General features: G+C 58.6%; 30 protein-coding genes. 10 read left to right on the top strand and 20 right to left on the bottom strand.

The features are described from left to right. Positions 1–161 precede the first annotated feature (161 nt). On the top strand, positions 162–1,217 hold the full coding sequence (gene rsgA, locus ACJO5Y_RS16825; protein WP_406988835.1) for a small ribosomal subunit biogenesis GTPase RsgA: 1,056 nt from the start codon (positions 162–164) through the stop codon (positions 1,215–1,217). 15 nt (positions 1,218–1,232) lie between these two features. Here rsgA and motB read toward each other — a convergent pair whose 3' ends face one another. Together motB and motA are read right to left on the bottom strand one after the other, a co-directional pair. After that, entirely contained in the window at positions 1,233–2,192 is a 960-nt protein-coding gene (gene motB, locus ACJO5Y_RS16820; protein WP_406988834.1) for a flagellar motor protein MotB, read from the bottom strand. A gap of 29 nt (positions 2,193–2,221) precedes the next feature. Then, the gene (gene motA, locus ACJO5Y_RS16815) at positions 2,222–3,073 is read right to left on the bottom strand and encodes a flagellar motor stator protein MotA (protein WP_406988833.1); all 852 of its coding nucleotides are present in this window, start codon (positions 3,071–3,073) and stop codon (positions 2,222–2,224) included. A gap of 176 nt (positions 3,074–3,249) precedes the next feature. Between motA and asd the strand changes: the two genes are divergently transcribed. Beyond that, positions 3,250–4,107 (top strand): archaetidylserine decarboxylase, encoded by an 858-nt coding sequence (asd, locus tag ACJO5Y_RS16810; RefSeq protein WP_406988832.1) that lies wholly within the window; start codon positions 3,250–3,252, stop codon positions 4,105–4,107. 42 nt (positions 4,108–4,149) lie between these two features. On the opposite strand, the gene epmA is transcribed toward asd, so the two are convergent. Together epmA and efp are read right to left on the bottom strand one after the other, a co-directional pair. After that, positions 4,150–5,124 (bottom strand): EF-P lysine aminoacylase EpmA, encoded by a 975-nt coding sequence (gene epmA, locus ACJO5Y_RS16805; RefSeq protein ID WP_406988831.1) that lies wholly within the window; start codon positions 5,122–5,124, stop codon positions 4,150–4,152. An 11-nt stretch (positions 5,125–5,135) separates the two neighbouring features. After that, complete coding sequence (gene efp, locus ACJO5Y_RS16800) at positions 5,136–5,711, bottom strand: elongation factor P (protein WP_406988829.1); 576 nt, start codon at positions 5,709–5,711, stop codon at positions 5,136–5,138. A 45-nt stretch (positions 5,712–5,756) separates the two neighbouring features. On the opposite strand from efp, the gene epmB reads away from it, so the two are divergent. The 3 genes from epmB (at position 5,757) to ACJO5Y_RS16785 (ending at position 10,862) form a co-directional block, all read left to right on the top strand. Further along, complete coding sequence (epmB, locus tag ACJO5Y_RS16795; protein ID WP_406988828.1) at positions 5,757–6,797, top strand: EF-P beta-lysylation protein EpmB; 1,041 nt, start codon at positions 5,757–5,759, stop codon at positions 6,795–6,797. Positions 6,798–6,908: 111 nt separating this feature from the next. After that, the gene (locus tag ACJO5Y_RS16790) at positions 6,909–8,714 is read left to right on the top strand and encodes a cyclic-di-GMP receptor FimW-related protein (protein WP_406988826.1); all 1,806 of its coding nucleotides are present in this window, start codon (positions 6,909–6,911) and stop codon (positions 8,712–8,714) included. A gap of 63 nt (positions 8,715–8,777) precedes the next feature. Then, positions 8,778–10,862, top strand: a complete 2,085-nt coding sequence (locus ACJO5Y_RS16785; protein WP_406988824.1) for an EAL domain-containing response regulator — start codon at positions 8,778–8,780, stop codon at positions 10,860–10,862. Between the two features lie 13 nt (positions 10,863–10,875). Here the strand turns inward: ACJO5Y_RS16785 and ACJO5Y_RS16780 are convergent, their stop codons facing one another. From ACJO5Y_RS16780 to parC, 6 genes are all read right to left on the bottom strand, one after another. Then, positions 10,876–12,228: a sigma-54-dependent transcriptional regulator gene (locus tag ACJO5Y_RS16780; protein WP_406988822.1), complete on the bottom strand. Its 1,353-nt coding sequence runs from the start codon at positions 12,226–12,228 to the stop codon at positions 10,876–10,878. Further along, positions 12,225–14,045 carry a sensor histidine kinase gene (locus tag ACJO5Y_RS16775; RefSeq protein ID WP_406988821.1) on the bottom strand — a complete coding sequence of 607 codons (1,821 nt, stop codon included), beginning with the start codon at positions 14,043–14,045 and terminating at the stop codon, positions 12,225–12,227. Before ACJO5Y_RS16775 ends, ACJO5Y_RS16780 begins: the two co-directional genes overlap by 4 nt. Positions 14,046–14,128: 83 nt before the next feature. Next, entirely contained in the window at positions 14,129–16,315 is a 2,187-nt protein-coding gene (locus tag ACJO5Y_RS16770; RefSeq protein ID WP_406988820.1) for a TRAP transporter permease, read from the bottom strand. Between the two features lie 19 nt (positions 16,316–16,334). Beyond that, positions 16,335–17,315 (bottom strand): TAXI family TRAP transporter solute-binding subunit, encoded by a 981-nt coding sequence (locus ACJO5Y_RS16765; protein WP_406988819.1) that lies wholly within the window; start codon positions 17,313–17,315, stop codon positions 16,335–16,337. A gap of 198 nt (positions 17,316–17,513) precedes the next feature. Continuing rightward, entirely contained in the window at positions 17,514–18,722 is a 1,209-nt protein-coding gene (gene serB, locus ACJO5Y_RS16760) for a phosphoserine phosphatase SerB (protein ID WP_406988818.1), read from the bottom strand. Then, positions 18,715–21,009 (bottom strand): DNA topoisomerase IV subunit A, encoded by a 2,295-nt coding sequence (parC, locus tag ACJO5Y_RS16755; RefSeq protein ID WP_406988817.1) that lies wholly within the window; start codon positions 21,007–21,009, stop codon positions 18,715–18,717. The genes serB and parC overlap by 8 nt, the downstream gene beginning before the upstream one ends. A 267-nt stretch (positions 21,010–21,276) precedes the next feature. Between parC and ACJO5Y_RS16750 the strand changes: the two genes are divergently transcribed. Then, complete coding sequence (locus tag ACJO5Y_RS16750; protein WP_406988815.1) at positions 21,277–21,504, top strand: hypothetical protein; 228 nt, start codon at positions 21,277–21,279, stop codon at positions 21,502–21,504. A 29-nt stretch (positions 21,505–21,533) separates the two neighbouring features. On the opposite strand, the gene ACJO5Y_RS16745 is transcribed toward ACJO5Y_RS16750, so the two are convergent. Beyond that, the gene (locus ACJO5Y_RS16745; protein ID WP_406988814.1) at positions 21,534–22,118 is read right to left on the bottom strand and encodes a YceI family protein; all 585 of its coding nucleotides are present in this window, start codon (positions 22,116–22,118) and stop codon (positions 21,534–21,536) included. A gap of 63 nt (positions 22,119–22,181) precedes the next feature. Beyond that, entirely contained in the window at positions 22,182–22,733 is a 552-nt protein-coding gene (locus ACJO5Y_RS16740) for a cytochrome b (protein WP_406988813.1), read from the bottom strand. 596 nt (positions 22,734–23,329) lie between these two features. On the opposite strand from ACJO5Y_RS16740, the gene ACJO5Y_RS16735 reads away from it, so the two are divergent. Then, a complete protein-coding gene (locus ACJO5Y_RS16735; RefSeq protein ID WP_406988812.1) occupies positions 23,330–24,625 on the top strand; it encodes an EAL domain-containing protein in 1,296 nt (431 codons plus the stop codon). Here ACJO5Y_RS16735 and ACJO5Y_RS16730 read toward each other — a convergent pair. The 8 genes from ACJO5Y_RS16730 to ACJO5Y_RS16695 form a co-directional block, all read right to left on the bottom strand. Then, a complete protein-coding gene (locus ACJO5Y_RS16730; protein ID WP_406988811.1) occupies positions 24,609–26,387 on the bottom strand; it encodes an SLC13 family permease in 1,779 nt (592 codons plus the stop codon). The genes ACJO5Y_RS16735 and ACJO5Y_RS16730 overlap by 17 nt on opposite strands. 95 nt (positions 26,388–26,482) lie before the next feature. Then, entirely contained in the window at positions 26,483–28,378 is a 1,896-nt protein-coding gene (gene parE, locus ACJO5Y_RS16725; RefSeq protein WP_406988809.1) for a DNA topoisomerase IV subunit B, read from the bottom strand. A 144-nt stretch (positions 28,379–28,522) separates the two neighbouring features. Then, complete coding sequence (locus ACJO5Y_RS16720) at positions 28,523–29,017, bottom strand: protease complex subunit PrcB family protein (protein ID WP_406988808.1); 495 nt, start codon at positions 29,015–29,017, stop codon at positions 28,523–28,525. After that, a complete protein-coding gene (locus ACJO5Y_RS16715) occupies positions 29,014–31,668 on the bottom strand; it encodes a S8 family peptidase (RefSeq protein WP_406988837.1) in 2,655 nt (884 codons plus the stop codon). Before ACJO5Y_RS16715 ends, ACJO5Y_RS16720 begins: the two co-directional genes overlap by 4 nt. Positions 31,669–31,845: 177 nt before the next feature. Next, a complete protein-coding gene (locus ACJO5Y_RS16710; RefSeq protein WP_406988806.1) occupies positions 31,846–33,897 on the bottom strand; it encodes a TRAP transporter large permease subunit in 2,052 nt (683 codons plus the stop codon). 26 nt (positions 33,898–33,923) lie between these two features. Continuing rightward, positions 33,924–34,934, bottom strand: a complete 1,011-nt coding sequence (locus ACJO5Y_RS16705; protein WP_406988804.1) for a putative solute-binding protein — start codon at positions 34,932–34,934, stop codon at positions 33,924–33,926. Positions 34,935–34,997: 63 nt separating this feature from the next. Further along, on the bottom strand, positions 34,998–36,059 hold the full coding sequence (locus ACJO5Y_RS16700) for a hypothetical protein (RefSeq protein WP_406988803.1): 1,062 nt from the start codon (positions 36,057–36,059) through the stop codon (positions 34,998–35,000). A 321-nt stretch (positions 36,060–36,380) separates the two neighbouring features. Continuing rightward, the gene (locus tag ACJO5Y_RS16695) at positions 36,381–36,995 is read right to left on the bottom strand and encodes a TetR/AcrR family transcriptional regulator (RefSeq protein WP_406988802.1); all 615 of its coding nucleotides are present in this window, start codon (positions 36,993–36,995) and stop codon (positions 36,381–36,383) included. 151 nt (positions 36,996–37,146) lie between these two features. Between ACJO5Y_RS16695 and ACJO5Y_RS16690 the strand changes: the two genes are divergently transcribed. Genes ACJO5Y_RS16690 through ACJO5Y_RS16680 form a run of 3 tightly spaced genes read left to right on the top strand, consistent with a single transcriptional unit; the run spans position 37,147 to position 41,445 of the window. Further along, positions 37,147–38,955: an acyclic terpene utilization AtuA family protein gene (locus ACJO5Y_RS16690; protein WP_406988801.1), complete on the top strand. Its 1,809-nt coding sequence runs from the start codon at positions 37,147–37,149 to the stop codon at positions 38,953–38,955. Then, positions 38,952–39,818 carry an SDR family oxidoreductase gene (locus ACJO5Y_RS16685; protein ID WP_406988800.1) on the top strand — a complete coding sequence of 289 codons (867 nt, stop codon included), beginning with the start codon at positions 38,952–38,954 and terminating at the stop codon, positions 39,816–39,818. The genes ACJO5Y_RS16690 and ACJO5Y_RS16685 overlap by 4 nt, the downstream gene beginning before the upstream one ends. Positions 39,819–39,828: 10 nt before the next feature. Further along, positions 39,829–41,445 carry an acyl-CoA carboxylase subunit beta gene (locus ACJO5Y_RS16680; RefSeq protein ID WP_406988798.1) on the top strand — a complete coding sequence of 539 codons (1,617 nt, stop codon included), beginning with the start codon at positions 39,829–39,831 and terminating at the stop codon, positions 41,443–41,445. The last annotated feature ends 239 nt before the right edge of the window (positions 41,446–41,684 follow it).

Genomic DNA, 41,684 nt, shown 5'->3' with positions numbered 1-41,684 from the left:
GGATGTGCTTGTAGCGTGTCCCGGAGCGTGGCACCCGCCAGTGCCCGTAAATTCAGATAAATTCTCAGAGGTTGATGCCAATCGTGCGGGCTGCGATCCTCCGGTTAGCGTATGATGTCACAGCAAATACCACCCTTCATCAAGAATCCAGAAATTACTTCATGGCAAAACGGCGACTGAACAAACAGCAGCAATGGCGCATCAAGAAAATCCAGGCGGAACGGACGGCGCGGGTTTCCCGTAAGGAGAAAGCCATTGAGGAGCTGACCGAAGCCGGCGAGCTGGGTGCAGAACAACAGGGGCTGATCATTGCCCACTACGGTCAGCAGCTGGATGTGGAAGCCCTGGAAGGCGAACACCAGAGTCAGGTGGTGCGCTGCTTTGTGCGCGCCAACATCGACAGCCTGGTGACCGGCGACAAAGTTATATGGCGACCGGGCAAGAGCGAAACCGGTGTCATTGTCGCCCGCTGTGATCGCACCAATCTGCTGCAACGCCCGGACAACTTCGGGGCTCTGAAGCCGGTGGCGGCGAACATCGATCACATTATTCTGGTGATCGCATCGGAGCCGGAACCCCATGACAACCTGATTGACCGGTATCTGGTGGCTGCCGAGAGCACCGACATTCCGGTGGTTATCCTGCTGAACAAGACTGACCTGCTGACCGATCAGAATCGACAGGGTGTTGATGAATTGTTGGGACGCTACGAAGCGCTGGGTTACCAGGTGGTGCGCACTTCCGCCACGGCGTCCGGCAGTACGCCGTCACCGCAGGTGGAGGCTCTGGTCAGGAATCAGACCAGCGTATTCGTGGGCCAGTCCGGTGTGGGAAAGTCATCGATTATCCAGACTTTGCTACCGGAGGAATCGCTGAGAGTCGGGGCACTGTCGGAGAGTACTGGCAAGGGCACCCATACCACCACTACCGCCAAACTGTTCCACCTTGCCATTGGAGGGGATCTGATTGATTCTCCGGGCATCCGGGAATTCGGGTTGTGGCATATGACGCCCCAGGAAATCGAATACGGATTCCGGGAAATCCGCGACCTGATCGGCCACTGCCGTTTCCGCAACTGTCGTCATCTGGGGGATCCCGGTTGCGCCATTGATGCGGCGGCCGAGGAGGGGCGTATCAGCACTCCACGGCTGAAGAGTTTTCATCGCATCCTCAAGGACATGGCAGAGCAGCAGTCGCGGGGCCTCAAGCTCGACTGAGCAAGGCCAGCGCCGTTACCAGTTCAGCTCGCCCTCGGCGGGCTCTTCCTGCTCGCGCATCCAGTCGCCCTGCTCCAGGTTTTCCATCGCCTCTCCCTGTTCCGCCTCTGTCGGCTGGGTCAGATCGATCAGCGGTTCATCGCTGCGCCCGGCATTGTTCTGGATGCCTGCAGCGGCTTTCTTGTTGAGGACGATGATCGATATGCGGCGATTCACCGGCGCCGTAGCGTCGTCTTTGTCGAAAAGGACCGAATCACTCAGGCCCACGACCCGGGCAATCTGACGCGCGCCAACGCCGCCGGCAACCAGGGCCCGGCGCGCGGTATTGGCACGATCCGCAGACAACTCCCAGTTGGTATAACCCGGGCGTCCGCTGAAAGGCGTGGCGTCGGTATGGCCGGTGATGCTCAGCTTGTTGCTCACCGCACCCAGCGGTTTGGCCAGCTCAAACAGAATATCCTGGGAGTAGTACTTCAGCTCCGCCCGGCCACTGTCGAACATCGGGCGCTGGGAGCGATCCACGATCTGGATCCTCAGCCCTTCACTGGTGATATCGATCAGCAACTGATCCTTGAATTCCTGCAGCGTCTCGCTCTCCTCAATGCGTTCCTGGAGCTCCTGGAACAGCTCTTCCATTTGTCGCTGTTCAAGGGTTTCCGCCAGCTCTTCCACCACCTGGTCTTCGATCTGGATATCACTCCTTTCGATATCCTGGGTACTCTCATCGACGACCGAAGCACTGCCTTCCAGGTCAACCGGGTTCGGTGAGCCACCCTCGGTAAAACCAACCGGATCCTTGAAGTAACCTTCTACCGCCCGCTTTTGCTCGGGAGAAGCGGTGGCCGTTAGCCATAACACAAGGAAAAACGCCATCATCGCAGTCGCAAAGTCTGCGAAGGCAACTTTCCAGGAACCACCGTGATGGCCGCCCGCTACCTTTTTCTTGCGTTTTACGATGATCGGTTGTTCTTCCACAAACCTGCTCCAACAGCCCCTGAATAACCTTACTTCGACCGGACGTGGTCGTTAAGCTCCTGAAATTCGGGGCGCTTGTCCGTTGGCAGCGCCTTGCGGCCAAATTCGATGGCCATCTGCGGCGCCTGACCGGAAACCGTTGCCACCACCGAGGCTTTAACGCACTCATAGGCCTTCAGCTCGTATTTGGCGGCGTGCTCGAGGGCAATGGATGTAGGGCCAACAAATCCGTACCCCATCCAGATCCCGAGGAAGGTGCCCACCAACGCGGCGGCCACACTCAGGCCGATTTTTTCAGGGCCTTCGGTGAGGAAGTTCATGGTAATAACGATACCGAGCACCGCAGCAACAATACCAAGGCCCGGCAAGGCGTCGGCAACCTTGTTTACGGCGTGGGCCGGCTCCTCCAGTTCGTGTTGGCGGCTGTCGATCTCGTTTTCCATCATGCCTTCGAGTTCGTGGGTGGCCATGTTGCCGGAACTGATGATGCGCAGGTAATCGGTGATGAAAGCCAGCAATTGCTTCGACTTCATAATGGCCGGATAGCGGGCGAAAATCTGGCTGGATTCAGGATTGTCGATGTCTTCCTCAATGGCCATTACGCCCTGCTTCCGTGACTTGTCAAAAATGTCGTACAGCAGGCTCAACAGGTCGACATAGAACGCCTTGTTGTATGGCGAGCCGGTCAACAACCGCATCACGCCCTGAAACACTTCTTTCACAGTGTGCATCGGGTTGGCGATGACAAAGGAGCCGACCGCCGCGCCACCAATGATCAGTATCTCAGTGGGCTGCCACAGCACCATCAGGTTACCGCCGTGCAGGACGTACCCGCCGAGAACACTCGAAATTACAATGACCGCACCGATAATGAGCAACATGGGAAGAAAAAACGCCTTATGTAATAGTTATCGGAAATTTGTGTTCGCAATCGCAACGCCAGAACAGAGCTGATAATAGCAAGGGCCGATGCGAACCGCGAAGCTGTGAAACAATTTCTATACACGCCGCCGTATTTGGTAAACTTCGCGCCTTCGAGCGCAAAGGATCCCGTTTAATGTTCAACAAGTTCTTCGTTTTAAGCCAGTACATAACCCCCCAGTTGGCTGTTTCCAGGCTGGCAGGTCGTTTGGCGGACAATGACCGCACCCCGGCGCTCAAGAACCGCGTTGTTCGCTGGTTTATCGGCCGCTATGGCGTAAACATGAGCGAAGCGGTGGAATCGGACCCGGAAGCCTATCCAAGCTTTAACGCCTTTTTCACCCGCGCCCTGAAGCCCGGGTTACGCCCGGTCGATAGCCGGGACTCCGCGCTGGTCAGCCCGGTGGATGGCGCCATCAGCCAGCTCGGACACGTCACCGGTGACCGCGTATTTCAGGCCAAAGGCCAGTCTTTCAGCCTGACGGAACTGCTCGGAGGCGACGAACAACGAGCGGCAGACTTTGCGGAAGGTGAATTCGCCACCATCTACCTTTCCCCCAAGGACTACCACCGGATACACATGCCCCTGGCCGGCAAGCTGCGGGAAATGGTGTACGTTCCCGGCAAGCTGTTCTCCGTTAACCCGGTCACCGCCGAGAACGTGCCTAACCTGTTTGCCCGGAACGAGCGCGTTGCCTGCATTTTCGATACCGACGCGGGCCCGATGGCGATGGTGCTGGTGGGGGCAATGATTGTTGGCAGCGTTGAAACCATCTGGGGCGGCGTTGTCGCACCCGGCACCGGCCAGGTTACGTCCACCCGTTACGACGATGGCCAGACGGACATCCGCTTTGAAAAAGGCGAGGAGATGGGCCGTTTCCGCCTGGGATCCACGGTTGTGCTGGTGATGCCGAAAGGTTCAGTAGCGTGGAATGAGGACGAAGTTCCCGGGAAAACGGTCAGGATGGGGCAAGCCTTCGGCACCCTGGCCTGAAGGAGCGACCATTCAGCGCCCCTGCGAAGCAGTCAGGGGCGCTCAGGCACGTTCGGACGGGAAGGCAAGCACATCGGCAATGTCACTGGTTCCCAGCTTCAGCATCAGCAACCGATCCAGCCCCAGGGCGACACCAGCACACTCCGGAATCCCCGCCTCCATGGCATCCAGCAGGGCTGAATCCACCGCCATTTCAGGTTTTCCGGACTGGCGCCGGATCCGGTTGTCGGCAGCAAATCGCCTGCTCTGTTCGGCCGCGTCGGTCAGCTCCCAGTAACCATTACACAACTCAACGCCCTGGATATACAACTCAAAGCGGTGGGCCTGCCGGACCCCATCGCGCTCGCTGACCCTGGCCAGCGCCGCCTGAGATTCGGGATAGCCAGTGATGAAGACCGGTCCGTACTCCGTCAGGGCCGGCTCCACCAGATAACTCATCATCAGATCGAGGCAACCATCACGCCCCAGAGCCATTGCCTGTTCCGGCTCTAGCCATTGCTCGCAGCAACCTGCCAATTCCCGGTCAGACGCCAGAAAAGGATCCAGGCCGGCAAACCGGCGAAAGGCATCACCGTAGGCCATCACCTCCGGCGGCCTGCACCCCAGCCAGCCGGCCACCAGGTCACTGACTTCCGCCATCAGGTCACCGTCGGTAAACCCGGGACGGTACCACTCCAGCATGGAAAACTCCGGATTATGCCGGCGCCCGCGCTCCCCGTCCCTGAACACTCTGGAGACCTGAAAAATGGGGCCGGAGCCTGCTGCCAGCAGGCGCTTCATGTGATATTCCGGGGAGGTCTGGAGCCAGCCACCGGCGACCCCGCCGGCCACGGCCGTGGTATTGGCGGGAATGCCGTCCAGGTTGGGATCCGTTACTCCGCAACGACCCAGTACCGGCGTTTCCACTTCCAGCACCCCCCTTTGCGCAAAAAAGCCGCGCACCCAGGCTAGCTGGTCTGCGCGGCTTTTCAGGGCGCTTAGTGAAGCCGAAGGCTGCCACTCGAACGCTCGGCTCATGACAATGGCCTTCAGCTGCTCTTGACGCGGCTGACGTACTCGCCGGAGCGGGTATCCACTTTCAGCACTTCACCAATGGTGATGAACAACGGCACGTTGACCACGGCGCCGGTGGACAGGGTAGCCGGCTTGGACCCACCCTGGGCGGTATCGCCTTTCATGCCGGGATCGGTGTCTACCACTTCCAGCTCGACAAAGTTGGGAGGCGAAACGGAGAGCGGTGCGCCGTTGTACAGGGTGACAGTGTACACATCCTGCTCTTTCAGCCATTTCACCGTATCCCCGACCGCCTTGGCATCGGCAGGATACTGCTCAAAGGAACCGTCGGTGAGCATGAAGTGCCAGAATTCGCCGTCGGTGTACAGGTACTCCATGTCCTGGTCCATGACATCAGCCGATTCCAGGCTTTCGCCGGACTTGAAGGTACGTTCCCACACCCGGTTGCTCATCAGATTACGGAGTTTTACCCGGTTAAAGGCCTGGCCTTTACCCGGCTTTACGAATTCGTTCTCAAGAATCACGCAGGGGTCGCCATCCAGCAAAACCTTAAGACCGCCGCGAAATTCATTGGTAGAATATGAAGCCATGAAATGTTCACCTGAAAAGATGCGATTAAAAATTCAAGGGTCGCTATGATACAGCGAACCCCCACCCGTATAGAAGCCCGCCTGGCCGATAACGACTCCCGCAGCTGGCAACAGCTGCTGTCGGAGTCTGTGACCACGCCGGAACAGCTGCTCCGGCGTCTGGATCTGGACCCCGGGCAATGGCTGGCCGGCGCTGAGCGTGGCCACCGGCTGTTCCCCGTCAGGGTGCCGGAACCCTACCTGAACAGGATGACACGGGGAAATCCCCAGGATCCGCTGCTACGCCAGGTACTGCCGCTGGCGATGGAAGACGAGCCCGCTGACGGCTACGTATCCGATCCGCTGCAGGAGTCCGACGCCCTGGAAACCACCGGGCTGATCCGCAAGTACCGCAGCAGAGCCCTGCTGATGGTGACCGGCCAGTGTGCCATTAACTGCCGTTACTGTTTCCGTCGGCATTTTCCCTATGATGAACATCGTTTGTCAGCGGCCGACCGGGACCATGTCCTCGATACGCTGGCGCGAGACACGCAGCTCAACGAAGTCATTTTCAGTGGCGGTGATCCTCTGGCCGTCAATGACCGCCTGCTGTCCGCCTGGGCCGAGGCAATCAGTGCCATACCCCATATCCGGCGGTTACGGATCCACACCCGGTTACCGGTAGTGATCCCGCAACGGGTGTGTGACTCACTGCTGTCCTGGCTGTCGAAGACCCGCCTGCAAACGGTCATGGTGCTTCATGTGAACCACCCGGCGGAGCTGGACAGCCAGACCCGTCAGGCCCTTGGCTACCTGCGGTCGGCGGGCGTCACGCTGCTCAACCAGAGCGTCATTCTCAGGGGCGTCAACGACAGCGCAGACACCCTGGCAGAACTCAGCGAACGGCTTTTTGATGCAGGCGTGCTACCCTACTACCTTCACGCTTTTGATCCCGTGGCTGGCGCCCATCATTTTGACGTCAGTGACGAGCAGGCACGAGAGATTGTGCGCACCCTGCTGGCGACACTGCCCGGTTTCCTGGTGCCCAGACTGGTGCGTGAGATTCCGGGCAAAGCGGGAAAAACGCCGATTGACCTGTTCGCGTGATCTGTTTGGCAAAGTTGGCCTGAATTCACCTGTGAAAGTTTGTCAACTCGTGAATTTTTCGCTTTTTGTTAAGCCTTTGCTATTTTACAGTTCAAAAAACGGCACTAACTAATGGAAGGCATAATCCTGAAACCCGATCTCCGTGTTCCCGAGCAAAAAACGGCGAGCCTCTCGTTCTGCGAGACCTCTCCGAAAGCTTTCCGGGACTGGGCGAACCAGTTGCCGATGGCCAATATTGGTGAAGCTTCGCGTCAGCTTTACCACGCCATCATCGAACTGAACCACCTTTTCATTGCGCCCCAGCAGCGCTTGCAGTTCCTTGAAATGATCCGTCCGAAAATTCATTTCGTGTGCACGGAACTGTCACGCCACTATCTCGGGCTGTCTGTTGCATTGCCCGAAAAACAACGCAAGATCGCCAACCTGTCCCAGGCCCTGCAATTACACTCCGCCAGTGGTTACAAACTGTGCGTTCTGGAGTTCCTCGACAACGGAAGCCTGGACAAGAATCGCAAAGCGGTTGCCACATCGGTTCATCGTGCCATGTCCGAACTGGCGGCCACCATCGTGCGCGCCCACCAACTGTACTGCCCGAGCCCGGCACACAGCTGGCTGGAATGCCATCGCCTGTTCCGCTTCGCCTATCGCAACAGGCTCGCCGGCATCAGCATTGACGATGACACCTTGAGCCACCGCCTCAACAGCACCGTTGAGGACTGCTATAAACGCATCCTTCTGCTCGGGTGTGCACGCCCGAACCAACTGCGACAGAATGAATTGCAGCACGCATACGAACTGTTCGAAACCTGGACCCGGCACGTCGTCTGCGATCCTCACCCTGGCGAGGAAAGTCTGTTCGCGGTCAACATGGAGAAAGATACGCCTCCGGTCTACCGCAGCCTGCTGGAGCACGGCCCGGATGGGGACACCTTTGGTTTCGACACCCTCGAGCTGTCGCGAATGCTGTCAGAAACATTAGGCGCGAGAGGATCCCGCGACCAGGGCAACAATGACCTCCAACTTCCCCCCAGGGTCAATGAAACGTTGCTGCAGCATCTGAGTCAGGCGCTTGGTATCCTCGCCAAACGCAACTTCAACCGCATTTCCAGCCAGGGCAAGCTGGAGGTCTGCGTCGGGCTGACTGCCGCGCATTACTTTGTCTCGGGCGAAAAGCCGTTTAACGAGTTCGTCAAAGGCAATGACAACGGCCACCACGAGGAGGAGAACCTGTTCGTCCGCTCTGCCCGCCAGAAGCAGGATGTCTGGGCCAGCGCCCACGATGCCGGCCCTGTGGAAGATGCCCCCCGCTCGCCGGACACACCAATCAACTACCGTGGCGCTTCCGCCAGGGCATCGCTGGCTGAAACAGGCAAGAATCGCCCCAAATCCCACCAGGCACTGCTGGTCAATGCCAGTCCCGGCGGATATTGCATTGCCTGGGAAAGCAACGTTCCCCCTGCCCTGCAAACCGGTGAGGTTCTCGGGGTACGGGAACATTCCAGCCACCCCTGGAGCATTGCAGTGGTCCGCTGGATTCGCCAGGTCAAGCACAAGGGCACCCAGATCGGCATTGAACTACTGGCGCCCAGCGCTGCCCCCTGCGGTGTCCGGCTCATCCAGAAAGTGGGAGCCAGCAGTGAATACCTGCGGGGACTTCTGCTGCCGGAGATCAGCGTTGTCAAGCAGGCCGCGACGGTGATCACTCCCAGACTGCCGTTCCAGTCCGGCAGCCGTATCACACTGCTCCACGACGGCCGTGAAGACCCTGGCCAGTTGTCGCTCAAACTGTCTGCCACCGGCAGCATCAGTCAGTTTGAGCTCAAACTCCAGAATTCCGAGGCCCTCAGCGTCGGCACGCCCACTCCCACGGCGGGCACCAATGAGGATGAATTTGACTCTCTGTGGCCCTCCCTGTAGCTTCAGCATCGGTGTCGACTACGGGGAGGCACCGCCCCATGCGTATCACGAGACGTCTGACGAATGCACAAAAAGAACGCCACCGTACACCTTCTGATTCTAGATCCCTCACAGAACGATGCAGAATCTCTGGTCAGCCTGCTGAGGAACTCCGGAAAAGCCACCCGGGCTCACCGCATCACCTCCGAGGAAGACCTGGAGGAGGCCCTTAAAAACGGCAACTGGGACCTATTACTGGCCCGGGATATCGAACAGGAATTCGGCGCTGACGACGCACTGGCGATGATTCGTCGCATGGACAAGGATATTCCGTTTATCCTGTTAACCGGCGAGTATGACCGGGACCGCACCGTATCGGTCATGCGTGCGGGCGCCCAGGATACAGTGCCGTTTCAGTACACCGATCAACTGGTTCTCGTGGTGAACCGGGAACTGGCAGCCCTGGATGAGCGCAGACGCCGTCGCGTCCTGGAGTCGCATCTGCGGGAAGCCGAGCAGCGGTGCCAGTTATTGCTGGAGAGCTCCAAGGATGCTATCGCCTATATCAACGATGGCATGCACATCTACGCCAACCAGTCCTATATGGAATTCCTCGGCTACGACGACATCGACGAGCTGATCTGCATACCTGTCCTCGACACCCTGACCCCCGAAAGCCAGGACCGGTACAAGGAATTCATGAAATCCTTCGCCGAGAGCGGTGAAGATGGCAAGACCATGACCTGCGTAGCCCGTCGCAGCGATGACAACGAGCTCAACGTGGTCATGTCAGTGTCAGCCGCCACATACGATGGCGAAGCCTGCACCCAGATCGTGCTGCAACCAGAACACAGTGATGCTGAGCTTGAGGAGAAACTGCGTCAGATCAGCAGCCAGGATCTGCTGACCGGACTCTATAACCGACAATACCTGATGGACGCACTCGGTCAGGCGGTTGCCAACGCCGGCAAGAACAACGAAACCGGCGCCCTGGCCTACATTGCCCTGGATAATTTCATGGGTCTGAAGAGCCAGGTTGGCATTGCAGGCGCTGACCTGCTGCTGGGCGACCTCGCCAACATGCTCCGTGAACACGCTCCCGAGGGGGCAACCCTGGCCCGTATGAGCGACGATGCCTTCTGCTTCCTGTGTCAGCCCGGCGACGAAAAAGCACTGGCAAACCAGTGTGAAGCACTGTGTAAAACCGTCGAAGACCACCTGTTCGACATCAACGGTCGCACCGTCCAGTTGACCCTCAGCATTGGCGTGGCAGCGATCACCGAGAATTCGCCGAAAGCGCCGGACGTTCTTGGCCGGGCCCACACGGCTTCTGCCGAGCTCAGGAAAAAGCAGGGCCACGCTCAGGGTAACGGCGTATTGGTATACAACCCGGCTGATTACGAAGCTCTTGATGATAACAATTCAGCGGAAGCCATCCAGAAAGCCCTGGACGAGAACCGCTTCCGTCTGCTGTTCCAGCCCATCATCAACCTCCGGGGTGAAGGCGAAGAGCACTACGAAGCCTTTGTACGGATGCTGGACAAGGACGGCGAGGAGGTCTCCCCGTACGATTTCCTGCCACCGGTCGGTCCTACCGACATGTCCATCAAGATTGACCGATGGGTCATCCTGCAGACCATCAAGCAACTGGCCAGTCACCGTTCGCGGGGTCATGATACCCGCCTGTTCCTGAACATCACCGCGGAAACTCTGGAAGACAAGACCTTCACCTCCTGGCTGAGCGTTGCCCTCAAGGCCGCCAGGCTGCCCGGCGACTCGCTGATCTTCCAGATCCGCGAAGGGGACGCCAACAATTACATGAAACAGGCCAAGGAATTCTCCAGGGCCCTTCATGAACTGCACTGCAAGATTTCCATCTGCCAGTTCGGTTGCGCCCTCAATCCGTTCAATACACTGAAGCACATCAATGTGGATTACGTGAAAATTGACGGCTCCTTCACCGAGGAAATCCAGAAAAGCGATGAAGCCAAGGAAAAGGTCAAGGAAATGGTCAAGAGCCTGCAAAGCTCCGGCAAGCTGACTATTATTCCACTGGTCGAGAATGCCGGCGTTCTGGCAACCCTCTGGCAGGCCGGAGTGAACTATATCCAGGGCTACTACCTGCAGGCGCCGGTGCCGGAAATGAACTATGACTTCGGGGATCACTGATCCCCGTCGAGCGTTACTCCCTGAACTCGGTCTTGTCCAGACCGTGCTTCTTCATCTTGTCGTAGAGGGTTTTCCTGGCTATCCCGAGTAACTCCATCGTGCCCTTGATACTGCCCTGACAGGCGTTCAGGGCACTGGCAATGACCGAGCGCTCGAATCCATCCACCATCTCAGCCAGGCTCTGCTGACCCGCCACATCGGGTGCCAGCCCCTCGTCACTGCCCGCCAGGGCAACCGGCCCCATCAGCACGTAACGTTCCGCCAGATTCCTCAGTTCACGGACATTCCCCGGCCACTCATACTGCATCAGCCGGGCGGCCTGGGCGGCGCTCAGGGGAATGCTCTCGCGGTCATGGCGAGCAGCGGCCACCAGGGCAAAGTGATGAAACAGCACGGGAATGTCTTCCTTGCGTTCCCTTAGTGGCGGTATGTCCACCTGGACCACATTGAGGCGATAATACAGATCCGCGCGAAAATCGCCGCCATCGCTCAGTTTTTTCAGGTCTTCCTTGGTGGCAGCGATCACTCGCACATCCACATCCATCGGCCGATTGCTGCCCAGGCGCTCAACCTTGCGCTCCTCCAGTACCCGCAACAGCTTGACCTGCAGGGCCGGCGGCATGCTTTCCACTTCATCCAGGAACAAAGTGCCCTTGTGGGCATATTCGAACTTGCCGACCCGGACCTTGTCGGCCCCGGTGAATGCGCCGGCCTCGTGGCCGAACAGCTCACTTTCGATAAGATTCTCGGGGACCGCGCCGCAGTTGATGGCGACAAACTTTTCCTGGCTGCGGGGGCTGTTTTCGTGGATAAAGCGGGCAATGGCGTCCTTGCCGGCCCCGGTCTCGCCCTTCAGCAACAAGTTGGCGGAGGTCGCCAGCACTGGCTCAACCCTGGCCAGAACGCTGCGCATGGCGGCAGACTCACCAAGCAGTCTTGGTCCGGGGCTCGCAAGGTGTCGCAACTGGGCTTTCAGGCGGCGGTTTTCCAGGGCCAACTGGCGCTTCTCCTGGGCATGGCGCAGTAATTCAATCAACTCATCATGGTCAAACGGCTTTTCGATAAAGTCATAAGCCCCCTGCTGCATGGCATTGACCGCCGTGCTGATATCCCCCTGCCCGGTCAGGATAATCACCGGAATGGCGTCATCCCGTTGGCGAACCGCCTCAAGTACGGCCAGGCCGTCCATGTCGGGCATGTTGTAATCACACAGCACCACGCCGTCAAAGTCGGTGTCGATATCAGCCAGCCCCGATTCCCCATCGGCAAAGCACGCCACGGTCATGTCGGCAAGCGCCAGGGTCTGGGCCATCACCTGCCGGATATCGGGATCGTCATCGATAAACACCACTGCTGGCCTGGTCATTCCACTGCCTCTCGCTTGTCCACTGTCAGGATGAATTCCGCACCCTGGCCATCCTCCCGGTTCTGTCCGATCAGGCGGCCGCCCAGGGCCTCCATGATCTGGCGGGAAATGGACAGCCCCAGCCCCAATCCCTGCTTCATGGATTTGGTGGTAAAGAACGGCTCAAAGATCTGCTCCGAGTTGCCGGGAAGCCCCGGTCCGTTATCCCGGACCCGACATTGCCAATTCCCTCCGCCATCCTCTATATCAATCCGGATGACCGGGTCGCACGTGCCTTCCACCGCATGAAGGGCGTTGGTCAGCAGGTTCACCATCACCTGCTCGATGCGAATCAGGTCACCGTGACATAATACCGGGGAGTCGGGACGCTGCCACTGCACACTGACCCCATCACTGGTTTCCTGTGCCCGGACAATCTTGAGGGCGGCGTCCACCGCCTGCCTCAAGTCAATACTGGCGGGACGCCCTTCGGATTTTCGGGCAAACACCTTGAACTGCCGGGTAAGCTCCGCCATTTTGCCACACAAGGTCTGGATTTCCGTCAGATTGGCGTTGACGGTCTCGGTATCGCCACGCTCCAGGAACCGCTGGCTGTTACGCGCATAGGACTGAATCGCCGTCAGTGGCTGGTTCATTTCATGGTTCAGTCCAGCCGACATCTGCCCCAGAACCGCAAGCTTGGCCGCCTGGATCAGCTCCTGCTGGATTTCCCTCAGCTCATTTTCGGCCTCTTCCCGCTGGTGGATTTCCCTGATCAGCTTTTGATTGGATGCCTCCAGATCGGCCGTGCGTTCCGCGACGCGCCGTTCCAGCTGGATGCCTCGCTGGGCCAACTCCTTCTCCCTTCGGTAGCGCTCCTTCAGGTAAAGCCAGGTCAGCACGACGCCCAGATACAGCACAAGTCCCATCGCCAGGAAACGTAGCTGGCTCCAGAGTACCTGACGCGTCCCCAACATGACCTCCAAACCCCAGTCCAGTTCCGGCAGGGGCGTGTAGACACTGAGGTATTCCCGCCAACGATCACCATCGCGAATGCGCACCCGCTGGGACTGCTCGGACACCCCGAACGGGGACCCGAGGTGTTCGATGGCCATCGGATTCAGCGGTTGACCGGGATACCGACTCTGTACCCGCACCATATCTGCCTTACCGACATGGTCCTCCGGCATAAAGTTGCGATAGAGCCATTCCGGCCTGCTGGAGAGGAAGCTGAACCCACTGCTGTCCAACACAACCATTTCCGCATCGGCAAAGGCTGCCGGTCGCTGCCATTGGGACTCCAGTTCGGTCACCGGGACTTTCGCCGCAACCACACCCAGCACACTCCCTGTTCTGGACTGGATTGGGTAGGAAAAATACAGACCGCGGACGTCGGAGGTGGAACCAAGGGCAAAGTACAGGGCCGCCGCACCACTGTTAACCGCCTGGTAAAAGTAGGGACGATAATCGAAGTTGCGGCCAATGAAGCTGTCCGCCCGATCGTAGTTGCTAGCGGCGATGGTGAGGCCGTCGCGATCCATCAGATACACGTCCGAACTACCAACGATCTCCGCCATCCGCTTCATCCGACGGTTGGCGCTGGCGATCCGGTCCGGGTCGCCGGGGCTATCCAGGGCTTCCCGCAGTGCCGGATGTTCAGCCATCAGCCCCGGGATGGGGCGATAGCGCTTCAGTTCCCGGTCCACCAACTGACTGTAGCGGAAGGCCTCCTTGAGACTCTCCCGCTCCAGCAACTGATAGCCTGACCAGGTGCCTAGTTGCCAGGACAGGATGGCAACGATCAGGAACAGTCCAGCCAGCCAGTAACGTGCAGTCATCAATCAGGTAAACCCGGTTGCTCGATCATGGCTGACATTATGCAGGTCGCTCGCGGCAAGAGCCACAAGCGACCCGCCAACCATCATACCCGGGCCTCAACACTGGGACTGGCCAGCTTCTTTTGGAGCAGGAAGGCTGCAATGGCAAAAGCCACACCGCCAAGGTCCGTCGTCAACCCGCCGGCGATCATCATCATTGCCGCCACCAGCAGCAACAGACGAACGACGGTCGCCGCCTGATTTCGCAGGAACCAGCCCTGCACGGCACAGGACAGCAGATAGACTCCCACCAGGGCCGTCATCAGGGCCCGCGCAATATCCAGCACACCGGCATCCATCAACAGGGCACCGTTGTAGAAGAACATGAACGGTACGATGAACGCGGCCAGACCAATGCGGAACGACTCCACCGATGTCCCCATGGCGTTGGCCCCGGAGATCCCGGCTGCCGCGTAGGAAGCCAGAGCCACCGGGGGCGTAATGGCGGATACCACGGCGAAGTAGAACACGAAGAAGTGTGCCGTAAGCGGATCAATCCCCAGCTTCACCAGGCCCGGAGCTACCACCGAAGCAGCAACAGCGTAGGCGGCCGTGGTGGGCATGCCCATACCCAGCAGCACAGAAATGCCCATGGCGAAGATCAGCGCCAGCAACTGACTGGTTTCGGCAACCCCCAACAACAGGGATGAGAAACGTGCGCCGACGCCGGTCAGTGAGATCACCCCGACGATGACGCCGGCACAGGCACACACCACGATGATCTGCACCGACATGATGCCCGACAGCTCCAGCGCCTTGAGGATGGAACGAAAGCCCATCTTATGGGGGGACAGCCAGCTGACCACCACCGCGGATGCCATGGCCAGGGTACCGGCACGAATCACCGAATAACCCATGAACAGGGAGACTATCAGGATCAGGATGGGAGCAAACAGATAGGCCTGTCGCGCCAGCCGCTTCAGGGAAGGCAGTTCATCGGACCGCATGCCCCTCATTCCGGTTTTTGCTGCCTCCAGGTCCACCATGAAGTAAACCGACGCAAAATACAGGATGGCCGGAATGATGGCCGCAATGGCGATCTCGGTATAGGGAATACCGGTGATTTCCGCCATGATGAAGGCGCCGGCCCCCATGATCGGAGGCATGATCTGCCCGCCGGTAGAGGCGGCGGCTTCAACCGCGCCCGCAGTCTGCTTGCGGTACCCTACCTTCTTCATCAGCGGGATGGTAAGGGAACCGGTAGAAACCACATTGCCGGCACTGGTGCCGTTGATCATGCCCATCAGCCCGGACGCGAAGATGGAAACCTTGGCCGGCCCACCCCGGGACCGCCCTGCCGCGGCAAAGGCAAAATTGACGAAGTAGTCACCCACTTTCGACGCCTGCAGGAAAGCGGCAAAGATGATGAACAGGATGATGTAGGTGGACGACACGGCTGTGGTTGGCCCCAGCACGCCCGCATCGGTATACACCTGACTGAAGAAACGCTGAACCGACAGTCCCGGATAGCTCAGGAAGCCCGGCAGATACGGCCCGGCGAAGACATAACCGAGAAAGATCAGGGCAATGGCCACCAGGGCAAGGCCCGCCACGCGGCGGGTCATTTCCATAATCAGGGCGGTACCCGCGACGGCGGCGAAGGAGATTCCCAGCGGCGCAAACGACGTGCCAGTGGTCATGCGCATGGGCGTGTTGTAGACCACCAGCAAATAGCTGGCCACCGCAATGCAGCATATCACCAGCACCAGATCCGGAACACTGAATCGGGCGCGGTCACGGCGATGGAACCAGCTCACCAGGATACCCAGACCGGTGGCAGCCAGCAGCGGCCACCCAAAGTGCCAGGTTTCAAGTTCCACTGGCAGTCGCATGGCGCCACCCTGCACCATCTCATACATCCGCCCGGTCTGCACCAGGGCGTAGACAGCGGGCACCAGCAACACACCCGCCGCCAGGGTTGTCCAGCGCCGGCCAGCGGGGGTGCGGCCTTCACTGAAATCCGCGCCCGAGAACAACAGGTAGCCCAGGATCAGCGCGCCACACACATGCACGATGCGGAAGGACCAGGTTTCCAGGGGTGAAATATTCAGGGTATACAGGTGAAACGCCGAGTACACGATGGCAAACAGCGTCACCGCCCAGAGCATCCAGCGACGGTAAAGGCGACGATTCGCCTCCACCGGTTCGTCATCCACTCCATGGACAAGCAGTTCATCCTCGGCGCCGGTAGTCGTAACCGGCGCCTGGCTTTGTTGTGATGAGGTTGTCATAGCAGATTCCCGGATGAGATTACTTGATCATGTCAGGTTCGATGGAGTAGCCGTTCTCGGTGAACCAACGGGCAGCACCGGGATGCCAGGGCAATACGGTGTTGTTGACATAATTTTCCGGGACACTGTTCTGTGCCGCCTTGTGGATGGACACCATCTTGTCGTTGTTCTCCATGGTCAGCTTGGTGATCTCGTACACGAAGCTTTCCGGCAGCTCACAGTTAGCGGTCGCAAAGTTCCACATGGAGACCGCCTGGGAATCGTCCGACAGGGACTGGTAGGTGCTTTCAGGAATGCTGAAAGGCGATACCGGGAAGGCATCAGTGACTGCCTTCAGTTCCTGTTCATTGAACTCGATGATGTTGATAGAGGACTGCACTTCCAACTGGCTGACAGCCGGAATCGGAATACCGGCGGCAAAGGCCACCACATCGATCAGACCGTCCTGGAGTTGCCCGCCCAGATCGGACCAGCTGCCGTTGCGGCGCTCAAAGTCTACGCCCAGGGTTTCCATCATGCGGGGAAAATAGGAATCCGATGTGGAACCGGCGGGACCGAAGCCGATGCGGGCGCCGTCAGGAATATCGGAAATGGAGGTAATACCGGAATCCGCCAGAACAGTGATGGAAAATGGCGTCTGGTACATGGGGAACATGGCACAGACGTTGTCCATTTCCATTCCCGGCATGAGGGGGCTCTTACCTTTAACGGCCTCACTGGCCGGCCCCATGGTGACCAGGCCGAATCCGAGATCACCGGTATGCACCAGGGCCATGTTCTGAACCGGCCCGCCGGTAATCTCGGCGCCTCCGGAAACCCCCAGGTTTTCGGCAATGAAGTTCGACCAGCCTGACCCATAGGCGAAATAGGTACCGCCCTGACTGGCGGTGCCGACCGTAAAGTTCTCCGGCCAGTCTGATCGGTCCTGGGCCAGCGCGGATCCGGTCATCAGGGCGGTGGTGGTCAGGGCAATGAAGGTATGACTCAGACGATTGCTCATGGCGTGCTCTCCAAATGGTCGTTGTTGTGAGTATTCCGGAGTCGAGCAGGACCCCGGTCAACCATTCAAAGCAACCGCCAAGCCAATTATCTATCACATTGATATTATTTGTTTTTTTAAATTTTTTCGGGGAGTACTGGGTGGATACCCACCCAGGCAGGAATCCGCAATGGGTGGAAACCCACCCATTGCGGATCGTTACTGGTCTTCGCTTTCCCGGTACCCGATCAGATAGAGGATAGCGTCCAGTCCCAAGGTGGAAATGGAATGCCGGGCCGACTCCTTGACCAGGGGTTTGGCGCGGAAGGCCACGCCCAGGCCGGCCTGACTGAGCATGGGCAGATCGTTGGCGCCATCACCCACGGCGATCACCTGCTCACGGGAAATGTGCTCCCGCTCGGCAATCTCCTGCAGCAGTTCAGCCTTGCGCTTACCGTCGACGATCTGACCGGACACACGACCGGTCACTTTGCCGTTCTCGATTTCCAGCTCATTGGCGTAGATATAATCGATACCCAGTTTGCTCTGCAAATGACGGGCAAAGTAGGTGAAGCCGCCAGACAGGATTGCGGTGCGATAGCCCAGGGACTTGAGACGACTGATCAGGTGCTCCGCGCCCTCGGTCAGCCGCAGGCGGCTGGCAATGCCCTCAAGCACAGATTCGTCCAATCCCTTGAGCAACGCCAGGCGCTCGGCAAAACTCTGACTGAAGTCCAGCTCACCCTGCATCGCGCGTTCTGTGATCTCCGCCACCTGATCGCCGACGCCGGCTTCAAGGGCCAGCTCGTCAATGACCTCGGCCTCAATCAGTGTGGAGTCCATATCGAACACCACCAGACGCCGGTTGCGGCGGAAAATCGAATCCTCCTGGAACGCGATATCCACATTCATTTCACCGGCAATATGCAGGAAGTCTGCCCGCAGCTGCTCCAGGTCCGACGGTGTTCCCCGCACGGAGAATTCCACGCAGGCAATCCGGTTCTCGGTTGGATTCAGGGAAGGCCGCGCCGACAGGCGGGTGATATTGTCAATGTTCAGGCCATGCCGCGCGGTGATGGCCGATACCCGGGCAATCTGCTCAGCCTTGATATCCCGGGACAGCAACGTAACGATGTAGCAGGCCCGGTTCCTGGCCGCCGCCCAGGTCTGGTAGTCCTCCTCCGTGATCGGCGCGAAACGCACCTGCAGGTCCAGGGCGTGCAGGCGGAACAACAGATCACGAATAACCGGGGACGACTTGGAGGCATCGGGAATCTCGATGAGAATCCCCCAGGTGAGATGATCGTGGATCACCGCCTGGCCGATATCCAGGATACGGACATCATACTGCCCCATAATCCCGGTGATTTCCGAGGTGAGACCGGGCTTGTCACGCCCGGAGACATTAATCAGGACCAGCTCACTCACTGTCGGAGAACTCCTCTTCCACGCCATTGCCATCGGCCGACGTTACTTCAATGCCATCCACCCGCTGCAAACCCCGTGGTAATTTGTGGCCACGGCGGCCGCGCTCACCGAAGTAATGCTCGAGATCGCTGAACTGCAACCCCATCTTGCGCTTTCCGGCCCGGATCTCGAGATTATCATCCTCCGCGAACACCGCCACCGCAACGACGTACTCCTCACGGTTCTGCACCCTCGCCGATGGAATACTGATGATCTTGTTACCCTTGCCCTTGGCGAGTTCCGGCAGTTCGTTCAGCGGGAAGACCAGCATCCGCCCTTCATTGGAAATCGCACCGAGGAACAGTGGCTTGTCGGTCGCGGGCACCACCACCGGAGGCATGATCTTCGCACCCTTGGGTACCGTAACCACCGCCTTGCCATTGCGGTTCTTGCTGATCATGTCTTCCAGGGAGGTCACAAACCCGTAACCTCCGTCGGTGACCAGCAGGACCTTGCGGGCCGGATCGCCCATCAGCAGGCCAGAAAAGGTCGCCCCGGATGGCGGGTTGATGCGCCCGGTCAGGGGTTCACCCTGGCCGCGAGCGGAAGGCAGGCTGTGAGCCATCAGGGCATAGGCCCGCCCGGTGGAGTCCAGGAACAACGCCTGTTGGTTCTGTCGGCCCTTGGCCGCCATGGCAAACCGGTCACCGGATTTGTAGTTCAGCCCCTCCGGCTCAATGTCGTGCCCCTTGGCAGCCCGTACCCAGCCTTTTTCGGAAAGCACCACAGTGACCGGGTCATTGGAAACCAGGTCGACCTCGCTGAAGGCTTTCGCCTCCTCACGCTCGACAATGGGCGACCGCCGGTCATCCCCATAGGTTTCAGCATCCGCCTGCAACTCGGCCTTGATCAGTTCACGCAGACGATCCTCGGATCCCAGGATAGCCTGCAGTTCATCCCGTTCCGCGGACAGCTCGTCCTGCTCACCGCGGATTTTCATTTCCTCGAGCTTGGCCAAATGCCGCAGTTTCAGTTCGAGAATGGCTTCCGCCTGCTCCGCCGACAGCCCGAACCGGGACATCAACTCGGCCTTGGGCTTGTCTTCGGTGCGGATAATTTCAATGACTTCGTCGATGTTCAGGTAAGCAATCAACAGGCCTTCAAGGAGGTGCAATCGTGCCAGAACCTTGTCGAGGCGATGCTGGAGGCGACGGGTGACCGTGGTGCGGCGGAAACTCAGCCACTCCGTCAGCATGGTCCTCAGGCCCTTGACCGCTGGACGGCCGTCGTTGCCGATGACATTGATGTTTACCCGGTAGGTTTTTTCCAGGTCGGTGCTGGCGAACAGGTGGGCCATCAGCCCTTCCAGGTCAACCCGGTTGGAGCGCGGTACAATCACCAGGCGAGTCGGGTTTTCATGGTCCGATTCATCCCGCAGGTCCGCCACCATGGGCAGTTTTTTCGTCTGCATCTGCTGGGCAATCTGTTCCAGCACCCGCGACCCGGACACATGGTGCGGCAGATCGGTCACCACGATCTCACCGCTTTCGCGGATCCAGCGGGCCCGCATCCGCAAGGAGCCGCGACCGGTCTCGTACATCTGGCGGATGTCTTTTCTCGGGGTAATGATCTCGGCCTCGGTCGGGAAATCCGGCCCCTTGACGTGTTCACACAGGTCATCAACCGTGGACTCGGGCTGATCCAGCAAGCGAATACAGGCCGCTGTCACTTCCCTGACGTTGTGGGGCGGGATGTCGGTGGCCATACCCACCGCAATCCCGGTGGTGCCGTTAAGCAACACATGAGGCAGCCGCGCCGGCAGCACCGAGGGTTCTTCCATGGTGCCGTCGAAGTTGGGCACCCAGTCAACTGTGCCCTGCCCCAGCTCACTCAGCAGGACATCAGCAAACGGCGCCAGGCGGGATTCGGTGTAACGCATGGCGGCGAAGGACTTGGGGTCATCCGGGGAACCCCAGTTGCCCTGACCATCCACCAACGGGTAACGGTAGGAGAATGGCTGGGCCATCAACACCATCGCCTCATAACAGGCGCTGTCGCCGTGGGGATGGAATTTACCCAGCACATCACCCACGGTGCGGGCAGACTTTTTATACTTGGAGGTGGATTTGAGACCGAGCTCGGACATGGCGTACACGATTCGCCGCTGAACCGGTTTGAGCCCGTCCCCGACGTTTGGAAGCGCACGATCAAGAATGACGTACATGGAATAGTCGAGATAGGCCTTTTCCGTGTAGTCCCTCAGTGAAACCCGCTCAAAGCCTTCATCCGTTGTCTGGAACTCTGGCATGGATGCCTCTTTTACCTGTTGTGAATTCTACTGACTGCGTCTGCCCTTGACCGGATCTGTCCGGTTCGAGTTTGAGGGCACATTATATGGACGCGGGCAGCGATACACCAACAACCACAACGCAATATATCCACGGCCACAGGATCGGGAAGGTATGAACGCCGGTTTCCAATAGCGGAATTCCCGCATGGAGACTATGTAATGGTGGCCGTATGCTCGCCTGCAGTGAGTAGATGACCGTTTTCACCTTTGAGCAAGCGGAACACTATGAAACCGAATATGAAAGCCTGTGGGCAGGCCATGGTGACCGCCATGGTCAATGCGGTGCTCGCCCTGGCACTGATGTTACTGGTCGAGTTTGCCATCAGCGGCACGCTTCACATGGCGGAGCCCTATCTGTGGGCAGGGCTGTTGATCTGGTTGGTTATCTTTGTTGCCCAGTTCTGGAGGCAGCGCCACCTGTGCCGCTGCGGGGAGGAAAGGAACGCGGGCTGACGCAACGCCAGCCCTCGCAGATACCACTATTACTGACGAATACCTTCCACCGAAATTTCGATTTCAACCGTTTCAGAAACTTTGCCAAGATCCATGGGAATACCGAAATCGGACAGCTTCAGCTCGGTTTCAGCCTCAAAGCCCATGCGATAGCCGCCCCAGGGGTCTTCACCATGGCCCAGCAGTTCCGCATCCAGGGTAATTTCCTTTGTCACGCCGCGCAGGGTCAGGTCACCGATAATATCGGCCTCATTGCCATCATCATCCATAACCACGCGCTTGCTCTTAAAGGTGGCCTGCGGATACTCATCCACATAGAGGAAGTCCTCGCTGCGCAGGTGCTTGTCACGCTCCGCGTGATTGGAATCCACGCTGGACGGGTCAATGGTTACCTCGACCGAGCTGTTTTCGGGGTTCTCGGCATCAAAGACAAACTGCCCGTCAAAATCGTTAAAGCGGCCATACAGCCAGCTGTAGCCAAGGTGTGAGATCTTGAACGTTACGAACTGGTGATTCCCCTCGGTATCAAAGGCATAGGTCCCACTGTGCTCAGACGCCTGAACACCCGCAACCATGGACATGGATACTGCCGAAGCCAGCAATAGTTTTCTCATAATGTTCTCCTTTGTGAAAAAGCCCGACGCGGGCAACGATGACCTGGATTCCGGGGTCAGCCGTTAGCGGCCAACACCCAACATGCGACGCAAGGTATTGTCCTTGTCCAGAATATGGTGCTTGACCGCAGCCACGGCGTGTAGGGCCGCAATAATAACGATGGCCCAGGTACTCCAGTAATGAATATCTCCGGCCACATCCTCCATGCCCTTTATCTGCCCGGTCATGGATGGCACTTTGAACCAGTTGAACACTCTGATAGATGATCCGTCCGCGGTAGAGATGAGATAACCGCTCACCATGGCGACAAACAACAGGATATAGAGCAGCATATGGACGAGGTGAGCAGAAATTACTTCCCAACGGGTATGGGTCGGCAAGGGCCTGGGAGCAGGGTTGGCAAACCGCCAGACCACCCGGAAAAGGACGACCATAAACAGGAGGATACCGATGCTACGATGAATATCCGGCGCCAGGCGATACCACTCATCGTAGTAGGACAGACCAACCATGTTATAGCCCAGTCCAAACAGCCCGAACACGGCAAGGGCCACCAGCCAATGGACAATAATACTGACAACGCCAAACTGGCTGGACGAATTACGGACTTGCATGATCTGGATATACCCCACTCCCTGATGGATCGAAATTCCTGCGCACAGTCTAAGAAGCAGCCGCTTTAAAGCCAACCCAAATGTTTTGCACACCAACGTCAGATTTTCTGACCGAGAAGCCGGCCCAAAGTTTCCGATCGCCCCTAATCAGCCTGACGGGACGCCATTACTGGGCAACCGGGACTATGCCTTTGGTCTGATACGGGTTTTACGGATTGTTGATAACCTGAACTAAGATAGACTCCATACATACTTAACCCCCCTGGCGTACCTGCTGGGTGACTTACTGAACAAGAGGCATGAACATGGAACTTGAATTCGACGAAAGCGTCGTTGTCCCGAGCAATAACTGATCCCTTGGCGGCCCCCGTGGCCGCCGGATCCTCCCCCTTTCCCAGTATGACAAAATGCCTGATCAGGCCCAATTTGCCGTTTTTTCCATTAATCAGTGGCAAAACCACGGTGTTTTTGGCAACCTTCCCATCATCACAGGGCCAATCTTTCAGTTTGTGACCAGGCACCTGTAATCTGTATTTACAGTTCGGTCAGCTTATGTATAGCGACCGATGCATTCGTCTATAGATTCAGTACAGCCTATGTCGCGATCCCTTCCTGAAAAGCTGGCAGCGCCGGATGTAGATTTGCTGTCCCCCATGCTCAACAAGGAAGGTGATTCATGGACAGCGGACTATCAGGGGCTGACCCTGAAAACCGCGCTGCAGCCTATTTACAGTATTTCCCATAAACGGGTGGTGGGTTATGAAGCCCTGATCCGGGCCTTCGATACGGACAACGCCGCCGTATTGCCGATACACCTGTTCCAGCTACCCACGTCCAACGCCGAGAATCTGTTGCTCGACAGGCTCTGCCGATATCTCCATATCCGCAACTACACCGGCTTCCATGACCAGTTGAACTGGCTGTTCCTGAACGTATCACCACAGGTGGTCACCAGCGGCACCCAGGCTGATTCCTTCTTCGGGCAGTTATTGAAAAAAACCGGCCTCCCCCCGCACCGCATCGTCATTGAAATTGTGGAACAGCCGACGGACGATGCCGACAGGCTCCGGGAAACGGTGGCGTACTACAAGAAGCTCGGTTGCCTCACTGCCATTGATGACTTTGGCGCTGGCCATTCAAACTTTGAGCGCATCTGGAACCTGTCTCCGGACATCGTGAAACTGGATCGCAAACTGCTGACACGGGCCACCGAGGACAACAAGGCGCGTCAAATCCTCAACGGCATTGTTTCCCTTTTGCACCAGTCCGGCTGCCTGGTACTGCTGGAGGGCGTGGAGACAAGGGATCAGGCCCTGATGGCCATTGATGCCGGCGTGGATTTTGTTCAGGGTTACTACTTCAGGAGGCCCAGCATTCTGCTGGAGGAGATTTCGACCAGAGCAGCGGACATTGACCGACTGCTCAGCGAGTACAAAAGCCAGAGCCTGGTCACCAGTGACCCTACCCACCAGTTGATTCACTACTTCTCCGACGACTTCCGCGAGGCCATCGCCAGGCTGAACGAGGGTGTCGGAATGCAACAAGCCTGCCTGCGGCTGCTTGAACACCCAGCCGTTTCCCGGTGCTACCTGGTGGATGACAAGGGCGTCCAGATCGAGGACACCCTGATATCTGAAACCACGGCACGCAGCCTGGATCCACGGTTCCGCCCGCTGGAAAGCACCACCAGTGCGGACTGGTATCGCCAGCAGTATTTGCGGCAGGCCCTGGCGCGCCCGGAGAATCTCCAGGCCACCACCCCCTATCTCTGCATCACGGGTGCCTATATGTGCGTCACGCTGTCCCTGGGCTATTACTACCGGGGGGAGTTGAGGGTACTGTGCTGCGACCTGATCGCCAATTCAACCCGGGGCATCAGCCAATCGGGCTGATGCCGTAAACCAGGCCAATAACCGCAACGGTCAGCAGACCGATAAACACGTTCATTGGCAGCCCAACTTTCACAAAATCCATAAAACGGTAGCCACCGGGGCCGAACACCATCATGTTGGTCTGATACCCTAGGGGCGTGGCAAAACTGGCCGACGCTGCCATCATCACAGCAATCACAAACGGTTCTGCGGGAACGCCAAGTACTCCGGTCATCGACAGGACCACCGGAATCACCAGAACCGCTGCCGCGTTATTGGTAATAACCTCGGTCAGCACCGACACGGTGAAATACACCAGAAAGATGGTCAGCAAGGGATGGCCATTGCTCAGCCCGAGGATACCCTCGGCCATATATCCGGCCGCTCCGGTCTGTTCCAGTGCTGCGCCCAGGGCGAAAGCTGCCGCAATGGTCAGCACCACCGGAACGTCCACCGCTTTCTGGGCCTGGCCAACAGAACAGCAACCGCTGAGAATCATCAGGGCGGCGCCCATCAGGGCGGCATTCAACATACTCAACACGCCAAAGGCCGCAGATCCGACCAGCACCAGCAGGATGCCCCAGGACAGCCAGGCCCGGTCATGCCTTGGGGTCTCGGTTTCAAGGTCATTGATCAGCAGGAAGTCCTTGTTGTAGCGCTGCCGGGTCACAAAGGCCGGACGGGCTTCAAGCAACAGGACGTCTCCGGGTTTCAGGCGGATGTTGCCCAGATTCCCCGATACCCGCTCACCGCCCCGGGCAACCGCCAGCACCACCGCACCGTAACGGTCACGGAAGCGGGCGTCACGGATGGTCAGGCCCAGCACCTCGGACTGCGGTGACAGCGCCGCTTCCACCAGACGACGCTCTGCCCGATCCTTGCTCAGGCTCGGCTCGTCATCGTGTACCGAGGGCACAATACCGTTGATCCGCAACAGGTCTGAAATCGCCTGGGTATCCCCGGCGAACACCAGCCGGTCCCCGCCCTGAAGCCGCTCCTCGGACGGCACGGCGGTCACCACGCTGCCATCACGCTCGATTTCGACCAGGTACAACCGCTCCAGCTCCCGCAGGCCCGCCTCGCCGACACTCTTGCCCACCAGGGGCCCGTCGAAGGCCACCGCTACCTCCAGGGTAAACTCCCGCATGGAACCAAACTTCTGCTGGTCCTTGCGATCCGGCAGCACGCGGGGCAATACCACAAGCATCACTGCCACACCAATCACCGCTACCGGCAGGCCGACGGCGGTGATGGAGAAAATCGAGAAGCCCTCTTCCCCGGTCAGTTGCTGGTACTGGCCGTTCACCACCAGGTTGGTGCTGGTGCCGATGAGTGTCAGGGTGCCGCCGAGAATCGCCGAATAACTCAGCGGAATCATCAGCTTGGATGGGGAGATGCCAATCTTGCGGGACCAGGCGTGAACCGCCGGGATCATGGTAGCCACAACCGGCGTGTTGTTGAGGAAGCCGCTGAGAAGGGATACCGGCAATGCGATGCGCGCCTGCGCGGAGCGGACGCTTTTGGGGGAACGCAGAAGGTAATGCACCACCAGGTCCACACCGCCGGAATGATGAATGCCGGCGGCCACCACAAACATGGCAACCACCGTAATAAGGCCGCTGTTACTGAACCCTGCCAGGGCCTGGTCGGCTGTTACCACACCACTGGCACTCAGTACGACGAGCACCCCCATCATCACCAGATGGGGGCCGAACCGTCCCACACTCATGAGCACCAGCGCCACGCCTGCCAGGCTCAACGCAAACCAGCCCTGCCAGTCCATAGATCCTGCTTCCCAAAGTTAAAGGGGGCAGGATAACGGCTTTATGGAAGACTTAGAAAGAATAAAGGATGCTGTTTAAAGCACTATTAGAAATATCAGACCGCAATGTCCGCCATGTTGCCGTAGGTTTCCAGCCAGGAACGCCTGTCCGACGCGCGCTTCTTGCCCAGCAGCATATCCATGCGGGAGTCGGTATCGTCACCCTCTTCAATGGTGAGCATCACCAGACGGCGAGTGTCCGGCGCCATGGTGGTTTCCCTGAGCTGGAGCGGGTTCATCTCACCCAGCCCCTTGAAGCGGGTGACCGAGATTTTGCCACGACGGTTCTCCGCCGCCAGCCGGTCGAGGATGCCCTGCTTCTCGTGCTCGTCCAGGGCATAGAAAGTCTCCTTGCCCAGATCCACCCGGTACAGCGGAGGCATGGCCACAAACACGTGCCCCGCGGTTACCAGCGGGCGGAAGTGTTTGACGAACAGGGCGCACAGCAAGGTCGCGATATGCAGCCCGTCGGAATCCGCGTCGGCAAGGATGCAGATCTTGTTGTACCGCAGGCCCGCCAGGTCATCGGAACTGGGGTCCACGCCGATAGCCACGGCAATGTCATGGACTTCCTGGGACGCCAGAATTTCCCCCGAATCCACTTCCCAGGTATTGAGGATTTTACCCCGCAGCGGCATCACCGCCTGGAATTCCCGGTCACGGGCCTGCTTGGCGGAACCACCGGCGGAATCACCCTCAACCAGGAACAGCTCGGACCGGTTGGTATCACTGCCGGAGCAATCCGCGAGCTTGCCCGGCAAGGCCGGACCCGAAGTCACTTTTTTACGGGCAACCTTTTTCGAAGCCCGCAGGCGACGCTGGGCGTTATTGATAAACAGCTCGGCGAGGATCTCAGCCACATCGGTATGCTGGTTCAGCCACAGGCTGAAAGCATCCTTGACCACCCCGGAAATGAACGCCGCCGCTTCCCGGGAAGACAGGCGCTCCTTGGTCTGCCCGGAGAATTGCGGCTCCTGCATCTTGAATGACAACACATAGGCGCAACGCTCCCAGATATCCTCCGGAGACAGTTTGACGCCACGGGGCAGCATATTGCGGAACTCACAGAACTCCCGCATGGCTTCCAGCAGGCCGGTGCGCAGCCCATTAACATGGGTACCACCCTGAGCCGTCGGAATCAGATTCACGTAGCTTTCCATCACGGCTTCGCCACCTTCCGGCAACCACTGGATCGCCCAATCCACGGCTTCCTTGTTACCGGAAAAACTGCCGGTAAACGGCTCCAGCGGAACCGCTTCGATGTCCGCAAGGGCGGTGCGCAGATAGTCCCGCAGCCCTTCCTCATAACACCATTCGTCTTTCTCGCCGGTCTTTTCCTGTACGAACGTCACCGTCAGACCCGGGCACAACACCGCCTTGGCCCTGAGGTTATGACGCAGGCGACTGACCGAGAAGTTGGGGCTGTCGAAATAGCTGGAATCCGGAGTGAACTTGAGGCGCGTGCCGGTGTTGCGCTTGCCGACAGTATCAATGACTTCCAGCTCGGAGGCCTTGTCACCGTTGGCAAAGCTCATACGGTGTAATTGACCGCCACGTTTGATCGTCACTTCCAGGTGGGTAGAGAGGGCATTCACCACGGACACCCCTACCCCATGCAAACCACCGGAAAAGTTGTAATTGCCCTGGGAAAACTTGCCGCCAGCATGCAGCCGCGTGAGGATCAGCTCAACCCCCGACAACCCCTCTTCCTTGTGGAGATCCACCGGCATGCCACGACCGTCATCCTCGACGCTCAGGGAGCCATCGGCGTACAGCACCACATCGATCCGTCGGGCATGGCCGGCCAGCGCCTCGTCCACACTGTTGTCGATCACTTCCTGCGCCAGATGGTTAGGACGACTGGTGTCGGTGTACATTCCCGGGCGCTTGCGGACGGGATCCAGACCACTCAGGACTTCAATAGCGTCGGCGTTATACTGTTGCTGGCTCATAGGCAGGAAGAGACTCCGCGGATTTGTTATCAAACTGGCCCATAGCTTAGGGATTCACGGAGAAAGATCAACGGTTGTTTTGTGCCCCGATGACAAACCGGGCACAGGCATACTCCGGGCAGCATCGTCAGGGGAGACGGGGAACTAACGTTTGCGGGTCAACGTTTCCATTCCCGTGCCAGACACCTGCAACCGGTCCCAGGCATTCGGGGTGACGGCGATAACCGCACAAGGCGTTGTCAGTGCCTGGGTCACCATGGCTCCAGCGGAAGGCTGCCGGACGTTAACCGCGAGTTCCAGGACACCATCGTTGATGGTAGACGAATCAAGGGTAACCCCGTAACCGCCCGTCGGTTTCTGCCCCAATCCAACCAGCACCAGATGCTCGCGCTCAAAGTCCACATTGGCCAGGGCATCCAGCGCCAGATTCTGGGCAGGCAAACGGGATAACCGCTCAAGCTGGTCGTCTCGTTCCACATAGACGACCCCGGGCGCGGTCAATCCGCAATGGTCGGACTGGGTCACCTGTCGAGCCAGGGGCGCCCCTTCTGATGTTTCAGAACGGCTGACAGTAGCGGCACACCCCGCAAACAGCAGGACGCTTACCACGAAACCAACTCTGGCATAACGTAACTTCAACGATCTGTCTCCACCTGGCGTACGGGCTCGTCCTGGTTACCCGATTCTGCTTTCAGGCGGTATCCCTCAAACCCGTACCTGGGCATGCCCATGGCAGCAATGGTGGGGCGCCTGAAACTGGTGTTCAGTGTGACACCGGATAAGGGCTCACCGCCAATGACAATTTTTTCAGGCAGGCCGTTGACCGGGTATTCAGCGCATGCCTCGCCGTTTTCGCAGATCAACCCGTTGTTGTCCATGTCGGTGCCCGCCACCAGGAAGTACTCACCGGGCGCCACCTCGTCGAATGCAAACCGGTACCGGCCTTCCGCAGCGTTAACGACCGTCTGCGCAATGGTTTCCCGGTCGTCATCGGTGCTGACAAGCAGGACATAGTGGCGCCCTGCGTCCAGATCATCCGGGGAACCGCCAAACTGCAGGGTGACCGGGATGGCCAGGGGACTTGCCGTGGGCTCGTCAGGACTGTCATAGGCAATGGTGATCTCAGCCCGATAGGTCTCAGACTCATTCAGTCCAGCAGTATCGACGGTAACACGAACAGATGCCGAGGTATCTACCTGCCCGGTTGCGAGACTGACACTCTCTATCCATGAAGAGTCATCCGAAACACTTGTCACGTTTACACTTGCAGTTGACGGGTATTTTGCCAGTGAGAACTCCTGTTGATTGACCACCCCATTAAACTGCAACACTGAAGGAGAGGCTGCCAGTATAGTGGTGGTTGTGCCGTCTTGCGCGGCATCCATCGCCTTTAGGGCGTCGATCATACCGGCCCCGTATTCCGTGCGGTTGGGAGGCTCACTGGTGAGCTGGCCGGTCGCCAGCCAGTTAAAAAAGTCGTCCGGTGTCATGCTGGGGCGAACAGATTTCATCAAGGCATAGACACCTGAAACGTGCGGAGCGGCCATAGAGGTACCCTGAAGGCCCGCGTATCGGGGCACAAAGATGCCTCCGTCGTCACTTCCCCACGTACTGATAATGAGGTCTGCAACTTCATCCTGATTGGCATCGCGGCTTGCATCCCCGCCCGGTGCTACCAGATCAACGGAAGGGCCGATGTTGGAATAGGACGATCGCACGCCTGCCCCATCCACAGCCCCGACGCCCACAACGTTGGCAAACGCCGCTGGGTAGGTGGCTTCATCTGTCCCCTGATTGCCCGCCGCCGCTACCACCAGCTTGCCGGTACCGTTATTCCAGGCCCGGTCAATGGCATCCTCGAGACTCTGGCTTGGGCCAAGGCCCCCAAGGCTCAGGTTGATGACGTCAATCTCATCACGGCCAGCCGCCCAGTTAATGGCGGCGATCAGATCGGCGGAATTTCCGACGCCCCCTTCACCCAGCACCCTCACCGGCAGGATGTCGGAGTTCGGGGCCACGCCAATCCCTCCACTCTCGTTGTCGGCACCACCGGCAACACCGGCCACATGGGTGCCATGAAAGTTGCTGCTCTGGGACTTGCCATCGCCGGGGTCGGCGGGATTGGTGTCGCGACCAACCGGGTCGCCAAACCGGCTATCGATATCCAGCTCCGAGGACACATAGTCCATGATCTGGCCTGGCAAGGTGAGCACGTTGGCCGAAAGATCGGGATGCCAGGCTCCGGTTGCGGCTGGCGTGTTGCGGAACAAGCCAGTGTCCATTACCGCGATACCGACACCCGCCCCGCCGTCCGGAGCAACCTGCCACGCCAATGGCAGGTTAATCAGCGGGTAGTTCCATTGGCGCGAATACAGCGGATCATCACCCGGCTGGATCTGTTGCGCCCGGTACAGGTAATTCGGCTCCGCTGTCGCCACATCGGGACGTCGTCGAAGTGCCTGAATCCATGTAACAGTGTCCTCCCTCAATTGCTCGGAAGACTGCCCCGAGAATGCAGATACCGGAGTGCCACTATTGCGGCGAACCCGCCAGGAATTGCCTCTCAGGCTATGGGCCTGACTGACCGACATTGCCCGGACCACCGATCCGGCATCAGCCTGGGACATTGACGATGGCTTAAAGGTTACAATAGCCTCGTCCAGTAGAAAATCCGGTTCGGTATAGCGGGTGTTCATGACGCTCGTCGCACCTTCGCTGGCCAGCGTCAGCACATAGCGGAAGGGATCTCCTCCGGATGTGCTCACTTCCAGGAAATAAGTGCCTTCTTCGAATTCAGCGCCAAGAACATTGGATTGCCCGATGAGCAGGTCGGTCTCCGAAGTTTGATCGGCGCTGATCACTTTCAACGACGGTTGAGGAGACTGTGGTCCGAAAGGGAAAAAGCTTTCCGGCGACTCAAAAATCTGAATACTGATCCGGTCTCCGGGAGCCAGCTTGGCTGAGTACACATCAACTGGCTCCTGAAAATACTCGAAAACATCCTGTGTCCCGGTGTCATAGCGCCCGGATGAAGCACTGAGATAACCACCTGCGACTGCCGTGCCGGGAAGTGCCTGAGCGTCGTTCAGGGAATCATTACTCCCATTCAAACCGAGGCGGATGTCGTCCGCAGTATCCAGGTCAGTCCTTGTGCGACTTTCCATGGCAATCACCCCGGACAAATCCGGCACCGGCCCATCGGAGGAACCGCCACCGCCACCACCGCCGCATCCGGACAGCAGCACTGCAAAGGCTGCCACCCCTCCTGTACACCACCCCCGCTTTACCATCTGCACCCACCGGACTCCTGTCATTAATACGTGTTTCGTCTTAAAGCATACAACACAGTATTGCCCATTATCTGACGATTTCTGTTGCCATTACGTTCCCGAACGATACCCGGATGCAAAAAAACCGCCAGCAGGTTACCCCACCGGCGGTTTCTGGCGTGTTACCCGGCCTTCGTTCTACAGAGCGTAGAACAACATCGGGATGAAGGCTGTAACCAGCAACGTCGGCACCATTACCGCCAGGGGCAGCAACAGGCGCTCGTAACGGTGCCAGAAAGAACCGGTACGCTCCGCAGCCAACACTTCAGTTTCACCGACCACCTGACGGGTCAGCAGATGGTTCAGCGCTACCGGCGGGCTGAGGTAACCCAGCTCGAATGCCACCAGGCAGACAATCCAGAAATGCAGAGGATCAATACCCAACTGAATGGCTGGCTGAGCAATGGTTGCCGACACCAGGACGACCGCGCCGAATGGGTCCATCACCATACCAATGACGGTAAGCATGATCACAATCACCAGCATGGCTATCCACGGACTTGTGAGGTCTTCCGGGAACAGGGCGTGAACAATGTCAGACCGCTCCAGAATCCCCCCCAGGCAAATAGAGAAACCAATCAGCGCCAACAGCGCACCGATATGAACCGCTGCATCACTGGCCGCTGCGGTGCTGCGGCTCCAGAACGCCTGGGATCGACTTTCTCCATCATTCCGGCTGTCCTTGCCGGCGTCCAGATAGACCAGAGCCAGGATCACCAGCGGCATGATCATCGGGGCACTGTACTCGTTAAAGCCCAGTCCCAGAATAATCCAGATGGCCAGAATCACACTGACAGCGACGGCTGCATACGGGACCAGAGGCCGAAGTTCCATCAGCGCTTCACGGAAGGCGCCCGGCGCAGGGCGTGGTTTCCAGTTGCCCTGGGTCTTACACACAATGATGGAGAACAGCGTGGCTGACATCATGAACACCCAGAAGCCCCAGCCATACATCTCGGTCGTTGTGACTTCCTTGTTCAGGGCAGCGACCACAACAATCAGCAGACAAGGATTCAACACCACACCCAGGCTTCCTGACATGGCAGTCGTTGCCAGAGACAACTGACGACCGGCGCCGGCGCGTCGCAGTTCATCGTAGACCACACCACCGACAGCGAGGATGAAGATACCGGACGCCCCGGTGAACGCTGTGGGGAATGCCGTGGCAAAGATCATCACAGACGCCAGCATGGGCGCAGGCAGATGGAACGGTTTGATGATGTTCAGCAACAGTTCCGGTATGCGCGTCTGCTTCAGAGCCATACCGACCAACACGTACAGACCGATGTTGATGAACATGGACGACAGGTTGGTCATCATCCCGAAGTAGATGGCAAGACCCGAAGAATACCCGTCCACGAAGAAGAAGTAGCTCATGGCGATCAGGCCCATCGCGCAATAGAGCGGCAGCACCAGACCAGAGGACGCACTCAGGTTACCCGCCTTCATTCGCTCCGGAATATTGATAAAGCGTGTCAGGTTGATCACCATGAACAGCCCGAATACAGCAGCCCAGGCATGCTGAAGCACGATGTTATCTTCCGATCCAGGCGAGCCCTCCAGCTTCCCGACGTACGAAAGCAGGGAGAAAACCATCATTCCGTTAACGGCCAGCTGTACACCCTGACTCAATCGCCATTCCGCCCGGTTGCGAGGCAACCTTAATGCAATGTGATCGGCATCCAGCGCGGAAATCGCGGCGGCCATCGCAAACATTGCAATAAACAGAAACTTGGTCAGCTCAATATTATCCAGCAGGAACGAGGCGAACCCCTGCTCCACGGTCTTGAACACCGACAGGGCGGCCGTGGCGTGCTTCTGGTTCTCCTGGAACATGAGGTACTTCTGTTCGCAAAGCGCAAGGTTTCGCTCCAGGGACTGCCGGATCGAGTCCTCGTTCGGCGGAGAGCTGAACAGATCATCCGGGTCGGGCTCGTAGGCATCAAGTCGCTTCTGCACCTCTGCCTCTACATCCATCAGCAGGTTGCAGCTGGGCTCGGTCGCGTCCGGATTAAGCAGATAGTAGTTCGGCCAGGTCTGTTCCCCCACCCAGAGCATTCTGGAGTGGAGGGAATTCCCCATGCCGAGAAGAAGTGTGAAGATCAGGAGCAGCAAGAGTATTACCCCGTGCATACGATGCACGGGGTAAAGGGTCTTGGCACCTGCTGTCGAAAGCGCTTGCCAGTTCATGAAGGATCAGCCTTGATGTTATCTTATTATTCGCGATCGCTTGCGGTGCATTCGGACGCAGACGGGTTGCTGGAGCAGCGAATCTTGCTGAGCAGGCCCATCATCTTGGGATGGTAAACCTTTTCTGCACCTTCGGTACCATCACGAAGCTGAAGGCGGTTTTCGCGGAACATCTCCTGATAACCCTGAATGTCGTTGTCCGGGATGCGAATCCATTTCTCCTCGGGGATGGCTTCTTCCTGGCTGCGAATCAGATCCATGGCCTGACCATACATGCCCCAGGCCACTTCCCGGGACTTCTGGGCGGTTTCGTCGTCCAGAATGCCTTCACGGGCAATCACCTGGATGGTGAGCTGGGCCAGCGGGTAATCGACAATACCGCCGTCTTCCCCGATGCCCTTGTACAGTTCCAGGGCCTCGTAGGCGAAGGCGGGTGCATATGCGGTATCAACAGAACCGTTGTTGAACTTGCCCGCGAAGTTGGTGATATCGGAGGGAACTACCGTGGCTTTTACGTGGTTAACCATGTGAATGGCGTCTTTCTGGTAATCCAGGGTCGCCATGCGCTTACCGGCTAACTCGCCCGCAGTATCGATACTGCGATCATTCACGAACAGGTAACCGGCACCGGCGGGCACAATGCCCAGCACTTCATAACCGTTGCTTTCCATCAGTGAAGCGGCCTTCGGCTGGGCCAGGGTTGCCAATGTGGTCTTCAAGTCACCGTAAGTCGGGATGGCGCCAACAGCACTGATGCTGCCAGTGAACCTGTTGAATGGGCGGGTACGGAGATCCGTGGCCGCAACCGCATCACACTGGCCGGAGTTGAAGTCACCTACCGCGACGCCCTCATCGGTGTAGGGGCGCAGTTCAAAATCCACACCGTGGGCTTTCATCTCAAGGGCGTAATCCTTGACCATGTTGAACATGTCACCGTTGGCGCCGATGACATCAAACACGCACATCTTGATAGGTTCGGCTGAAGCAAACGGTGCAGCAGCAACGAGTGACAAGGCAGCAAGGGATTTGCGGATCATAACTGACCTCCGGGTCATTCTTGTGTTTGTAAGGGTTTTCGTTGGCAGAGGTTGGATGCCTGCTTACAGCAGGTCATCCAGGTCCATGGTTTCAGTTTCTTCTTCACTCTCCGGGCTCATTTTCCCGAAATGGCGACGCGGTGTGCGGTAACCGTACTCTGCTGTCCAGTGTTTGTCGGAAGAGAACTGGATAACGTCGCGGGCGACTTCATCCAACAACCGATAATCATCCCGGACAACGATGGTGTTATCCGCTTCTGCAAACCTTGCGATCAGGTCTTCCAGAACTTCCGGCTTACCAAAGGTTTCCGCTGCCACCGCTTCCAGTGCCATTGAAACGCGGAAGCCGGCCTGAACGGAAAGCTCGGAACTGTTCTCCAGAACTTGCCAGGGATCCGGGGACAGCGCCGGGCGGGTATCCGGCAGCAGCAGCCATACCAGGCTACGGATAGCATTCGGCAAACCGCCCCACTTCTCGTTATCAAGACAGGTCGCAGCGCGTTCAGCCTGTGGCGCTATATTACGGGGCACACCCGCCATGGCGCCGGAGTTGGCGTCATTGACAATCGCCTGCAGACCGGTCAGAAGTCCGACCATGAATGTCAGTTCGTCCTGCTCTTCAAACAGGAACGGACACTCCAGCTCTTCCGCAGCGGGATCAAAATCATAGGCGGCCATGGCACGCTGGAACGCGATGTAACGGCGCTTTGCGGTTTCCGCGTTCAGGCGTTTCGCCCGCTCACGAGCATCCTTCGCCGCAGGCACATTGCCGGCGTAATCCTCACGCAGATATTCCAGCTCGGCTTCCCATGCCTGGTATTCCGAACAGTTACCCGCCAACAGCATCAACAGGGAACCGGTACTGTCCGGTGCAGACGTGACCCGGGAAAACGAATACAGCAAGGGATCAATGCCTTCACCCAGGGCGCAGGCCATTTCCGGGTCAGACATCTGCAGTACGTAAGGAGTTGCTTCTCCTTCCGAGTAACTGGAGAGCACCACGCCTGTGGTGGAATAGATCGGGTTCGCCGAGCAGCCGGCCAGGAAGGCCAGAGCGGCCAGAACCATCAGCTTGTTGCGCATGGCGACCATGCGCCCAAGGGTTTTAACCAGTGAAGAGATCATAATTCGCCCTGTGTTCTACGTTGTTTTTATAAGTCCCGGGTGACTCGTTACCACCCCGTGTATCTTCATCGATATGAAGAATGCGGTGAATCTTGTCAGACAAAAATGGCTCGAATGCCGATTTGGTTATGCCGATCAGGCCAATGGCCCGCAGTGAAAGAAAGAATATGAAATTATTTAGATAAAAAACAAGGAGTTCAGAAAACACCCTGTTCGAGTACATTTGTACCAACGACGGAAGTTCTGCTGAAAGTTCTACAGAAAGCGCCACAGAAAATTCGGTAGCGGGTTCTGCAGAGAGCTCCGACGAGCGGTTCGTTGTTATTCCGCCAACCCCATCATCGCAACGACCTGATCGGTCAATCCATCCAGGCTCATGCCGCCATCCGGCCGATACCAGGTCACCGTCCAGCTTAGCGCGCCGGTCAGCATCCGGCGCACCACAAACGGATCGGCCTTCAATTGCCCCTCACCGTTCATCGCCCCAAGCACATCGAGCCATAACTGTTCATAGATATCCCGGAGCTCCAGCACCTCCGCCTGGGCCCCTTCGGAGAGGCTGCGCCACTCAAACACCAGTACTGCCATGGCCTCGCCGGTCTGGCCGTTGATGGACTCCAGCTCGGCACGAACAAGGGCGCGAAGTTTGCCACGATGGGTTCTCTCTGCCTCCATGGCAGCCTGCATCAGCGCGGTATTGAGACGAATGGTTTCCACCATCACCGCTTTGAGAATGTCCTCTTTGGTGCGGAAATGATGAAACAGGCTGCCAGACTGGATACCAACCGCTGCCGCCAGGTCCCTCACGGTCGTGCGTTCATAGCCTTTGTCCCGAAACAGCCGGGCGGCCTCCCGCAAAAGCCGGCCGCGGGCACCCGCAGGATCGGAAACCAGGTTTTCAGCAATCAGGGAGCGGAGGATGGCGTCTTGGGTCACAGGCTTTTCCAGCTACAGAAACAATTTCGTCATTCTACCCGCAATTTTCCTGTTTACAAACCAAGCGCTTGCTTGGTATCGTCATTTTTATCATTGGAGAACCCCGTCGGGTCTCGCCACCCGGACGGCCACAAAGAACAAGGCAAACACCATGGCAGATTCCCCGAAAGCCGTTCGCATCGGCTGCTCCGCCGCCTTCTGGGGCGACACCGAGACTGCGGCGGCCCAACTGGTCCGAAAAGGCAACATCGATTACCTAGTGGCGGACTACCTGGCCGAAATCACCATGTCCATCATGGCCGGTCAGAAGATGAAAGATCCTTCCCAGGGCTATGCCCGGGACTTCGTCCAGACGGTCATGGCGCCACTTCTGGGTGATATCAAAGATAAAGGCATCCGGGTGCTGGCCAACGCCGGCGGCGTCAATCCCGTAGCCTGCCGCGATGCCCTGCAGGCGTTGTGCGAAAAAGCCGGCGTGGAACTGAAGATTGCGCTGGTGCTGGGCGATGACCTGCTGATGAAAAAGAAACAGCTGGCGGAGACCGGCATCACCGAAATGACCACCGGCCAGCCCATGCCGCCGATGATGGTCAGCCTCAACGCCTATCTGGGCGCACCCGGGTTGGTGGCGGCCCTGGAACAGGGTGCAGACATTGTGATCACTGGACGCGTGGCGGACAGCGCTCTGGTACTGGCACCGCTGGTGCACGAATTTGGCTGGAGCTGGAGCGACTACGACAAGCTCGCCCAGGGCAGCCTCGCCGGCCACCTGCTTGAATGCGGAGCCCAGTCCACTGGCGGCAACTTTACCGACTGGCAGGAAGTGGCCGACGGTTACGCCGACATGGGCTTCCCCATTGCCGAAGTCAGCGCCAATGGCGATTTCCTGATCACCAAACCTGAAGGTACCGGAGGCAAAGTCAGCCGGGGCACCGTGGCCGAGCAGCTGGTGTATGAAATTGGTGATCCCCGCGCCTACCTGCTGCCGGATGTGACCTGTGACTTTACCGGGGTGGAACTGACCGAGACCGGCACCGATCAGGTCACGGTACGCGGCGCCCGTGGGCTGCCGCCTACAGACAGCTACAAGGTATCGGGCACCTGGCCGGATGGCTTCAAATGCACGGTGACCTTCCTGCTCGCCGGCATTGACGCAAAAGCCAAGGCGCGGACTGTCGCCGATGCCATTCTGACCAAAACCTCCCGCATGTTCAGCGAACGCGATCTGCCGGATTACACCGAAACCAGCGTTGAATTGCTGGGTACGGAAGCAACCTATGGCGCCCACGGTCAACGGCAGGATTGCCGCGAAGTGGTAGTGAAAATCAGCACCGCCCACCCTAAAAAGGAAGCGCTGGTGCTGTTTTCCCGGGAGATTGCCCAGGCCGCCACCGGCATGGCCCCCGGCATCACCGGCATTGTCGGGGGGCGCCCGACGGTGTGGCCGAAGATCCGGCTGTATTCCTGCCTGGTGCCAAAATCCGAACTGACGGTGACGGTTGATCTGGCTGGCGACAACCACACGGTGAACGTCAGCACCGAAGGCGGCTTCGACCCGGCCCAGCTCACCGAATCATCCGCACTCCCTGATCTGCCGGACACCGACACCACTGTACCGCTGATCGACCTGGCCTGGGCCCGCAGCGGTGACAAAGGCGACCACAGCAACATCGGCGTGATTGCCCGCCACCCGGACTTCGTGCCCTTTATCGAAGCAGCGTTGACCGAATCCGCCGTGGCCGACTGGATGGCCCATACCCTGAATCCCGAAACCGGCAAGGTGACCCGCTGGGCCCTGCCCGGTTTCCATGCCTTCAACTTCCTGCTGGAACACAGCCTTGGCGGCGGTGGCGTCGCCAGCCTGCGAATTGATCCTCAAGGCAAGGCCTTCGCCCAGCAATTACTGGAATTCCCTGTGCCCGTTGCCCGGGCCGTTCTGGAAAAAGGACAACGCTCATGAGTTATCAATCCATCTTTCACCCGGACCTGTTCAAGGGCCAGACCTTTATCGTGACTGGCGGTGGCTCCGGCATCGGTCGCTGCACCGCCCATGAGCTGGCCGCCCTTGGCGCCCGCGTCGCGCTGGTAGGCCGTAAGGCCGAAAAGGTTGAAGCGGTGAAAGCCGAGATTACCGAGGACGGCGGGATCGCCACCGCCCACGTCTGCGACATCCGCGAGGAAGAGTCCGTTAAAGCCACGATGGCCGAGATTCTTGAGGAACACGGCGGACTCAATGGCGTGGTCAACAACGCCGGCGGCCAGTTCCCTTCCCCGCTTGCCGGCATTAACCAGAAAGGCTGGGAAACCGTGGTACGCACCAACCTCACCGGCGGCTTCCTGATGGCCCGCGAGGCTTACACCCAGGCGCTGTCCAAAACCGGGGGCGCCATCGTCAATATCGTTGCGGACATGTGGGGCGGCATGCCCGGTATGGGCCACTCCGGCGCTGCCCGTGCCGGCATGGTGAACTTCACCCAGACCGCCGCGGTGGAATGGGGAACTTCCGGGGTGCGTGTGAACGCTGTCGCCCCGGGCTGGATTGCCTCCAGCGGCATGGACAACTACCCGGAACACATGAAGCAGTGGATTCGCAGCCTGGGCGATAACGTGCCCCTGAAGCGCATGGGCACCGAGGCCGAAGTCAGCGCTGCCATCTGCTTCCTGCTGAGTCCCGGCGCGGCCTTTGTCAGCGGCGATTGCCTGCGCATCGACGGCGCTGCGTCCCAGGGCGGTCGGGTTTGGCCGTTCCCGAAAGCAAAGAACAACGAACCATTCAACGGCTTCCACCGGGCCACCACCCCCAAAGTGCTGGGCGAAGACTGAGGAGACAACAATGCAGGCCATTGAATCCACCGTCAGCCCGCAGTCGGACGACTTCCGTTCTAACAGCGAAGCCATGGAAGCCCACATCACCACCTTCCGGGATGTGGAACAAAAGGTTCTGGATCTGGCGGAAGCGGCTCGGGAAAAATTCACCAAACGGGGCAAACTGCTGCCCCGGGATCGCATCAATCGGTTACTGGACCGGGGCACGCCGTTTCTGGAACTGTGCTCCCTGGCCGGCTACAAGATGCACGATGACAAAGACGGCAGCCTGTCCGGCGGCGGCATCATTGCCGGCATCGGCACCGTCAGCGGCATTCGCTGCCTGGTCGTCGCCAGCAACAGCGCCATCAAGGGCGGCACCATCACCCCGGCCGGCCTGGACAAAACCCTGCGCCTGCAGCAAATCGCCATGGAGAACAAACTGCCGGTGGTGTCCCTGTCCGAAAGCGGCGGCGCCAACCTGAATTACGCCACCGACATTTTCGTGCTCGGCGCCCGCGGCTTCGCCAACCAGGCCCGCATGTCCGCCGCCGGCATTCCCCAGGTAACCGTGGTCCATGGCAACGCTACCGCCGGCGGCGCTTATCAGCCGGGCCTGTCTGATTACGTCATCGCCGTACGCGACCAGGCCAAGATGTTCCTCGCCGGCCCGCCGTTGCTGAAAGCCGCTACCGGTGAAGTGGCCACCGACGAAGAATTGGGCGGTGCGGAAATGCACGCCCAGGTAGCCGGCACCGCCGAATACCTGGCCGAAGACGACGCCGACGGCATCCGCCAGGCGAGAAACATCCTGGAAGCCCTGCCCTGGAACGAACAGTTGCCGCCGCAGCGAGAATGGCAGTGGGAAGACCCGCTATACCCGGCGGAAGAACTGCTGGGCGTAATCCCGGCGGACTCCAAGAAGCCCTATGACGTTCGCGAAATTCTGGCGCGCATTGCCGATGGCTCGAAGTTCATGGACTTCAAGAACGAATTCGACGACCAGACCGTCTGCGGCACCATCCGCATCGAAGGTCATTCCGTCGGCATCATCGGCAACAACGGCCCGATTACCCCGGCCGGTTCCGCCAAGGCGGCCCAATTTATCCAGCTCTGCGATCAGGCGGGCACGCCGTTGCTGTTCCTGCACAACACCACCGGTTTCATGGTGGGCACTCACTCGGAGCAGAACGGCATCATCAAACACGGCTCGAAAATGATTCAGGCGGTAGCCAATTGCCGGGTGCCCAAAATCGCCATTGTGATCGGCGGTTCCTATGGTGCCGGTAACTACGCCATGTGCGGTCGCGGTCTGGACCCGAGGTTTATCTTTGCCTGGCCCAACAGCCGCACAGCCGTCATGGGCCCGGCCCAGGCCGGCAAGGTGATGCGCATCGTGGCGGAGGACAAGCAGCGCCGGGGCGGCATGGAGCCGGATCCGAAGACGCTGGATTTTCTGGAGCAGGCCACGGCCAAGAAGCTGGAGGACGGCTCAACCGCCCTGTTCGGCACGGCCCGGTTGTGGGACGACGGCCTGATCGACCCGCGGGATACACGGCGGGTGGTGGCCCTGGTTCTGGATGTGTGCCGGGAGGCTGAGACAAGGCAGTTGCGGCCTAATACGTTTGGGGTGGCTCGGCTTTGATTGTGGTTTGAGCTTGGAGGAGCCCGCCTCGTGGATGTCTGGGTTTTGGGGGAGGAACCGGTTGGAAGTCCCTGTCCAAAAACCGCTACGAGCACATCCATGTGCGCTTCTCTCAGGCCATCCATGGCCTTCGAAATTTTTGGACAGGGACTTCCAACCGGTTCTTCAAGGCCAAACGTTTACGCTTTTAACGAGCATGATTTTCAGGAACGCGGGACGAAACTGAACAAAACGTAGGT

Origin of the sequence: Marinobacter alkalisoli, from assembly GCF_045449855.1 — a bacterium.
Taxonomy (GTDB): domain Bacteria; phylum Pseudomonadota; class Gammaproteobacteria; order Pseudomonadales; family Oleiphilaceae; genus Marinobacter.
This window is presented reverse-complemented; position numbering and strand designations above follow the sequence as displayed.

Excerpts from the sequence above, each read along its gene's own strand:
- parC (WP_406988817.1), bottom strand. The coding sequence starts at position 21,009 with ATGCCAGAGTTCCAGACAACGGATGAAGGCTTTGAGCGGGTTTCACTG.
- efp (WP_406988829.1), bottom strand. The coding sequence starts at position 5,711 with ATGGCTTCATATTCTACCAATGAATTTCGCGGCGGTCTTAAGGTTTTG.
- epmA (WP_406988831.1), bottom strand. The coding sequence starts at position 5,124 with ATGAGCCGAGCGTTCGAGTGGCAGCCTTCGGCTTCACTAAGCGCCCTG.
- ACJO5Y_RS16690 (WP_406988801.1), top strand. The coding sequence starts at position 37,147 with ATGGCAGATTCCCCGAAAGCCGTTCGCATCGGCTGCTCCGCCGCCTTC.
- ACJO5Y_RS16730 (WP_406988811.1), bottom strand. The coding sequence starts at position 26,387 with ATGGACTGGCAGGGCTGGTTTGCGTTGAGCCTGGCAGGCGTGGCGCTG.
- ACJO5Y_RS16785 (WP_406988824.1), top strand. The coding sequence starts at position 8,778 with ATGCACAAAAAGAACGCCACCGTACACCTTCTGATTCTAGATCCCTCA.
- ACJO5Y_RS16710 (WP_406988806.1), bottom strand. The coding sequence starts at position 33,897 with ATGAACTGGCAAGCGCTTTCGACAGCAGGTGCCAAGACCCTTTACCCC.
- asd (WP_406988832.1), top strand. The coding sequence starts at position 3,250 with ATGTTCAACAAGTTCTTCGTTTTAAGCCAGTACATAACCCCCCAGTTG.
- ACJO5Y_RS16750 (WP_406988815.1), top strand. The coding sequence starts at position 21,277 with ATGAAACCGAATATGAAAGCCTGTGGGCAGGCCATGGTGACCGCCATG.
- ACJO5Y_RS16765 (WP_406988819.1), bottom strand. The coding sequence starts at position 17,315 with ATGAGCAATCGTCTGAGTCATACCTTCATTGCCCTGACCACCACCGCC.
- rsgA (WP_406988835.1), top strand. The coding sequence starts at position 162 with ATGGCAAAACGGCGACTGAACAAACAGCAGCAATGGCGCATCAAGAAA.
- ACJO5Y_RS16775 (WP_406988821.1), bottom strand. The coding sequence starts at position 14,045 with ATGACTGCACGTTACTGGCTGGCTGGACTGTTCCTGATCGTTGCCATC.
- ACJO5Y_RS16745 (WP_406988814.1), bottom strand. The coding sequence starts at position 22,118 with ATGAGAAAACTATTGCTGGCTTCGGCAGTATCCATGTCCATGGTTGCG.
- epmB (WP_406988828.1), top strand. The coding sequence starts at position 5,757 with ATGATACAGCGAACCCCCACCCGTATAGAAGCCCGCCTGGCCGATAAC.
- ACJO5Y_RS16780 (WP_406988822.1), bottom strand. The coding sequence starts at position 12,228 with ATGACCAGGCCAGCAGTGGTGTTTATCGATGACGATCCCGATATCCGG.
- ACJO5Y_RS16770 (WP_406988820.1), bottom strand. The coding sequence starts at position 16,315 with ATGACAACCTCATCACAACAAAGCCAGGCGCCGGTTACGACTACCGGC.
- ACJO5Y_RS16700 (WP_406988803.1), bottom strand. The coding sequence starts at position 36,059 with ATGATCTCTTCACTGGTTAAAACCCTTGGGCGCATGGTCGCCATGCGC.
- parE (WP_406988809.1), bottom strand. The coding sequence starts at position 28,378 with ATGAGCCAGCAACAGTATAACGCCGACGCTATTGAAGTCCTGAGTGGT.
- motA (WP_406988833.1), bottom strand. The coding sequence starts at position 3,073 with ATGTTGCTCATTATCGGTGCGGTCATTGTAATTTCGAGTGTTCTCGGC.
- ACJO5Y_RS16680 (WP_406988798.1), top strand. The coding sequence starts at position 39,829 with ATGCAGGCCATTGAATCCACCGTCAGCCCGCAGTCGGACGACTTCCGT.
- ACJO5Y_RS16790 (WP_406988826.1), top strand. The coding sequence starts at position 6,909 with ATGGAAGGCATAATCCTGAAACCCGATCTCCGTGTTCCCGAGCAAAAA.
- ACJO5Y_RS16685 (WP_406988800.1), top strand. The coding sequence starts at position 38,952 with ATGAGTTATCAATCCATCTTTCACCCGGACCTGTTCAAGGGCCAGACC.
- ACJO5Y_RS16740 (WP_406988813.1), bottom strand. The coding sequence starts at position 22,733 with ATGCAAGTCCGTAATTCGTCCAGCCAGTTTGGCGTTGTCAGTATTATT.
- ACJO5Y_RS16715 (WP_406988837.1), bottom strand. The coding sequence starts at position 31,668 with ATGGTAAAGCGGGGGTGGTGTACAGGAGGGGTGGCAGCCTTTGCAGTG.
- ACJO5Y_RS16735 (WP_406988812.1), top strand. The coding sequence starts at position 23,330 with ATGTCGCGATCCCTTCCTGAAAAGCTGGCAGCGCCGGATGTAGATTTG.
- ACJO5Y_RS16705 (WP_406988804.1), bottom strand. The coding sequence starts at position 34,934 with ATGATCCGCAAATCCCTTGCTGCCTTGTCACTCGTTGCTGCTGCACCG.